General features: G+C 40.6%; 58 protein-coding genes, 1 pseudogene and 1 riboswitch (1 of these 60 running past the window's edge). Of the genes and pseudogenes, 8 read left to right on the top strand and 51 right to left on the bottom strand.

Going from position 1 to position 57,671, the window contains the following annotated elements; translation table 11 throughout:
- The 10 genes from ACFX4L_RS07185 to ACFX4L_RS07140 all read right to left on the bottom strand — a co-directional run.
- Positions 1 to 238, bottom strand: the 5' end (the start) of a protein-coding gene (locus ACFX4L_RS07185) for an aromatic-ring-hydroxylating dioxygenase subunit beta (protein WP_089364500.1). It extends 272 nt beyond the left edge of the window; the window shows 238 of its 510 coding nt (coding positions 1-238); its start codon is at positions 236 to 238; the stop codon falls past the left edge of the window.
- 21 nt (positions 239 to 259) lie between these two features.
- The gene (locus ACFX4L_RS07180; RefSeq protein WP_377385144.1) at positions 260 to 1,561 is read right to left on the bottom strand and encodes an aromatic ring-hydroxylating oxygenase subunit alpha; all 1,302 of its coding nucleotides are present in this window, start codon (positions 1,559 to 1,561) and stop codon (positions 260 to 262) included.
- Between the two features lie 39 nt (positions 1,562 to 1,600).
- Positions 1,601 to 2,386: an aspartate dehydrogenase gene (nadX, locus tag ACFX4L_RS07175; protein WP_377385146.1), complete on the bottom strand. Its 786-nt coding sequence runs from the start codon at positions 2,384 to 2,386 to the stop codon at positions 1,601 to 1,603.
- Positions 2,387 to 2,402: 16 nt separating this feature from the next.
- Positions 2,403 to 3,848, bottom strand: a complete 1,446-nt coding sequence (locus ACFX4L_RS07170) for an aldehyde dehydrogenase family protein (RefSeq protein ID WP_377385148.1) — start codon at positions 3,846 to 3,848, stop codon at positions 2,403 to 2,405.
- 12 nt (positions 3,849 to 3,860) lie between these two features.
- On the bottom strand, positions 3,861 to 5,549 hold the full coding sequence (locus ACFX4L_RS07165) for a thiamine pyrophosphate-binding protein (protein ID WP_377385150.1): 1,689 nt from the start codon (positions 5,547 to 5,549) through the stop codon (positions 3,861 to 3,863).
- Between the two features lie 30 nt (positions 5,550 to 5,579).
- Positions 5,580 to 6,371: an SDR family oxidoreductase gene (locus tag ACFX4L_RS07160; protein ID WP_284470892.1), complete on the bottom strand. Its 792-nt coding sequence runs from the start codon at positions 6,369 to 6,371 to the stop codon at positions 5,580 to 5,582.
- A gap of 118 nt (positions 6,372 to 6,489) precedes the next feature.
- Positions 6,490 to 7,428, bottom strand: coding sequence for a VOC family protein (locus ACFX4L_RS07155; protein ID WP_061463030.1), 939 nt, complete (start codon positions 7,426 to 7,428; stop codon positions 6,490 to 6,492).
- A gap of 125 nt (positions 7,429 to 7,553) precedes the next feature.
- Positions 7,554 to 8,087 (bottom strand): cupin domain-containing protein, encoded by a 534-nt coding sequence (locus ACFX4L_RS07150; RefSeq protein WP_284470894.1) that lies wholly within the window; start codon positions 8,085 to 8,087, stop codon positions 7,554 to 7,556.
- A 292-nt stretch (positions 8,088 to 8,379) separates the two neighbouring features.
- Complete coding sequence (locus ACFX4L_RS07145; RefSeq protein ID WP_089364494.1) at positions 8,380 to 9,195, bottom strand: IclR family transcriptional regulator; 816 nt, start codon at positions 9,193 to 9,195, stop codon at positions 8,380 to 8,382.
- 154 nt (positions 9,196 to 9,349) lie between these two features.
- Positions 9,350 to 10,156 carry an alpha/beta fold hydrolase gene (locus tag ACFX4L_RS07140; protein WP_377385153.1) on the bottom strand — a complete coding sequence of 269 codons (807 nt, stop codon included), beginning with the start codon at positions 10,154 to 10,156 and terminating at the stop codon, positions 9,350 to 9,352.
- A gap of 728 nt (positions 10,157 to 10,884) precedes the next feature.
- Between ACFX4L_RS07140 and ACFX4L_RS07135 the strand changes: the two genes are divergently transcribed.
- Both ACFX4L_RS07135 and yppF read left to right on the top strand, forming a co-directional pair.
- On the top strand, positions 10,885 to 12,174 hold the full coding sequence (locus ACFX4L_RS07135; protein WP_377404453.1) for an MFS transporter: 1,290 nt from the start codon (positions 10,885 to 10,887) through the stop codon (positions 12,172 to 12,174).
- 874 nt (positions 12,175 to 13,048) lie between these two features.
- A complete protein-coding gene (gene yppF, locus ACFX4L_RS07130) occupies positions 13,049 to 13,231 on the top strand; it encodes a YppF family protein (protein WP_061463025.1) in 183 nt (60 codons plus the stop codon).
- Between the two features lie 234 nt (positions 13,232 to 13,465).
- Here yppF and ACFX4L_RS07125 read toward each other — a convergent pair whose 3' ends face one another.
- From ACFX4L_RS07125 to ACFX4L_RS07095, 7 genes are all read right to left on the bottom strand, one after another.
- Complete coding sequence (locus tag ACFX4L_RS07125; protein WP_377404450.1) at positions 13,466 to 14,791, bottom strand: GntT/GntP/DsdX family permease; 1,326 nt, start codon at positions 14,789 to 14,791, stop codon at positions 13,466 to 13,468.
- Between the two features lie 57 nt (positions 14,792 to 14,848).
- Positions 14,849 to 15,571 carry a GntR family transcriptional regulator gene (locus ACFX4L_RS07120; protein WP_089364489.1) on the bottom strand — a complete coding sequence of 241 codons (723 nt, stop codon included), beginning with the start codon at positions 15,569 to 15,571 and terminating at the stop codon, positions 14,849 to 14,851.
- A gap of 17 nt (positions 15,572 to 15,588) precedes the next feature.
- A complete protein-coding gene (locus ACFX4L_RS07115; protein ID WP_377404447.1) occupies positions 15,589 to 16,602 on the bottom strand; it encodes a sugar kinase in 1,014 nt (337 codons plus the stop codon).
- Positions 16,595 to 17,350, bottom strand: coding sequence for a 2-dehydro-3-deoxy-phosphogluconate aldolase (dagF, locus tag ACFX4L_RS07110; RefSeq protein ID WP_061463022.1), 756 nt, complete (start codon positions 17,348 to 17,350; stop codon positions 16,595 to 16,597). The genes ACFX4L_RS07115 and dagF overlap by 8 nt, the downstream gene beginning before the upstream one ends.
- A complete protein-coding gene (locus ACFX4L_RS07105; RefSeq protein WP_377404444.1) occupies positions 17,347 to 18,456 on the bottom strand; it encodes a DgaE family pyridoxal phosphate-dependent ammonia lyase in 1,110 nt (369 codons plus the stop codon). Before ACFX4L_RS07105 ends, dagF begins: the two co-directional genes overlap by 4 nt.
- A complete protein-coding gene (locus ACFX4L_RS07100; RefSeq protein ID WP_377404441.1) occupies positions 18,434 to 19,537 on the bottom strand; it encodes an amidohydrolase/deacetylase family metallohydrolase in 1,104 nt (367 codons plus the stop codon). Before ACFX4L_RS07100 ends, ACFX4L_RS07105 begins: the two co-directional genes overlap by 23 nt.
- Before the next feature lie 458 nt (positions 19,538 to 19,995).
- Positions 19,996 to 20,475, bottom strand: coding sequence for a MarR family winged helix-turn-helix transcriptional regulator (locus ACFX4L_RS07095; protein ID WP_377404438.1), 480 nt, complete (start codon positions 20,473 to 20,475; stop codon positions 19,996 to 19,998).
- Between the two features lie 122 nt (positions 20,476 to 20,597).
- Between ACFX4L_RS07095 and ACFX4L_RS07090 the strand changes: the two genes are divergently transcribed.
- Positions 20,598 to 21,785 carry an MFS transporter gene (locus ACFX4L_RS07090; RefSeq protein ID WP_377385167.1) on the top strand — a complete coding sequence of 396 codons (1,188 nt, stop codon included), beginning with the start codon at positions 20,598 to 20,600 and terminating at the stop codon, positions 21,783 to 21,785.
- A 495-nt stretch (positions 21,786 to 22,280) separates the two neighbouring features.
- On the opposite strand, the gene ACFX4L_RS07085 is transcribed toward ACFX4L_RS07090, so the two are convergent.
- From ACFX4L_RS07085 to ACFX4L_RS07025, 13 genes are all read right to left on the bottom strand, one after another.
- Positions 22,281 to 23,324: an oxidoreductase gene (locus tag ACFX4L_RS07085; RefSeq protein WP_377404435.1), complete on the bottom strand. Its 1,044-nt coding sequence runs from the start codon at positions 23,322 to 23,324 to the stop codon at positions 22,281 to 22,283.
- 66 nt (positions 23,325 to 23,390) lie between these two features.
- Positions 23,391 to 23,813 carry a DUF1801 domain-containing protein gene (locus ACFX4L_RS07080; RefSeq protein ID WP_377385171.1) on the bottom strand — a complete coding sequence of 141 codons (423 nt, stop codon included), beginning with the start codon at positions 23,811 to 23,813 and terminating at the stop codon, positions 23,391 to 23,393.
- A gap of 458 nt (positions 23,814 to 24,271) precedes the next feature.
- Positions 24,272 to 25,747: an N-acetylglucosamine-specific PTS transporter subunit IIBC gene (nagE, locus tag ACFX4L_RS07075; RefSeq protein WP_377404432.1), complete on the bottom strand. Its 1,476-nt coding sequence runs from the start codon at positions 25,745 to 25,747 to the stop codon at positions 24,272 to 24,274.
- A 189-nt stretch (positions 25,748 to 25,936) separates the two neighbouring features.
- Positions 25,937 to 27,175, bottom strand: coding sequence for an exo-beta-N-acetylmuramidase NamZ family protein (locus ACFX4L_RS07070; RefSeq protein WP_377404429.1), 1,239 nt, complete (start codon positions 27,173 to 27,175; stop codon positions 25,937 to 25,939).
- Between the two features lies 1 nt (position 27,176).
- Positions 27,177 to 29,129, bottom strand: a complete 1,953-nt coding sequence (locus tag ACFX4L_RS07065; protein ID WP_377404426.1) for a glycoside hydrolase family 3 protein — start codon at positions 29,127 to 29,129, stop codon at positions 27,177 to 27,179.
- A gap of 184 nt (positions 29,130 to 29,313) precedes the next feature.
- Entirely contained in the window at positions 29,314 to 30,348 is a 1,035-nt protein-coding gene (locus ACFX4L_RS07060) for a MupG family TIM beta-alpha barrel fold protein (RefSeq protein WP_377385179.1), read from the bottom strand.
- The gene (locus tag ACFX4L_RS07055) at positions 30,345 to 31,712 is read right to left on the bottom strand and encodes a PTS transporter subunit EIIC (protein WP_377385181.1); all 1,368 of its coding nucleotides are present in this window, start codon (positions 31,710 to 31,712) and stop codon (positions 30,345 to 30,347) included. Before ACFX4L_RS07055 ends, ACFX4L_RS07060 begins: the two co-directional genes overlap by 4 nt.
- A 32-nt stretch (positions 31,713 to 31,744) precedes the next feature.
- Positions 31,745 to 32,602 carry a MurR/RpiR family transcriptional regulator gene (locus ACFX4L_RS07050; RefSeq protein WP_061462994.1) on the bottom strand — a complete coding sequence of 286 codons (858 nt, stop codon included), beginning with the start codon at positions 32,600 to 32,602 and terminating at the stop codon, positions 31,745 to 31,747.
- Positions 32,603 to 32,613: 11 nt separating this feature from the next.
- On the bottom strand, positions 32,614 to 33,528 hold the full coding sequence (gene murQ, locus ACFX4L_RS07045; RefSeq protein WP_377404423.1) for an N-acetylmuramic acid 6-phosphate etherase: 915 nt from the start codon (positions 33,526 to 33,528) through the stop codon (positions 32,614 to 32,616).
- 610 nt (positions 33,529 to 34,138) lie between these two features.
- Positions 34,139 to 34,282, bottom strand: coding sequence for a hypothetical protein (locus tag ACFX4L_RS07040; RefSeq protein WP_377404420.1), 144 nt, complete (start codon positions 34,280 to 34,282; stop codon positions 34,139 to 34,141).
- A gap of 315 nt (positions 34,283 to 34,597) precedes the next feature.
- Entirely contained in the window at positions 34,598 to 37,039 is a 2,442-nt protein-coding gene (gene parC / locus ACFX4L_RS07035) for a DNA topoisomerase IV subunit A (protein ID WP_061462992.1), read from the bottom strand.
- Entirely contained in the window at positions 37,029 to 39,014 is a 1,986-nt protein-coding gene (parE, locus tag ACFX4L_RS07030) for a DNA topoisomerase IV subunit B (protein ID WP_377385185.1), read from the bottom strand. Before parE ends, parC begins: the two co-directional genes overlap by 11 nt.
- A gap of 403 nt (positions 39,015 to 39,417) precedes the next feature.
- Positions 39,418 to 39,828 (bottom strand): CoA-binding protein, encoded by a 411-nt coding sequence (locus ACFX4L_RS07025; RefSeq protein WP_125161544.1) that lies wholly within the window; start codon positions 39,826 to 39,828, stop codon positions 39,418 to 39,420.
- Between the two features lie 495 nt (positions 39,829 to 40,323).
- On the opposite strand from ACFX4L_RS07025, the gene plsY reads away from it, so the two are divergent.
- Positions 40,324 to 40,911 carry a glycerol-3-phosphate 1-O-acyltransferase PlsY gene (gene plsY / locus ACFX4L_RS07020; RefSeq protein ID WP_125161545.1) on the top strand — a complete coding sequence of 196 codons (588 nt, stop codon included), beginning with the start codon at positions 40,324 to 40,326 and terminating at the stop codon, positions 40,909 to 40,911.
- Positions 40,912 to 40,974: 63 nt separating this feature from the next.
- Here the strand turns inward: plsY and ACFX4L_RS07015 are convergent, their stop codons facing one another.
- The gene (locus ACFX4L_RS07015; protein WP_284472079.1) at positions 40,975 to 41,109 is read right to left on the bottom strand and encodes a methyl-accepting chemotaxis protein; all 135 of its coding nucleotides are present in this window, start codon (positions 41,107 to 41,109) and stop codon (positions 40,975 to 40,977) included.
- 108 nt (positions 41,110 to 41,217) lie between these two features.
- Entirely contained in the window at positions 41,218 to 41,385 is a 168-nt protein-coding gene (locus ACFX4L_RS07010; RefSeq protein ID WP_377404417.1) for a hypothetical protein, read from the bottom strand.
- Between the two features lie 250 nt (positions 41,386 to 41,635).
- Between ACFX4L_RS07010 and ACFX4L_RS07005 the strand changes: the two genes are divergently transcribed.
- Positions 41,636 to 41,779, top strand: a complete 144-nt coding sequence (locus ACFX4L_RS07005) for a YycC family protein (RefSeq protein WP_081108790.1) — start codon at positions 41,636 to 41,638, stop codon at positions 41,777 to 41,779.
- Between the two features lie 558 nt (positions 41,780 to 42,337).
- On the opposite strand, the gene ACFX4L_RS07000 is transcribed toward ACFX4L_RS07005, so the two are convergent.
- A complete protein-coding gene (locus tag ACFX4L_RS07000; protein ID WP_377384567.1) occupies positions 42,338 to 42,532 on the bottom strand; it encodes an NUDIX hydrolase in 195 nt (64 codons plus the stop codon).
- A pseudogene (locus ACFX4L_RS06995) lies at positions 42,486 to 42,683 on the bottom strand (NUDIX domain-containing protein); the annotation flags it as partial. The pseudogene ACFX4L_RS06995 and the gene ACFX4L_RS07000, both read right to left, overlap by 47 nt.
- Positions 42,684 to 42,793: 110 nt before the next feature.
- Here ACFX4L_RS06995 and ACFX4L_RS06990 point away from each other — a divergent pair.
- Positions 42,794 to 43,090 carry a HesB/YadR/YfhF family protein gene (locus ACFX4L_RS06990; RefSeq protein WP_377404414.1) on the top strand — a complete coding sequence of 99 codons (297 nt, stop codon included), beginning with the start codon at positions 42,794 to 42,796 and terminating at the stop codon, positions 43,088 to 43,090.
- A gap of 38 nt (positions 43,091 to 43,128) precedes the next feature.
- Here the strand turns inward: ACFX4L_RS06990 and ACFX4L_RS06985 are convergent, their stop codons facing one another.
- The 7 genes from ACFX4L_RS06985 to acnA all read right to left on the bottom strand — a co-directional run bounded on the left by ACFX4L_RS06985 (position 43,129) and on the right by acnA (position 48,438).
- Positions 43,129 to 43,422: a hypothetical protein gene (locus ACFX4L_RS06985; RefSeq protein WP_061462986.1), complete on the bottom strand. Its 294-nt coding sequence runs from the start codon at positions 43,420 to 43,422 to the stop codon at positions 43,129 to 43,131.
- 25 nt (positions 43,423 to 43,447) lie between these two features.
- Positions 43,448 to 43,879: an acyl-CoA thioesterase gene (locus ACFX4L_RS06980; RefSeq protein WP_061462985.1), complete on the bottom strand. Its 432-nt coding sequence runs from the start codon at positions 43,877 to 43,879 to the stop codon at positions 43,448 to 43,450.
- Positions 43,880 to 44,025: 146 nt separating this feature from the next.
- A complete protein-coding gene (gene tlp / locus ACFX4L_RS06975; RefSeq protein ID WP_377404412.1) occupies positions 44,026 to 44,271 on the bottom strand; it encodes a small acid-soluble spore protein Tlp in 246 nt (81 codons plus the stop codon).
- 56 nt (positions 44,272 to 44,327) lie between these two features.
- Positions 44,328 to 44,471, bottom strand: coding sequence for an acid-soluble spore protein N (locus ACFX4L_RS06970; RefSeq protein WP_048678620.1), 144 nt, complete (start codon positions 44,469 to 44,471; stop codon positions 44,328 to 44,330).
- A 139-nt stretch (positions 44,472 to 44,610) separates the two neighbouring features.
- Positions 44,611 to 44,739: an FbpB family small basic protein gene (locus ACFX4L_RS06965; protein WP_081108788.1), complete on the bottom strand. Its 129-nt coding sequence runs from the start codon at positions 44,737 to 44,739 to the stop codon at positions 44,611 to 44,613.
- A gap of 248 nt (positions 44,740 to 44,987) precedes the next feature.
- Positions 44,988 to 45,521, bottom strand: coding sequence for a TlpA disulfide reductase family protein (locus ACFX4L_RS06960; RefSeq protein ID WP_284470912.1), 534 nt, complete (start codon positions 45,519 to 45,521; stop codon positions 44,988 to 44,990).
- Between the two features lie 205 nt (positions 45,522 to 45,726).
- On the bottom strand, positions 45,727 to 48,438 hold the full coding sequence (gene acnA, locus ACFX4L_RS06955) for an aconitate hydratase AcnA (RefSeq protein ID WP_125163057.1): 2,712 nt from the start codon (positions 48,436 to 48,438) through the stop codon (positions 45,727 to 45,729).
- 385 nt (positions 48,439 to 48,823) lie between these two features.
- Here acnA and sspO point away from each other — a divergent pair, with 385 nt between their 5' ends.
- Entirely contained in the window at positions 48,824 to 48,976 is a 153-nt protein-coding gene (gene sspO / locus ACFX4L_RS06950) for a small acid-soluble spore protein O (protein WP_034312428.1), read from the top strand.
- A 116-nt stretch (positions 48,977 to 49,092) separates the two neighbouring features.
- Here the strand turns inward: sspO and ACFX4L_RS06945 are convergent, their stop codons facing one another.
- Positions 49,093 to 49,356 carry a hypothetical protein gene (locus ACFX4L_RS06945; protein WP_061462981.1) on the bottom strand — a complete coding sequence of 88 codons (264 nt, stop codon included), beginning with the start codon at positions 49,354 to 49,356 and terminating at the stop codon, positions 49,093 to 49,095.
- Positions 49,357 to 49,469: 113 nt separating this feature from the next.
- Here ACFX4L_RS06945 and ACFX4L_RS06940 point away from each other — a divergent pair, with 113 nt between their 5' ends.
- On the top strand, positions 49,470 to 49,604 hold the full coding sequence (locus ACFX4L_RS06940; RefSeq protein WP_061462980.1) for a small acid-soluble spore protein P: 135 nt from the start codon (positions 49,470 to 49,472) through the stop codon (positions 49,602 to 49,604).
- A 188-nt stretch (positions 49,605 to 49,792) separates the two neighbouring features.
- Here the strand turns inward: ACFX4L_RS06940 and ACFX4L_RS06935 are convergent, their stop codons facing one another.
- Genes ACFX4L_RS06935 through tenA form a run of 9 tightly spaced genes read right to left on the bottom strand, consistent with a single transcriptional unit; the run spans position 49,793 to position 57,121 of the window.
- Positions 49,793 to 50,812 (bottom strand): thiazole biosynthesis adenylyltransferase ThiF, encoded by a 1,020-nt coding sequence (locus tag ACFX4L_RS06935; protein ID WP_377404409.1) that lies wholly within the window; start codon positions 50,810 to 50,812, stop codon positions 49,793 to 49,795.
- Complete coding sequence (locus ACFX4L_RS06930) at positions 50,809 to 51,576, bottom strand: thiazole synthase (RefSeq protein ID WP_284470915.1); 768 nt, start codon at positions 51,574 to 51,576, stop codon at positions 50,809 to 50,811. Before ACFX4L_RS06930 ends, ACFX4L_RS06935 begins: the two co-directional genes overlap by 4 nt.
- Before the next feature lies 1 nt (position 51,577).
- Entirely contained in the window at positions 51,578 to 51,781 is a 204-nt protein-coding gene (gene thiS / locus ACFX4L_RS06925; protein WP_061462977.1) for a sulfur carrier protein ThiS, read from the bottom strand.
- A gap of 14 nt (positions 51,782 to 51,795) precedes the next feature.
- Positions 51,796 to 52,920 (bottom strand): glycine oxidase ThiO, encoded by a 1,125-nt coding sequence (gene thiO / locus ACFX4L_RS06920; RefSeq protein WP_377404406.1) that lies wholly within the window; start codon positions 52,918 to 52,920, stop codon positions 51,796 to 51,798.
- A gap of 1 nt (position 52,921) precedes the next feature.
- Positions 52,922 to 53,533: a thiamine phosphate synthase gene (locus tag ACFX4L_RS06915; RefSeq protein ID WP_377384577.1), complete on the bottom strand. Its 612-nt coding sequence runs from the start codon at positions 53,531 to 53,533 to the stop codon at positions 52,922 to 52,924.
- 40 nt (positions 53,534 to 53,573) lie between these two features.
- On the bottom strand, positions 53,574 to 54,350 hold the full coding sequence (locus ACFX4L_RS06910; RefSeq protein WP_089363060.1) for an energy-coupling factor transporter transmembrane component T family protein: 777 nt from the start codon (positions 54,348 to 54,350) through the stop codon (positions 53,574 to 53,576).
- A gap of 16 nt (positions 54,351 to 54,366) precedes the next feature.
- Positions 54,367 to 55,827 carry an ABC transporter ATP-binding protein gene (locus ACFX4L_RS06905; RefSeq protein ID WP_377404403.1) on the bottom strand — a complete coding sequence of 487 codons (1,461 nt, stop codon included), beginning with the start codon at positions 55,825 to 55,827 and terminating at the stop codon, positions 54,367 to 54,369.
- A gap of 12 nt (positions 55,828 to 55,839) precedes the next feature.
- Positions 55,840 to 56,424: an ECF transporter S component gene (locus tag ACFX4L_RS06900; RefSeq protein WP_061462972.1), complete on the bottom strand. Its 585-nt coding sequence runs from the start codon at positions 56,422 to 56,424 to the stop codon at positions 55,840 to 55,842.
- Positions 56,425 to 56,437: 13 nt separating this feature from the next.
- Positions 56,438 to 57,121 carry a thiaminase II gene (gene tenA, locus ACFX4L_RS06895; protein ID WP_061462971.1) on the bottom strand — a complete coding sequence of 228 codons (684 nt, stop codon included), beginning with the start codon at positions 57,119 to 57,121 and terminating at the stop codon, positions 56,438 to 56,440.
- Between the two features lie 136 nt (positions 57,122 to 57,257).
- Positions 57,258 to 57,385, bottom strand: a riboswitch (TPP riboswitch).
- Positions 57,386 to 57,671: the final 286 nt, after the last annotated feature.

Raw genomic sequence — 57,671 nt, 5'->3', positions numbered from 1 at the left:
TTTTCAAACGATCCACGCGCAGTCTCAGCAGCTCAATATCATCATTGAATGTAAACATTTCCGTTGAATAATCCGGGCGTTCCACCCCTTCTTTATTAATGCGAACAGGCATTTGGTAGCGCAAGCTTGAGTGCATTAGATCGAACCAATCATCAAATTCAATATCATCCAGTAATTGTGCTTCATCATACAGCCACTGTTCAAATTCACATTTAAGCAACATTTTCTCCACATTCATTTCCATTCCCCCTCCCGATTATCATTTCGTCATCAACTCCAGCCAGTACTTGTAAAAATTCCGTTGGCTCGCTTCTGTGAATTTATCATCGTAAGCAATGCCCGGTCCTATGAAATCAACAGGGTCACGATGAAGACCCATGGTATAATTATAGGTTAAATTCTTTAGGAAAGGCATTGGGCCCTGGGCTGCTTCAGTAATATCCGTAAACACTTCCGTATCATCCTGTTCGAAAATACCGGATGGGCTAAAGGTCAAGATAAACGAATCTCTTGATCTATCTTTCCAATCTTGGGAGGCGTTCTTTTCGACGAGCATCCAAGCGATCACTTCCATTTTATTGTGACCAATTGGCCGCCACATTCTAATTGAAGTGTTGGAGATGAACTGGTCTTTGATTTTTGTATGGGATATTAAAAATGATAAGTTGGGGAAAACGTTCCCAATCATATTCTTTAAGTTTGATAAAACTTCATATTGTTCTTCAGACAAATTACTTTTAAATTCATCTTTCAATTCTTTCGGGAAAGCGAAGTCAGGGTTAGGTGTCCCTAAGTTCAGCCCATGGCCGTTATCCATATGGATTTGAAAACCACGCTTTGAATAGGTGGCATTGGGTACCATGCCAAGTTTTGCAATGGATCCGTGTGTGACCATCGTGTGATAGGAATCACCAACAAAGTTATCGGAACCCACTTTCCAGTTGGAATTAACAACGAATCTTTGCGGGACCCCGATAACTTCCATTTCTGCGCGTCCTACGAGTATATCCAAATACCATTTAATATCTCCAAGAAACTCTTCAAGCGGCTCAGCGTCTTCATTCCAAGTTCCAAATAAAAGTCCTTTATAAGAATCAAGCTTCACTTTGTGAAGGCCCATTTCTGAGCGGTCAAGTGTGCTCCCATATATGTCCTTTTGAAGTGGTACCCCCACTAGCTCACCAGTGTTTTTAAAGTTAAATCCATGATAGGGACACGTAAATAAAGACTTGTTTCCTTTATCAGCACGGCATAGTTTCATTCCGCGATGTGTGCACATATTATAAAACGCCCTGATTTCCCCTTCACCGTCACGGGTTATGATGAGCGAATAGCCAGCCAGTTCACGGGTCAAGAAATCTCCTTTGTTGGGTACTTCAGATTCATGGCCGACAAAAACCCATGTTTTCAAAAACACTTTTTCATGTTCTATATCATAAACCTTTTGATCTCCAAGGAGGTATGCAGGTATAACGCCTTCCTCTGGTTTAACCGTTTCTTTCAAATAGTTAACAACTTGCTGTTTCGACATTTCTTCCAGGGACTTATCAGTTTTAAGCATACTTTTCTCTCCCTTCCATAAATTTGACCTCATAATTCATTATCCGATTTGAACGCTCTTTTCCTTGTTTTGCAGAGTAGCCAAAATACTTAATGCGGCTAAGTAACTCGTTTTCGGATTATTTGGCATCGGATCATTTTCCACTTCGAGTTTGAGTTTCCCGAACGAACCTGACGCTTCTATTAGATGGATGTTTTTCAGTACACTTGGATCGGCAATGATTTTCACTTTTGTCTTTTCAGATCCCAGACCAGCCAAAGCCAGCACAATCGCAACATTAATGTTTCTCGGAAACTGCTTGATCGCTTCTGCAGCCGACCCATCAAATAAAACCGTTTCTTCTTCCATTGAAGAACCTGCAGGTAATGCGTTTGGCGGTTTTCTCGTGGTGATGCAAACAGATTCAAGACCATTCACCGCTTTTGCCGATTTAAGTACATCAAGACCTCCAATCGCACCAGACGGAAGGAAAATATTCACGTTATTATTTTTGCAAATCAGGTTTGATTGTTCTTCAAAGGCAGCATTGGCCATCACGCCTATGCTGCTTAGTAAGAGATTTTTCCCGCTTTTAAGCACTTTAAATGCGTACTCTTCAGCAGCTTCAATCGTTGCAGCCTCTATGACTAAATCTACATCGGATTTAAGTAGTTCATCAACATCATTAAATGGCTGTGTCCTGAATTCTTCAGCTAGTTGAGCTGCGATTTCTTCACGGCGGGCATAAATCGAAACGATTTTCCCACCTGGAAGAAGCCCATCGTTATTTATTGCCTGAAGCAGAAATTTACCGATATTGCCGCATCCGATTAAGCCTAACCTCATGTAGATTCATCCTTCCTCAATTAGCAAACCCGTATGAGTCCGCAAAGAATTCCAGCCCACAATGTCTTGTTTCCCGGGAAACACCACTTTCTTTTAATCCAGGGAAGTCGAGAGCCAAGTCACTGAAAACGGTATGATTATTATGGAAAACCGCACCAGCTTCGAGTCGATCTGCCATATCAATAGCTATCTCTTCATTCTCGGTCCAAACAGATGCACGCAAGCCAAACTCACTATCATTCGCTAATTTCACAGCCTCCTCAATATCATTGAAAGGTAGGATGGGAATGACAGGTCCGAATTGTTCCACCCGAACCACTTCGCTCTGCTGATTGACATCAGTAATAATAGAAGGAAGCATATAATAACCTTTATCCCAAGCTTCAGGATTATGTTGAATGCCAGTGGTGATTATGTTTGCTCCCGACTTAGCTGTACGTTCGATCAAGCCATTCACAAAGTCATACTGTGCTTTATTATTCAATGGACCCATCGTTACGTCAGGCTGAATGCCATCACCAACTACCATCCGGCTAAATTCTTTGGTCAGCTTTTCAACAACCTCATCAAAACGTGATTCTTGGACGTACACTCGTTTAACAGCAGAACACACCTGGCCTGCAGCTCGTAAAATCCCCATCCTCAAACGTTTGATTGCCGCTTCATCCATAGTGGCGTCTTCCAAAATAATGGCAGGGTCGTTGCCGCCGAGTTCCATATATACTTTTTGTAGATTTCCAGCTGATTTCTGCATGATATTTTTTCCGGTTTCAGTACTACCGACAAACGCCACTGTCCGGACGCGGGAATCGGAACAAAGTGTATCGCCGATTGCTTTTCCTGATCCTGAGACTATATTGATGACTCCTGGCGGAAAATGTTCAGCAACTACTTTTAAATAGGTCATTATCGTTAACGGGCAATTCGTTGCAGGTTTCACTACAACGGCATTGCCTGCCAAGACAGCAGGTATGACCCTTTTGAACGTTAATATCATTGGAGAATTCCACGGAGTTATAATTGCCGTGACGCCTCTTGCCCTTCTTCGGATTTGGACTTTTTGATTTCCTTGAAGCACTTCAGGTTTCCACCAATCAAGTAACTCTGTAGCGCAGCCCTTCATGACTTCAACACATCGTAGTAAATCCTTTTTAGCTTCAACTAGTGTTTTGCCATTTTCACGTACGAACACTGTAACATTTTCCTCGATTACTTTTGAAAGTTCTTTTGCCGCCGAGTTCATCCGGTTAGCCCGATCCCTGACATCAGAACGAGACCAACTTTCAAAAGCATATTCTGCCGCTTCAATCGCTTCATTCACGATATCCCCAGAGCATATTGCCACCTGGCCAACTACTTCCGATCTGTTTGCCGGATTTATCACATCCACTTTTTCCGGCATTTCTATCCATTCTCCATTAACAAGGTATTTTCCTGAAACAAATGGATATGTCGAAATCATCCTCAATCCCCCCTACAGTTTTTTGGGCTTAAATGCTTCCGCAGCTCCTGGTGGTCCCCCAAATGGCTTTGCCATTGGTCCCACAGCTTCCATATCAACAACGATCATGGAAGGCTTACGTCTTTCTTTTGCCTTTTTCAATTCGGATATGAATTCATCTCCAGAACCAATCCGTACAGCATCGAAATGCATGGACTCAGCCAGTTTCACAAAATCGGGACTCAATAAATCCACGGCAACCTGCCGGCCATATGCGGCTGTTTGAATATTGCGCAGAACCCCATAACCTGAGTCATCAAACAATACGATGATAACTGGTAAGTTTTCTTCGGCGGCCGTAACCATTTCCCCGACATTCACCATAAAGCCTCCGTCTCCAGCCATAAGAACGACAGTTTTATCTTGACACCCTATTTGGGCACCGATTGCTGTTGGAAGACCTTGACCAATTCCACCCCCAGATGCATGAATGGAGGTTCTCGGTTCATAGATTTCAAATAAACGGCTGCCCCATACGTTTGCCTGCACAGTTACATCTCGAACTAAAATGGTATCGTCATGTAATATCTCCCTCATGCCATCTAAAAATCCCGCATAAGGTCCAAGCGTTTCCCGGAGTTGAGCGCGCACTTCATTTCTAAGCGAAAGGACTTCTTGTAAGTAAGAAGGTTCCGCATTCACTGAGTTTTCTTCGAGCTTTTGAATGATGCCAGCTAGCATATCTTTTGCATCGCCAACCAAACCTAGTGTGGCTTTGTAGTTGCGGTTAATTGCCTGCCAATCTGCATCTATCGCTATATGTTCTTCTGGAACCGGTACTTTCCAGTTGGATGTTTCGTTTCCCCTAAATCTTACACCTACGCTAATCAATAAATCCGCATTTCTCAAAAACTCTTTTGTAGTTTCAAAGGCCGCAAAATGTCCTATGCATTGTTCATGATTTTCTGGGATCGAACCTTTTCCTGACTGACTGGTTATCACTGCTGCACCAAGGATTTCCGCCAATTTTTGCAGTTCGTGCGAAGCATTGGCACTTATGACCCCACCCCCGGCCCATATCACAGGACGGCGTGCTCCAACCATTTTTTTCACGGCTTGTTCGGGAATAAATGGCTTTGAATTTGTTTCAAACGCCGAAACTCGTAGCTCCTCGAGTGAAAGATCTTCTATGATTGCCGATTGAAAGTCAATGGGAATTTCCAATGTGACCGGTCCAGTTGGTGCAGTTAAGGCTTCTTGGATCACCTTCCTTACAACCGCTGCTGATTGGGCAGGGTTTCTAAGCCTCACTGCATTTTTACAAGCACCTCTCATCATTGAAAGCTGGTCTTTACACTCATGTATGTATCCTTTGCCTGTAGCAAGATAAGAAGAAGCGACCTCACCGGTAAGATGAAGAAGGGGGACACCAGCTGCCCAAGCTTCCACTAGTGAACCAGCAGCGTTTCCTGCCCCTGTTCCGGTACTGGTAATCACCACACCCAATTTCCCAGTGGCGCGGGCATAGCCATCAGCCATATTGACGGCACCGCTTTCTCCCCGTGAACAAATGAGTTTAATGCTACCTTCTCTAAGAATTGCATCATAGATGGGCATATTGTGAATACTGACAATCCCGAAAGCAACTCCCACTCCTGCTTGAACCAGCTCCTTTACGATGGAATCGGCGGTCGTAAACTCTATTTCTTCTTGTATTTTCATCGCGTTTGCCTACCTTTTTTAATGATATATTTAAAGTGCCTTTCCGATCGCTCCTGCCGTCTCAATCGTCGAACCCGCTACATAACTTGCTTTGTCTGAAGCAAGGAAAACAATGACACTGGCCACTTCTTCCGCTTCCCCTACACGGCCGAGAGGGATATTCCGTTTTTTCGCAAGTTCCCCGTAATATTCTTCCGGATCCATATCCGGCGCATTTTTCAATCTTCTTCGCTCCCATTGATCGGTCCGGATCAATCCAAGACACACTGAATTAACCAATATATTGTCAAAGGCCAATTCCTGGGACAAGGTTTTGCTTAAATTAAGGAGACCAGCCCTTGCTGCTGCAGTCGCTACCATATGACGTTCAGGTTCTTTAGCAAGCGTTGCGTTAATATTAATAATCCGCCCCCCTCCCCTTTTCACTAAATGAGGGTGCGAAGCACGAACGGCATATATGATGGCAAAGAACTTTAATTGAATCTGTTCATCCCATTGCTCATCCGTAATGTCAAAAAAGTGACCCATGACGCTTTGACCGGCTGCATTCACCAATATATCGATCCCGCCAAACCTCTCAGCCGTACCATTAATGAAAGAATCCACATCCGATTTTGAGGTGACATCACAGGTTGATGCAAAGATATCCGCCTTCTCACCAAATGAGAGTAGTTGACTTTGTGCACTTTCCATTCGCTCTGTGCTTCTGCCGCATATAGCCACTTTCGCTCCCTCAGCTAAAAACATTTCTGCTGTTTTTAATCCTACGCCCGACGTGCCTCCCATAATGACAGCCACTTTACCTTGCAATCCTAAATCCATCTCTTCACTCCTTTAAAACCATTTTCCTTAAGCGCAGTCCTTTAAAAAACAAGAAGTTAACTTTCACTGTAACCATAACATCCAGTGCAAGAAGAAATGGAGGAAATGGACGTCCATCTCATTTCTCGGCCGTTACTGAATCATCTATAACGGAATTCACCCAGCCAGGATCGGGATCTCCTCCCATTGCTTTGCGGGCTTCCGGTTTCGGCGGCCCTGCAATCCCCCATTGATCCATTAGATGTGGTACACGTTTCCATACACGTGCTCTCCACTCCGATTCATCTTCAATCGTTTCCAGATAACATGTATACTCCATAACAAAACCGCCTGGGTCTTGGAAATAACAAAAAATATTGTCTCCAGGTCCATGACGTCCAGGTCCCCAAAGTTCTGACAGTCCCGCTTTTCGCACATTGCTTATGCCGCGCATCAGTTCATCCACTGAATCGACTTCGTATGCGATATGATTGATTGACGCATGTTCATCTTGATTAAAGGCAATGGAGTGATGCTTCCTGTTGCATCGCAGAAATGACATTTGATGCTCACTCCAATCGGTAACTTTAAAACCAAGTACATCTGTATAAAACTCAACGATCATATCTAAGTTCTTCGTATTCATTACAACATGATTAAGTTTCACTGGATCAACATTTTTCTTGTTCCAAATTGACGTTTGAACTTCAACCCAAGCCGAAAGCTCAATCACGCGGTTTTCCGGATCAATAAACCGTAATCCATAACCAGCACCTGCTTCATCCAAATAGCCAGGTGGTTCAATGATTCTAACGCCCTTCGATTGTAATATCCCCGCTGCACGATCCACTGCATTTTTATCGACCATGCCGAAAGATATATGATGCAAACCACGTTTTTCTCCCCTATGAAGGCTTAAAATATGATGTTCCGGTCCTGCACCCCGAAAATAAACCGTATTCTCCTCTTCCGGAGCATCCACCCTATCCAGTCCCCAAACCTTTTCATAAAACTCTGCTTGATCGTCGAAATTCGGAGTAATCATGCTAATATGCCGTAAATGAGTAATCCCAAGCATCCTTTTTATACCTCCCATGAATTAGATTGCTTTTTAGAAGATTTGCATTGACCACATCTAACAATCTAATCGAAAAGGGCGCCTCATTAATTTCCATAATGCAGGTGCCCTTTTCGGCTAAATGATCAGTCTTTAATAATGGCTTCTCTTTCTTTTGAGCGTTGTTTCCGCAGTTCTTCCAGTTCACTGCCTTCAGGATATGTTGGCAAGTTAGGCTTCACTGCCCCTAGCATTACGAGCATGCGCGCCTCAACATCCCCGTCATTCCTAATTCCCCGATAAACCCCTGGCGGACTGCTGATGCAGTCTCTCGCACTTAGTTTAATTTCATGCACTTCGCTGTAGCTATCCTCTTGAATTAACGCCGTGACTTCACCCTCAAGAATGAAAAACACTTCTTCAACATCATCGTGAAGATGCAAAGGCCCGATACATCCCGGCGGTAGAACCATTGTACTTAGAGTGAAATGTTCACCTGCAATTACATTTGTATCGTTATTTGCAGTGGCACCTCGTCCTATATATCTCATCTGTGCACGTCTATAAGCTGGATCGATTTCTTCTTGGAACTTCAAGACATCCCAATCAAGCGTACGGTCTTTCAATCGGGCAACATATTTTTTTTCAAAATCTTTCACTGAAAAAATTTCTTTTGTCATTTTAAAAATCCTCCCTTATTTGTTGTTTCTAAATTACATTATGTTTCACTGGTAAAACAGTGTTTCATCTATGAATTAATTCTAAATTGAAACCTTTTCATTGTCAATTAATTTTTAGAATATTTGAAACTATTTTTATAATCCGAACAATTTATTCCTTTACGATAACTTGGAACGATTTAACCAAATATTTCTTTTTCTTAACGCAAAAAAGTGCGGACACCCTAGATTTGGGATATCCACACTTTCGAAAGAGATTACCTTTTTTATTAGATTGGCACTAAAAGCATGTTCACACATCATCATGTTGAAACGACATAACCCCACTATACCCCATATAAAGGGATAACTGCCGAGAAACCTCCAGCAGTTTCGGCAAGGCGATTTTATCGATGAAATCTTCCTGATAAGCCGACTCTGTTGCAACGACATTCAAGGCTGCCAATACTTTTCCAGTCCGGTCAAAAATCGGAGCGGCAACAGAACGGATGCCAGGGTGGAATTCCCCGCTTGTCATCGAATAACCATTTTGCCGAATCGATTCCAACTGTTTTTGAAACTCACCCGGCGCAGTAAGTGTTTTGTCTGTATAAGGAGTGAGGTTTGAGATTTTGAACATTTGCATGAGCATTTCTTTTGGTTGATATGCCAAAAGTAATTTTCCATTGGCCAAAGCATGTGCTGGCAGCCGCAACCCTATGTTCACATTGACAGCAGATACCCCTCTGATCGGGGCACTGCCAACATAAACAACTTCCAATCCATCCAAAATGGACAGGTGGCAGGAAGCTCCGATTTCATCACGCAGGGTCTCCATATAAGGTTGGACTATTTCCTGGAATTTCAAACTATTCAAATAGCTGAAGCCCAATTCAAGAACCTTTGGTGTTAAACTATAACGTTTGGTATGCTCATCCTGAGACAGATAACCTATATTTTGTAAGGTGAATAATAAACGATATGGCACCGTTCGGCTTACTCCCAGTTGTTTTGCAATTTCTGAAAGAGACAAACTCGGCTGTAATTCATTAAAGAGCTTAATGATTTCCAACCCTCTTACCAATGAATTAGCACTATATTTCTCTTTATCTTTTTCTTCGCTTTCCATTCGAGTATTCCCCCCGTTGTATATCTCAATTCTCTAAGAGTTATAAACCATTTTATTAAGCTTTCTCACCTCAACTCTTACCTAGAAGGAACTTGCAGCATATTTACAACTTTTACTGCAAATTAAGTTGATGTATATTTTTTTCATACATACTTCAACTTTGCCCTACCTGTTGTCTCTGTAAAAAATCCGTAACATATTCATTGAACACTTCTGGATCTTCCTGATAACATAAATGGCCGGTATTCGGTACGATGGCAAATTCGGAATTAGGAATCCATTCATGAAAAATTCTCGATTCACTAACCGGTGTGACCTGATCCAGTTCACCGCATATGACCAAGGTCGGAACGGATATAGAAGAAAGGATTTCCATTTGGTTTAAATTTGATAAAGAGAAGGAAACAGACCGGTATCCAGCCGGGCGCACTTGCGACATGATGCGTTCTGCTTCCTTAACTAACTCAACAGAAGCATTTGGCGACATTAGCGCTTTGACCCTTTTCTTTGCCAGTTCACCCGGATTTAACGTATTGATGGAGTGCAATCTATTCTGAAGTTTCCGTTTATTTTCTTCCTGGCTAACACCAGCTGCCCCGCGAGTCGCATCAGATATAATCAGCGCCTCGACCATCTCGGGGAAACGGCTAGTAAAATCGAGTGCGATAGCCGAGCCCATCGAATGACCGAGCAGGTATACCGATTGCAAACTTAGACTCTCAAGGAATTCTTTCAATACACCTGCAAATTGAGAAAAGTCTTGAAATTCCTCTTTTGGATCGGAACTTTCACCGTACCCTGGCGCATCCCAGGCAATTACCCTAAATTCTTCATTCATCTGACAGAGCTGTTTTCTCCATGACTGAGAATTATTTCCCAAACCATGCAGGATAACAAGCGCTTTTCCTTCTCCCGATTCCAGATAATGAATCGAGAATTCTTTTAAATGGCTAATTGGCATCCTTTTCAACCTCACAATCCTTTGAATAAATAATTTAAGTGTTTATTTGTCAATTAAAGCATAATTACACATTTAAAACTATTTGGGAGACCTAACTTAATTGGCATATTATCGAAGATATATCGATCAACAAAATATATCCAAATATGCAGGTAGAACAATTAAAGAATTTTAATCCATAGATATTTTCCATAATAAGTATTTCATATACAAAACAATATAAATGAATTATAGATTTACCTGATTTTAAATACAATATCAACAAGTCGGAATTTTTAATAATTTGATATTAATTACTTCTTTTGACACAAAAGATCAAATCCACTCCCCCTTTTAAGTCCTTAATAAAGGCCATTTAGCTCATTCCCTTGTATGATTCCCCTCACAACGCAAAAAGGAATCCCATTGTAGTTCGATTTTAAACATAAAAAAACACAATGGAAGAAGTTAAAAATGACAATATATTTATTTATTCTAAAAATATTAAATTATCAAAATATTAAATTGACAATCAATTCTATTTATTTTATCGTTAATAAAGTAAAACTTTGTTTTACTTACAAAACATCACCATGACTTATCTATCACTCAGTATTTTAAAGAAAGGCGGGATGCAGCTCGTAAATGGGGAAATCGAAACTAGTGCCTATCTAAAGAAAAACCTTAGTCCACCTATTCTCAATGGTAAGTGTTTTTTGCAATGCTAAAAGCGACAAGGAGATGGTATTATGTTAAATGGGCAAAAAAGATGGTTGTATATTGCCGTTCCAATTTTTTTCTTTTGGTTTTTCGGACAAATTGATAAGGTTGGCATTTCCATCATTCAAACAGATCCAGAATTCTTGAATGCACTCGGAATGACAGGCGATGACAAAAATGCAAAGATCGGTCTTCTTTCCTTTGTATTCACCATAGCTTATGGAGTTTCAAATCTTTTTTGGGGCTTCATCATTGATAAATTAGGGGCCCGAAAAACAGCCATCGCCGGATTATTCGTATGGACACTTACCATGATTGTGTCAGGCTTAGCAAATTCATATGAAATGTTTTTAATAAGCAGGGTCATTCTTGGTTTTGGCGAAGGGATGATGATTCCAGTTTCCGGAAAAATGATTTCTAACTGGTTTAATAAACGCGAATTGGGGAGGGCCCAGGCATCATGGCTTACCGGAAACTATTTAGGTCCGGCAACTGGAGCCATTGTTTTGGTGCTCGTGATATCTTTACTCCACTGGCAAGCAGCTTTCTTTATGCTTGCGGCCTTCAACTTATTTATTAATATCCCGATGTTCATCTTTATGACAAGGAATACACCAGAAGAGCACCCCCGTATAAGTAAGGATGAATTGGCCTTCATTCGCCAATCGGAAGATGAAGGGAAAGAAATTGCCCCTTCAGAGAAAAAGAGTTTCGCTCAGGATTATCGTTTCTGGATTGTATGGTTCGGTATGCTCGTATGCTCCTTCCTTTTTTTCGGAATCAGCATTTGGCTCCCTACCTATCTAATTGAAGCAAAAGGATTCGAAAAGGAAGGGATGTCGAGCATCACTTCGCTTTCCTGGTTATTTGCTTTAGGATTTGTCTTGGCCTGCGGCTTTCTGGCGGACAAAACCAGGCGTCCAAGTTTGATGGCCTCGATTCTATTTTCATTGACTGCTGTCTTTTTAACTGTTGCGGTCTTCATCTCCAACCCTATTATGGCCGGGCTATGTATGGGACTGGCAATGGGATGTCAAGGCGGTGTTTTCCATTTAAGTAATATGCTAATGATAAAATACTCAACACCCGAAACGGCAGGACGGGCTGCTGGTCTAATTGGATTCACGAATATTATGGGCGGCTTTTCAAGCTATATCATGGGGTGGCTTCGTGACTTGTCTGGCGGGGACTTCAGTACATCGATCGCCATGCTGATTTTTACAGCCATCTTAGGTTTGGGAGCGTATATATTCTCCATTAAAAGAGAAGCGGCAGAACTGCATTTATCACCTTTGCCTGCACAAAAGATCCAAGTATGAAGCGTAAGTTCCTTGAAATCATGACCAACATTTTGATGGACTTTATCCAACCCTTGAATTATCAAGGGTTTTTTCTTGAGCGGACTATGAGTCATGTACTATTATCCCTTCAATTACTCCTTGTAGCTACTAGATAGTTCTTTTACTCTTGTCCCTCGGCATCTTTCCTTGTTCCTTGATCCAATCCTATTCTTCTGCGAATTCATGGTTCTAATTTTTTCAAATATCCCAGAATCTTAATATGGCTGCCATCCACCATCCATCTTAAAAATAGCTTCACTTATTCCAACTTCCATTAGTAGTGCTTCATTCCTGGATCAATTGCTTGGATAGCCGATCTTCGGGTTCTTCCTGGTCTTCCACAACTGAAGCATAAAACCATTTTATTTCCAAGAAAGTCCTGCTCAATACCACCGGCTTTATCATTTAGTCATCACTTACTAGAACAGATCGCGACCAAAAGGAGCATGCAGCAAAGTCATGCCCCGTTCTTAATTAGCATGGATCACTAGTTCAAACTTCTTAAAATGGCGGATAACTATTAAAGTGGGCCCACCCTTTACTGGTTATTATTATGAAGTACACTTGAAAACAATTCTGAGTGAACGAGCATATCCTATAATAAGCATTAAAGATTATATAAATTCATTTAGGTAATCCTAATTATCTCTGTTATACAGCAAGAGTTGGAAAACAGCATTTTTAAAAAAAGCTAAAACTAGATGAGGAGAGCATAATCTAAATTCACTCTGAATGTCTTGTCCTTTTTTTTGTATAAAAATGTCGATAGTTAAAATATTCAAAAAATGACAATCACTCGGTAACCCATGTTATATTGTTAATGATAAAAATACTTGTCAAGTAAGGTGAGTGCGTGAATATTGAAGTTTTAATACTCCATTATATTCAGGAAAAACGTCAAAAGCCCAATCATGCCAATGAATTATTGGATTATATTCAGAAGGAATATGTAAACGGGAAGCTGTCAATCTTTCAATATAGGAGTCTCTGTCAGGAATTATATCTTCGAGGAGCAAAGCAAACATCTTCTGGATGAAAGGAACACTTCTGACACATTTTCAAATCAAGATTTGAAATTTGTTTCTGCCCTGTTGCATCGACCTATCTTTAGGGGCTAAGTCAGCTTTATTCAACCCTTTTCTTTACTAAGAAAGACTATATCCCAACCCGAATGTTTTCCATAAATAAAAGCCTCCGTAATATGTCACCCCAGGACATATTACGGAGGTAAAGACTACTTATTCTGCAATCGCAGAATTTCCTTTGTTGACTATATGAATATATCCAAAATTAAAACCAAACCGAATGCCACGAAAGAAAGTAAGGTTTCCATGACTGTCCATGTTTTGAACGTTTCTTTTACGGTCAATCCCATATATTCTTTTACTAACCAGAAACCGGCGTCATTAACATGGGAAAACATAAGTGAGCCTGCCCCAGTTGCAATTACAAGTAATTCTAGATTTACGCCCGTCATATTTGCAACCACCGGTGAAACAATTCCTGCTGCCGTGGTCAAAGCGACTGTTGCAGAACCTGTGGCAATCCGAATCAATCCGGCCACCAGGAATGCAAGGACGATTGGTGATAATGATATTTCTTCAGACATGGAAGCAATTGCGGTCCCTACGCCACTATCAATTAAAATTTGCTTAAACCCGCCACCCGCACCGATAATTAGTATTATGGAGGCTAATGGCAATAAACATTCTTCCGTTAACTTTTTAATTAGCAATTTATCCATTCCCTGTCTGTAGCCCAGGAAATAGTAAGCTGCAAAACAGGAGATTAATAGGGCGATCACCGGACTGCCGATAAACACCAAGAATTTCCCAACGGAACCCGGCAGCGGCAAATAAGGCGCCAATACAGTTAAAACCATCAACAATACAGGCAAAAGGATGATGAAGAACGAAACTCCAGTCCCTGGTAATCCACTTGACTTTGTTACCACCCGGATCAATTCCGGTTCACCAACGGGTATAACCCGCTTATGAATCCATTTTGCGAAAAGAGGTCCGGCAATTACAGCAGTCGGGAATGCGATGATCAATGAGTACAGAAGTACGTGTCCCATGTTTGCTTTATAGATCCCTATAGCTGTCATGGCTCCCGGATGCGGAGGTACCAGCCCATGTACAATCGATAAACCAGCAAGTACTGGAATACCTATTAACAAGATGTTCACTTTGGTTGATTTCCGAATGGAAATGACCAAAGGCAGCAATATTACTAAACCAACCTCGAAAAATACCGGAATGCCTATGATGAAACCAGATAAAAGCATGGCCCATGGCAGGTTCTTCACGCCGAATTTATTAATGAAAAAGTCAGCAACCTGCATACCGGCTCCAGAGTCGGACATCATCTTTCCTAAGATGGTCCCTAAAGCCAATATTCCAATAAGGTGACCAAGGACCGCTCCGACACCCGTTTCATATGCTCCTACAATCTTGTCCATCGGCAGTCCAGAAAAAACCGCTAAAAATAAACTGGCCACAGTCAAACTTATGAATGCATGCCATTTCCACCATGATACCCCCAAAATAACAATTACGATTGCTATCAGCGTGATTCCTAATAAATATAGATCCATATGTTCTCCCCACCCCTAATGAAATCGCTTACAATCAAACCCATACAATAAATAGGCTTATTGTACCGGCTCGTTATATGTCACAATGTAGTTCTGTTTAGCCGTGTTGTAATACCCTTCACTGTATTCCATAACATTTCCGTCCCCATCACTGGAAATCCGAATCCTTTTTAATACTGGGCTATTGTTTTCGATTTTCAGTGTTTCGCAAATGTGATCAGGTGCGATGGCAACGGCAAACTCATCTCTGAATGTTTCAAGTTTGACGTTTTGATTTTCCAAAAATCTGTACAAAGAATTGATTTGGACCTCTTTTATCTCTTCTTGGTTTAAATTAAGTGAAACATAATGTGTAAAGTAAATATAAGGTTCATTGTCCAATAAATATATTCGTTCGATTCTTGTGCAATGGTCACCAAATAAAGAATGCAACTTAGAGCCTGAAGAAAGATCAACATGACTTATGTTTAACACCTTTTTTAAAATGAAGTGCCCTTCCTCCACCAAAAGCTCTGTGAAACGCTTTCCTTTGGAAAGTTTGACAATCGAACCATTCGCTATGACCCTAGTGCCTTTGCCGCTTTTCTTTTCAACATACCCCTCTTGCACAAGTTCTTTGATTGCATTACGGACAGTGACCTTACTTACGTTAAATTCTTCTTCCAAAAGAGGCTCAGAGGGAATGTTTGTGTCGATGGCATAAACCCCATGTAAAATACGATCCTTCATTATTTCTTTTATCTGTAAATACATCGGTCCATTTTTTCTGTTCACATTCATTCCTAATCTCCTGCCTTTTATCTCTTAATATCTTCCATTTCACCTTCCATTGCCGAGATTATCTCCTTTTCGGTTGCCAAAGGAGTATCCCCAACGACAGTACATGCCAGCATTCCCGAAACAGCCGCAAACCGAACTGTCTTTTCTGGGGGAAATCCCAGCAATTCGCCATGTAAGATTCCACTGGTGTAAGCATCGCCTGAACCTATTCTATCATATACGGAAAATGATAGGATATCGGAAAAGTAAAATGTTTCTTCTTTGTATATATACCCCCTCAACGTATGGCTATTATCACTGTTGATTGAACGATGTGTCCCTGCTATCGACGGAATATTGAATCTCTTTGCCGCCTCGGGGATCAACTCGATTAGCTGTTCTTCCCTTGTGGAGCCTTCAGACTTCATTCCTAAAATATATAGGGCGTCTTTCTCATTCATCATGACGATATCAGCCAAAAAAAGCATTTCTTCATAATGAGGCTTTGCGTCAGCATAACCTCCCTCCCATAAAGAGGGGCGGTAGTTGCAATCGAAACAGACTGTACCGCCTTTTTCTTTGACTTTTCTAGCCAGCACCTTCATACTTTCCCGTACAGTTTCCGCCATTGCAAGCGTAATTCCGCAAAAATGGATGATATCCGTATTTTCCGAAATCATATCCATATCATAATCGGATAAGGAGGCTGTATTAAAACTGCTTTCCAGTCGATTGGAATATGTGACACGGCTAGCCCGCTGTCCAAAACCATTTTCCAAAAAATACATCCCCAAGTATTTTCCACCTCTAGAGATGAAGTCCCTTCCAATTCCTAAGCGTTGCAAAGATGAAATCGCGGAATCCCCAAGGGGGTTATCCGGTAACTTTGTCACAAGATACCCATCATGTCCTAGCTTTGTCATCGCAGAAGCAACGTTTACTCCCGTGCCTGAAAAGGAGTATTTCAGAGTGTTGGCCTGTGATAGCAATTCATGCCCTGTTACCTGCAAACGCATCATTACTTCCCCGAATGCCACAATCCTTTTAGGCATATTTTTCAACCAATTTTTTTGTTATGGCCAATAATTTACGCACATCCTCCCCATTCGTTTTTCCAGTCTCTTCATCGATTATGGAAGAATATACATGTGGAATGACTTTAGGCACTTTTGCTTCTAATGCGATTTCTAGTATGGTCTCGAAATTATTTAAATCGATTCCACCTGTTGGTTCCAAAGCAAATCCCTCTTCACCACAAGCTTTTGCCACAGCACGATATTCATCTTCATGCTTCAGGCCTTTCATCGGGAAGTATTTCAAAGCATTTCCTCCCATATCGCGTACAAGCGCAATGGCAGCTTTGATAGGCACAATGGCAGTTTCACTTGCACCTGCACTTACTGGACCAGTGGAAATATTCACATAACCTACTTTCCCAGTTGGAGATACAAGTGAATTTATCCAGCTATCCTTCTCACCTAAATTGGCCCTTGTAGCACCAACAGCAGGAAAAACCTGGTTAATATGACTGCCTGGATAGTATTTTGCTATTTCTGCGACAACCGCTGCCTGTCTATTATCGCCCGCGCCCAATCCTATTGAAACGGCCTCATCAATGGCTTCCCCGTATTCTTTCATTGCTGTAACACCAGCTTCCACAGTTGGATAATCCTTTGAGAGTACACCAACCAATACATGGCCTTCCGCTGCTTCAAAGACTTCCACTGCATTTTCTACACTATTTGCAAGTACATTTAAGGCTACACGATCATTCAATAACCGTTTGTTTATGTTTGTCATCCTTGTTTTCCTCCTAATATGGTTCTTAATTGTGCTTCAATGACATGTATATCATCACCTTGCAATGGGCGAGGGTCTATATCGAAAAAGCCTTGCCGTATCCCATAATCACGTGTGTAAATGGCGATTTCCCCATTTCTGAGCTGCTCGTTCACTTCCTTCGCCGTTGTTTCCGTTATTAAAGAATCAATGGAAATACGTGCTCTATATATGGCACGTCCGGCTTCATCCTGAACGATCGTTACTTTTACGCCATCAATTGAGTCAAGTGTTTTGAGAACTTGTAAACTAGCTTTCTCTTTTTCACTATTATCCTGTTTGACAAAATACTCATCCAATGCCTGAAGCAGCCCAAAGCTGGTTTCCTTACCGACCTTCATGCTCCTGCCGATGCAGTGCAATTGAACCTTTACCCATTCGATATATTTTTTTCTGCCCGCAACGATACCGGATGTGGGGCCTTCAATGGCTTTTGATCCACTATATATCGCCAAGTCGGAGAACTGTACATATTTTTCCAAATCCTCCTCCGCTGCTGCATCGACAATCAGAGGGATATTATTCATTTTGGCCACTTCCCATGCTTCTTCGACTGATATAATATTTTTCTGAACAGCATGATGCGATTTCACGTATAAAATGGAGGAAGTATTTTCATTTATGGCATCCGCAATATGTTCTGCCTTCCCTTCGTTTGCATACCCAACTTCAACCAATTTTCCGCCACCCAGGTAAATCATGGTTTCAACCGGTGCACCATACTGTACGTTATGACCTTTCAGCATGATGATTTCATTCTTTTGAATGAGATCTTGATGAAGCCTTTCGCTTTTCCTTCTATTTCCTTCAGTAACGATCGCCGCTACTGAAAGCGCAATTCCACTTGATGCTGAGTTTACGACGACAGCTGCTTCAGAATGAAGCAAATTCGCTATATGCTGGCCTGACTTATCGACTAAATCAGAAACCTCAACATAATTTTGCCCACCTTTTTTCATCGCATCCATCACTGTGTCAGTTGGGGCAGACACCCCCAATATGCTCATTCTTCCGCTTGCATTGATGACTCTTTTCAAATCGTATTTAGCATTCAATGAATTCTCCATTTATAACAACTCCTTTAACGACAACTCTTTTTTCTGCCATCCGTTTTTCTCCTTCGGAATCAATTAAAAGGGTCGGCTCATTCTTGATCGAGAATAAGGTTAAGTTCGCAATATCCCCAGCTGAAATCCTGCCAAGCTCGGGTTTATGCAACCAAGCTGCTGCATTGACCGTAACGGCTTCTATTACTTCCTTTAATGGATAACCCAGATACAAAAATTTTGTAAGCACATATGCCATATTAAAAACTGGCCCATTCTCTCTGTTTTTCTGATATATATCCGTACTGATCGTATTGAAGCGTATTCCCCGCTTTTTCGCCATTTCTGCAGTTTTAAAAGAAAAGCTTGCCGTTCCATGACCTACATCCAAATGGACACCACGTTCAATCGCCTTACTGAACTCAGTCAGCGGTTCTTCTCTTTCATCAAATAAATTATTCGCTTTACCATTTAAGAAATGAGTAATAATGTCCTTTTCCTCAAGTAATTCAAGGACTTCTTTAATATCAGGCGGCCCTGAACCGATATGGACCATTAATGGTAAACCAGTTTCAGCCGAGAACTTCCTAGCGACTTTTAATGGCTCGATACCATTTGGACCAACCACACTTTTACTTATTCTCGCTTTAAGTCCAACGACAAAATCCCCGTACTTGGAGATTGCATTCCTTAATTCCCCTTCGTCCAGCCATGAAATATCCGATAACTCATCAATCCTTTTCAAGCCAATCCGCGAAATATTCAGAAAGGCGAAAACATTTGTTTTGGAATTTTTACAGCTGTTAACGAGATCAGATATCCTATCTGCCCCCGTGCTTCCCGCATCAATGACCGTTGTTACACCAGTTTTATATCCAATATCATCAACCTCATCACCATAAGGATCGAATTCCGGGAATGCATGTACATGCATATCAATCCATCCGCTGGAAACAAAAACTTTGTGATCATAATCTATTATTTCATCTCCAGATGCAGTTCCGGGCAAAGCGATTTCTTTAATCATCCCATTTTCCAGTATGATATCTGCTGCATTTCCGTCTAACATCTTTACATTTTTCAGAATTAAACTACCTGTCATTTCCCTCATCCTTTTCGGTACATCCTATCGATTGCAAGTAACTTTGTATAAGGTTGCTCAATTGTGAGAATTCATTTAATTTTCTTACAGAAATAGATTATCACATTTCCATAAACTAATCAATATAACGTTATAATGTTTAATTTCACTTTTTAAAAAAATCATTCATTATTTATCCATTGCCAATCTACTTAATAGAGTGATCAATTAAGGGGATGCCCAATAAGTCCTTAAAATTAAAACGAATTGTTACAAAGTAAATGATGCCCGCTATTTTTTCCTGAAGAAAATCTTATTTTCAATGCTGTCATTTTATAAACCCAAAAGAAACTCTCTGAAATTAATTGATTATTCTGATAATTAACCGCCTAAAAGCAGTGAAGTTATACTGAAATTCACTGCTTTAATACGTATTTTTCAAAAAGACCAAAATGAAAATTAATATAGTGCCTTTCTTTCTATATATAATGGAACCTGTACATGCCAGGAAACCATATTTTATTCTCTATGCGAGATGTCACGTGTTCGGTCAGTTTTCCCACTATTTGTTTAAGCCGTTCCGTTTCCTCTTCATTTAAGACGCTATAAAAGTCACGAAAGATTTTGGCGAAACACTTATTGATGGAATGATAGGTTTCCCTTCCACTTTCGGTTGATTGGATAAAAACGACCCGCCGATCATCCTCACTGTGTACCCTCTCAATCAATTTCTTCCGTTCGAGCCGGTCAATTAGCGCAGTTCCTGCTGCAGGTTTGATCTTCAAATGATTCGAAACATATTTAACGGCCATGGATTCATTGAAGACTATTAATTGCAATGCCCGATACTGTACTGAGGTTAAATCATATTTAACCAATAACGGTTCCACCAATTCCTGTGAGAGACTGCTTAGTTCTTTGATTTCTATATGTAAATTGTACAATTCACCTGAATGCATGTTTGACAATCCTTTCTTATTGACAACTATCCATCTAAAACTATAACATAATTAACGTATCAAAAAATTAACCATACGAATTAAAATGGTTATTGATCTATAAAGAGAGAGAGAGGCTGTACATGTCAGCAGAGCAACGTAAAAAGATCATTATCCTAATGATCAATATGTTTATAGCAATAGGAAGTTTCGGTATCATCATTCCCATTTTACCAGCATACCTGGCCTCCATTAATCAAGGCGGTACCGCCGCTGGCCTAATGATTGCCATTTTCGCAGGTGCACAACTTATCTTTTCACCAATTGCCGGAAAATGGACAGACCAATTCGGGCGCAGAAAAATGATTATTTATGGGTTGGTCGGTTTGACATTATCCATGTTTATTTTTTATGCAGTCAATTCCATTTGGTTATTATATGCTTCGCGTATCATCGGCGGGATCGGTGCCGCATTGCTTATACCGGCAATATTTGCTTATGTAGCTGATATCACCACATTTGATCAGCGCGCTAAGGGCAATAGTTTAGTATCTGCCGCCATGTCCCTAGGTATTGTAGTCGGTCCGGGAATTGGAGGATTTCTAGCTGACTTTGGCTTGAAGTTTCCCTTTTTGATTTCCGCGCTTGTATCCCTGTCTGCAGTGGTATTTTCCATTTTTGTTTTAAAAGAAAGCGAAACGGCACAAGTTACTCAACCCATGGATGCAAAATCTGAAACGATGGTTCGGAAGATTGCCCTATCCGTGAAAATGCCCTATTTCACCCCACTCATCATTACACTTGTAATGAGCTTTGGTTTAATGGCATATGAGTCTGTAATTGGGCTTTATCTTGATAATCAATTCAATTCAAGTCCTAAGGACATCGCCGTAATGGTTACAGCCACAGGTATCGTCAGTGTAATTGTACAATTGTTTGTCGTCGACCGGATTGTACGCCGTTTTGGGGAAGTGAATGTGCTGAATATCTTTATCAGTGTTGCAGCCATCGGTTTCCTCCTATCACTTTTTGCTTCAAGTTACCTGATTTTCTTTTTAATCTCACTTATCATCTTCCTTTCCACCTCCATCTTACGTCCAGTTCTTAACACACTGATTTCCAAGATGGCAGGAAATGAGCAGGGCTTTGCAATGGGTATGAATAATGCGTATATGAGCATCGGAAATGTGCTCGGACCCACACTTGCCGGAATGATGTATGATGTGCACATTACCTATCCGTTCATGTTGGGCCTTTTCCTCTTATTCATCACTTTGATGATCACTATGGCTTGGCAAAAGCGATCTCTTCATGCAAAGGCATTATCCTAGACCTGAAGAAGGTACTATCAATTTTATTCATTTAACAAAAACCCCGAGTAGCTGCCGCTATTCGGGGTTTTCGTTATGATTTTTATATCCTTTCTGCTTGTAATCGAAATCCTCCAAAATAGTATATTCACGAGTATTTGCTTCGAATTCACGAGTAAATGCACGAATCTCACGAGTATTTGCTCCAATTTCACGAGTAAATGCACGAATCTCACGAGTATTTGCTCCAATTTCATGAGTAAATGCACGAATCTCAGGAGTAACGCTTCAATTTCTTGAGTATTTGCTCCAATTTCGTGCGTAAACAGCTCAAAATCTTCTGGAAAGCTCGAATTCACGAGTATATGCGATATATATAGGTTTGATTTCCCTAATAAACCAGGAAATCAGGCATTTGACCATAATAAAAAGCGGCCTTTTTCCGCTTGGAAGGGAATTAGGCCGCTTATCATTCCGTTCTTCTCATTTCATATTGTTATAAGGGGCAAATGGATTTCATTTAATAAAAACCGCTTTCTTCCCCTTACTGCTTTCGAAAGCCGCATCAATGATTTTAATCACCGATAGCCCCTCCTGAGCAGTGACTGGAGCTTTTTTCCCGTTCAATATACTATCGGCAATTGCCTGGTAATACGTTAAATAAGAACCATGCAGAGTTTCAATGGTTTCATGTGTCTCATTTTCACCTTCAACGGTAACCAGCTTGCCATAAAACTCAGGTTCATCTGAACCCCAAGAGCCATCCACCGGTTTTTTCCCCTCACTCAACGCCACCTCTTGGCAATCAAGACCGTACTTGATAAATGATCCTTTACTTCCATGCACTTGAAACCGCGGTCCATTACCCGGTACGATCGAGCCTGAATGCAATATCACTCTCAGCTTTTCATATCCTAATATCACATGGAAATAATCATCCGTTTGGGCATTCTCTTTTTGCGAAAATACATCTGCCCAAACGAATTGCGGCAACCCAAACAAATACAAGGCTTGATCGATCAGATGTGATCCTAAATCAAATAGCATACCTGTTCCTGGGCCTGGTTTTTCCCTCCATCTATCCCTGACCACCGGCCTGAATCGATCATAATGGACCTGGTATGTATTGATTTCCCCAAGCACTCCATCATCAATAAGTTTTTTAACCGTCAAAAAGTCATTATCCCATCTCCGGTTATGATAGACGCTTAATAGCAGATTCTTTTCCTCGGCAATCTTAATGAGCTCCTCTGCCTCCCAAGCTTCCACTACCATCGGCTTTTCCAGGATGACATGCTTCCCGGCTAACAAGCTTTGCTTGGCCATTTCATAATGTAAACCACTCGGTGTTGTAATAACAGCCAAATCGATGGACGCATCTTCAAGAATATCCTCTAAGCTGCTTACCACCTCCACATCCTTCAAATCTTTTTGGACTTTTTCCTTTTTGGAGCTGACTACTTTCGTTATTTGAAATTCCCCTAAAACACTTAGTAATGGCGCATGAAACGTAGCCCCTGACAATCCATACCCAACTATACCGACTTTAATTTTTCTCATTCGTTCCCTCTCGCTTTCTTGTTCCTCTGATACAATCATAAAACTGATTTTATGCTTTATTTTTCATCATTTGTCCGGATATGTTTGTCTCAAAAACTTTACAGACTGATTAATCAATTCTTTCAAAACATTAATTTCGATATCTGCCACTTTATTGATGTATACACATCCTTTTCCGGTGGTGTGTTTTCCAAATGCCTGTAACAATTCTACCCTTCTTTTGTCGCCCGGAGTAAAATATAGACTGATTTTTGCTTTACGAGGTGAAAAGCCAACTAGAGGGGCATCACCTTCGTGACCAGATTCATATTTATAATGATAGGTACCGAAACCAATGATGCTCGGTCCCCACATCTTTGCCTCAAAACCTGTCGTTTCGGTAAAAATATCTAATAATTTATATGCGTCTTCACGTTTTTTTAGATTATCGACTTTCTCAATGAACTCAGTGACACTGCTGTCAGTTTCTTTGGTTTTTGGTTTATACATGACCGGAACCTCTCCTATACTAGTAAAAATTCAAAAGATTTCCTTTGCCAAAAACTTAATACCCTAGACGATCGTGTTTTTAGCGGTGACGTGTATGTATGCAGCTAAAACATTAATTTTCGATGAAATCCTAACCATTCAATTGCATGACGGACGAGCTTCATTACTAATTCTCCAAGCCTCATGGCAAATCCTTTAATACAATACCCTTAATATATTATAGAACATCGATTCGTTTTATTCTAATTTAAGGGCAAAGTGTATAAAGGTATATTTACTATATTAGGATTCGATTAAATGAAAATCGATTTATTGGTACGTTTAAAACGGTACTTTTTCATAAAAATCTCTACGATCAGAAAAGATGAGAAGGAACAATACTGACCGTAGATTAGAGTAAATCAATAGTTGCATGAAAGAAGGGAATTGGAGAGCAAAATAACAGTTTAACCGGTTCCCTATTGCCGTCGGATCTTTTCAATTTCATCGGCTATGAATTGCACCTGTGTCCCTACGATGACTTGAATGCTTTGGGGACCAACGATATTAATTCCTGCAACCCCTGTTGATTTGATTTTATTCTGATCGACAGCTCCCATACTCTCCACTTCAACTCTTAAACGGGTAACGCAGTTATCTACAGTTGTTACGTTAGCGTCTCCGCCCAGCCCCTCATAAATTGCAGAGGCCATCCCAAAGAATTTACTCTGATTAGACCCGTCTAGACTGCTGCCTGCTTGTGCACTCGCTCCTCCACCATCAAGCTCATCTTCTGTATCATCTTCTCTTCCGGGTGTCATTAAATTAAATCTTGTTATCAAGAAGCGGAATAAGAAATAATAGATAACGGCGAAAGCCAGTCCTTGAAGAAGCAGCATATATGGTTCATTTGCCATTGGTAATCTTGAACTTAAAACAAAGTCAATGAATCCTGCACTAAAACCAAACCCTGCTGTCCATTGGAAGGTCGCAGCAATAGCTAACGAAATTCCGGTTAATAAGGCATGCACCACAAAAAGGGCTGGTGCAACAAACATGAAAGCAAATTCCAATGGTTCAGTAACGCCTGTAAAAAACGAAGCGAAACCTGCAGCGAGCATTAATGATGCCACTTGTTTTTTCTTATGGGATTTTGCCGTATGGTACATCGCAAGAGCTGCTGCTGGCAAACCGAACATCATGACGGGAAAGAATCCGGCTTGGTACATGCCTGTGGTTCCTTTTATTCCCTTTCCAGCCCAGAAATTGCCGATATCATTAAGTCCTATTACATCGAACCAGAAAACGGAATTTAACGCATGATGTAAACCTGTTGGTATCAACAGCCTATTGAAGAATCCATAGAGTCCTGCTCCAGTAGCACCCATTTCACTTATTCCTTCTCCAAATATAACTAACCAGGAGTAGATGAGTGGCCATACGAAGAATAATATAAGGGAAACAAGTAACATGGCAACAGCAGTAAGGATGGGGACAAGTCGTTTACCGCTGAAGAAAGCGAATGCATCCGGCAGCTCGACCTTACTGAACCGATTATACATAGCTGCAGCTACAAGCCCTGAGAGAATTCCGACAAATGCATTTTTTATTTTCTCAAATGCTGGATTTACATCTTTTGCATCAATTCCCTGCAGCATCGCTACCGAGTCCGTAGAAAGCAATGTCGTTATGACCAGATAGGCTACCAGCCCGCTCAAAGCAGCGGCCCCATCTTTTCCTTTCGACATCCCCAACGCTACCCCTACAGCAAACAAGATAGCCATATTGTCAATGATCGAAGAACCTGCTTTTATTAAGAAAGCTGCTAACGGACTTCCGGCTCCCCATCCTGCTGGATCTATCCAATAACCGATCCCCATTAAAATGGCGGCTGCCGGCAATACGGCTACTGGCAGCATCAAGGAACGTCCAATTTTTTGAAGATAATTTTTCATCTCGCTTTCCTCCTGACAATTACTGATTTAGGGCAAACCCCTATATTCTATTAGACAACGGTTCCTTCCATTTTAGAACTTCATTTCATTTTTAAATTTGGCTATATGCAGGAATAAAGTCTTAGCGATTTACTCCTCCATCGAAAGTTAATAAAAAAAGAAAAGTCCAACCGGACTTTTCTTTCACTTTTATTTATAGAGCAAGTAATTTTTGCGAACCTTTGTAAAAGCATCCTGCTTTACTTGATATTCTTTCATGATTTCATCTACTGATGAACCTTCTTCAATCCTTGACTTTACCCAGCCATTGCCAATCAATAGGTTGAAATTGTAGGCTGCAAGGAATTCGAAATCATCTGGGTATAGATCATGGATGGTCTTGATGATATGAAGTCCAGTAGGAACAGCCTTGAATTCCGCTCTATCCGTTACATAAATTTCGACTCCATGGCTGAGTTTACCCGCATGCTTTGAAAACGTAGGGGTAAAAGAGGCGGCCCTGAATTTTACGCCAGGTAACCGTAATGCATTTAATTTCCCAGCAAGTTCATCGCTGTTTATATGGGGAGCACCAATCAGTTCGAATGGTTTAGTCGTCCCTCTGCCTTCCGAGACATTCGTTCCTTCGATCAATCCTGTAGCGGGGTATACGAATGATGTGGATACGGTCGGCATGTTCGGTGACGGCAAGACAAAAGGAAGCCCAGTATCGTCATAATCCATATCTCGTTTCCAGCCTTTCATCTTGATGACCTTTAGATCGGCTCCAATTTTAAACTCCTTATTGAACAAAGTCGCGAGTTCACCAACTGTCATCCCATGTTTAAGAGGAATTGGGTACATACCAACAAACGATGAGAATTCTGGTTCAAGTACAGGTCCATCTACCGATTCCCCTCCTTGTGGGTTCGGCCGGTCCAGCACGATAATGGGAATATCATTTTCTCTTGCTGCTTCCATTGCATAAGCCATCGTGTAGATATAAGTGTAATAGCGTGTTCCGACATCCTGGATATCAAAGACAAGGACCTCAACATCTTTTAACATTTCAGGTGTCGGTTTTTTCGTTTTACCATATAAGCTATAGACGGGCAAACCTGTTTTTTCATCAATATAATATTCAACACTAGCACCAGCTTGCGCATCTCCGCGCACTCCATGTTCGGGACCAAATAACGCAGTCAAATTAATATCCGGATCGTCATGTAGTAGATCGACAATGCTGGTTAATTTAGAATCGATGCCAGTTGGATTCGTAATTAGCCCCACTTTCTTTCCTCTTAACACGTTCTTTTCTTCTTTTAAAAGGACTTCAATTCCCGGACTGACCTTTTGATTTTTCTTCTCCTTAACAGCCGTCACACTTTTTGAGGAAACGATGCCGAAAGCAAACAGGCAAATGGTAAATAATATAATTATTCGTTTCAAATTATTTCCCCCTCCATTGTTTAATGGGTTTTCCTGATTTGATATCTAATCCATATCCAAGTTTATAAAGGCTTTCAGAGGGTTTAGTCACTGATGGTATATCGACCGGCAAAGTTCCTTTAGGTTTTGATCCTCCAAAAATGGTCGAGATGCCTGCCGGAATATTTGGCTGTCTATAACGCCCATTCGAATACCCTTTAAATCCGTAAACAGCAAGCACCGCTTTTGCTTCTTCAAAATTTGCAACATCATAAGGGTTTCTTAAACTCATTAAAACAAATTCTTTATCTTGCTTCTTAGCATGATTCATGACCGCTCTTGGGAAGGCAGTTGCCCACTTCGAAGAATCTTGAACGCTATCATCGATCACTCCATCATTGACAGCCGGATCGTTTTTGACAATATAGGAACCAGTAATGACAAAGTCTGATTCATCAATAAGTCTAGCCACTTCATCTGTAAATGACTTTTCCGAAAAACTCACACCCGTTATTTGGACTTTCTTTATTTTCTTTTTATCAGCTAATTCGCGGATGCTCCTTGACATTGATTCAACTTGATCATCAAAAGGAGCAAGCACTAAAACTTTTTCATTTTTCTTAGGTTTGAAAGGCAAAGTTCTTCCTTCATTTTTTAATAGTGTGATGGCATCTTCCGCAATTTCCGTTTCTTTTTTCAGATGATCTTCATTCCCGACCACTTGAAGCGCGGTTTTGATCTTTTTATCGCTTGGAGTTTTATCAGGGTTTAAAATCCCTCTTTTCACTTTTAGTTCAAGTATCCTCGTTACAGATTGATTGACTTGAGCTATAGGAATTTCGCCGCTTTCCACTGCTGCCTTCACTGCATTGAATACAGTGGTTATATTCTTTTCCATTTGGAGCGAATTTACTTGTGCAGGCATCAATGCAATATCAACACCCGATTTCAGGGCAAGGACCACAGCTTCTTCCTGTCCGAAGTTGTCCGCGATGGCTTTCATATTCAAAGCATCTGTAACCACAACACCGTCAAAACCCATTTCTCCACGTAAAAGATCTGTAATGACCTTATGTGACAACGTTGCAGGAACCATAATTTCTTGACCGTCTTTTTTACTGATATACGTAGTGTTGTCGAATGCAGGGAATTGAACATGTGCAGTCATCATCATATCCACTCCAGCATCGATGGCCTTTTGGAAAGGAACCAACTCGATGGAACGCAAGCGCTCTTTATCATGAGAGACAAGAGGGAGACCATAATGACTATCGACTGCTGTATCTCCGTGGCCAGGGAAATGCTTTGCCGTTGCTATCATGTTCTGATTTTGCAATCCATTTATCGTTTGAATGCCCAACTTTGATACAAGTTCCGGTTCAGAACTGAAGGAGCGAACGCCAATAACTGGATTTCCGGGATTATTATTGACATCGACAGACGGCCCAAAATTGACATTTATGCCAAGTGACGACAGTTCCCTCCCGATGATTTCTCCAGTTTGGTAAGCGTAATTCTCATTTCTGGTTGCACCAAGCGCCATATTACCTGGAAGGTTCGTTCCGGTTTGAAGGCGGGTTACGATTCCACCTTCCTGATCAATCGTTATGAACAGCGGAAGGTCTTGGCTTGCCCTCTGCAAACCATCCGTGAGCCGAACCGTTTGTTCGGTGTCGACTACATTCTCAGCGAACAAAATCACACCGCCTAGATGATATTTTTTAATGATGCTTGCAATTTCTGAGTTCATTTCAATAAACCCTGTGGCCTCCACCTCTTCTTGTTTTTTCCAATTACGAAAATCCGGCATGAGCATTTGGCCGACTTTTTCATCAACTGTCATGTTTTCAACGATTTTCTGAACGTCCGATGCTGAATTTTCGTTCTCTAATCCCATTGCAGCCGCATTCCCTCCCAGAATGGATATAACCAAGAATAATGCGATTCCAGCTGGGACACATATCCTTATTATCATTTAGGCTTCCTCCCTTGTTTACCTTTAAGTTCTTGTAGTAACACTTCCATATCCAGTACCATGAAAGGGGTAAATGAATGGAAATGATCTAAATAGATCCTATAAAGAAATCAAGGCAGCATCCGGAATCCCATCAGCCGCCTCTTTAACAAGCCTTCATGTAATAAATCCGTTTATCCCAGTATCATTGATCGTTCGATCTCACTTTCCCTTCACTCAACAGTTCTATGGATTGACCAGGTTTTAGAAGGGAAAGCAAGGGAATATCTTCAACTATTACTCGCCCTATCACATTGACTCTATGATCAGCCTTCAGGTCTCTCCTGCAAATTTGAATCTCTCCCCGATACCTTCCGTAAGCATCATTGTCCATCGTTATGGATCCAAGGCTGCGTGTAACTGTATTACTCGGCACGATATTTGCTGAGACGCGGGTATTTTGCAGCCGGAAAACATCTTGAGAAACATCTGGCCTTAATTTATATTGACCGCCTTGCAAAAGTTGGGATTCCATTCTAATAGAAAGAATATTGAGATTTTTATAGACAGTTAGATTCTCAAGCAAATTATTCTCGGTTCCTTGATCTCCTACGTAAACTCCGTCCACATGCTGAAATAGCTCAACACCGGCAGCGTAAGGATTCATTAACCTGTGTTTTTCAAGCGTCGGAAGGCCATCGTGAAGAGGACTGCGTTTACTTCCAGCACCCGGGATGAAAGCAAAGATCGGTATACCGTATTTCTTGAATATTCGATTTTGTTCATGAAAGAATTCTTCCTCAAGGCCCGTTTCACGCCTTGGATAAAAGTTATGCCAAGCTATCAAACTTTCCGGTTCTACGCCGCTCCCGAGTATGGCTAGAAGTTCATCTTCATTTAACGTACTTGCATTCAGTGAGAGGGAAAACACCTTGGATAAAGATGTAACAGTTTCTCGATCAAACCCATCATCAAGTCGAATACCTTTAATACCCAATTGCCTTAAATCCGTAAATCTGCCAATCCCTAAATGATCAAGAGTGTTTAATGACACATCCGCATGGATTTCCATTCCATAGGAATCTGAAAGCTTTAAAAGCCTGATCATCCTCTTTACGAGGTCACCCTTTTCTTCAGGAATATGAAGCGAGGTAAAGGCCCTTTTCACTCCTAGGTTAGCAGCATGGTTGATTTGTGCTTCTGCAAGTGGGTCCTGTAGATAAAAAGAGATTCCGATCACTTGAATTCAACAGCCATTTCATCATTAAATCCAAACAAATACGTAAAAATAAATCCTGCTATATAGGAAATGAACAACCCAGCCAAGAATAGACCGATTTGATTTGGATGCACTAAAAAGGTAAGCGGCAGTCCAGAAACACCAATGGACGACGTCGCAATTCCGAATTGTGCTTGGAATGCCCCGCCTACTCCAGCACCTAGACAGGCAGTTAAGAAAGGCCGGCCCAGTGGCAGAGTCACTCCAAATATAAGGGGTTCGCCGATACCAAGCATTCCTGAAGGAAGGCCTCCGCCGATTGCCCTCTTTAAACTCGCTTTCTTCGTTTTCATATAGATGGCAAATGCCGCCCCAACTTGGCCTGCACCACCCATTGCCAAAATGGGAAGCAGCGGATCATCCCCGATAGAATTGATCAATTCTAGATGGACAGGCGTTAAACCTTGATGTAAACCAGTAATGACTAGGGGAAGGAAGGCCGCACCAAGCACGAATCCAGCCACAACACCGCCGAAGTCCAACACATTCAATAACCCTGTCGTAATGGCATCCGATAAAAACCCTCCTACCGGCATAAAAACAATGTAAGTGACAATCCCAGTAATGAGTAAAGCGATGGTTGGCGTCAAAATGATATCAAGTGATTGAGGAATGAATTTCCTGACCTGTTTTTCCACCAAGGCTATGAAAATAGCGGCAAAGAGGACTCCTATCAACCCACCGCGGCCAGGGAGCAAATTTTCACCGAACAGGGAAATGTCGCCGACAGCCGGATTGATGACCAAGATACCCGCCAACGCACCAAGTGCAGGGGATCCGCCGTATTCCTTAGCGGCATTGGTCCCAACCAAAATCCCCAGGTAGGCAAACAAACCAGATCCAATAACGGTTAATATGATGGCTAATTGCGATTCTGCTGCAAGCCACCCCGCTTGAACGGTCGCTTTTGTTATACCGGTAATCAAACCGGATGCCACTAAGGCGGGAATTAAAGGGATGAAAATACTTGCAATCCTGCGTAAAAAAAGTTTAAAAGGTTTTGCATTTTTTCTATCATTCTCTGATTTGTTCTTCGATGCCACCTCTTTTAAGTTCAAACCGCCGTAAGATTCCAAAAGCTTTTCAAATTCTGTATGAACCTTGTTCACCACGCCTGGCCCAAGGACGATTTGTATCGTTTCCTCTTCAATGACGCCCAGAACACCTTCCGTGTTTTTTATATCTTCCATGTTTACTTTTAAACGATCGATTGGCAATACCCTTAGTCTGGTCATACACTGTGCAGCATCGGCAACATTTGATGCCCCGCCTAATTTCCCCAATAACTCTTCTGCTAAACTGGCGTACTTATCCCCCTTACCCATTTAAAAGCCCCCTTTGTCAAATCTCGTAATATTCATTTATAACGATCCGTCATCGACTTGATTGCAGACTTGGTATTATCAATATATTGGACAGTCTCTTCATATTGCTCTGAAGCCATCCCCAAAAACAAAATATCAATCATATATAACTGCGCCAATCTTGATGATGTCGCTGCACTCCTAAATGGTGCTTCATTCGAAAAGGATGTATACAGTGTGGCGTCACACAAGGAAGATACCGTTGTTTGGCCAAAATGAGTCAGCCCGATCGTCTTGACACCACGTTCTTTAGCAAGCTTCAGTATATTGACAACTTCAGGTGTTTCCCCGGAGAATGAAATGGCAAAAACGATGTCATTTTCATCAGCATTTGCAATCAGGGTTGCAACTAAATGCATATCCGTAAAAGCCGTTGCCCCTTTATTGATACGAAGTAATTTTTGCTGAGCGTCTGCAGCAACTATATTCGAGGCACCCACTCCGCAAAAGTGGACGGTCTTAGCGTTCAGCATCAACGTTATCGCCTGTTTGAGAGTGTCGTGATCGATTATTTCAGATGTGTCTCGAATGGACTGAATCGAATTACTCGTTGTTTTTTCAACAATCCGATACAGTGATTCTGAGGGCTCGATATCCCTGTAGCCCTGTTCAACAGTCTTCATCAAATCTCCGGCAATCCTTATCTTCAAATCTTGAAACCCTTTTATTCCGAGAGATTTACACAACCTAATAACAGCAGCCCCGCTTGTTTGAGCAGAAGTACTTAATTCCTGTACAGTGCTGTTCACAACTTCATGAGGATTCTGAAGAATATATTCTGCTAGTTTTTGTTCTGATTGCGGGAGCTTGCTCAACATCGTCTGTATGATGGATAATCCTCCTGTAGCCATTGCTTCCCTCCTTAATCTTCATAGATCGAAATGGCTTTTCTGACATCTCCACCCGCTTTTTCTAGTAACTCCATTGCTTTATCATAATCTGTTGACGTTTTTATCATAACTATCGCTGGTTTAACTTGATTATTTGCTTTTTCAAGCATATTCAAAGCATGATCATAGTCAGCATTTGTTAAAGTTTCTATGATGCTAATTGCACGATCCTTCAGTTTTTGATTACTGACATTTACATCAATCATCAGATTTTCATAGACTTTTCCCAACCGGATCATGGTAGCCGTCGAGATCATATTGAGGACCATTTTCTGTGCGGTTGCCGCTTTCATTCTTGTGGACCCTGTTAAGACTTCCGGTCCGACCACCACTTCAATCCCTATATCAGCTGCTTCTGTGATGCTCGCGTTTTTATTGCATGATAATGCCACCGCTTTAGCCCCAACCATTCTTGCATACCGTAAAGCGCCTTTCACATATGGGGTACGGCCGCTTGCCGCAATGCCAATAACCGTATCATTTGCTGTTAGATCCACGTCGATTAAATCACATTCCCCAAACTCTTCTTTATCCTCCGCTCCTTCGATGGCTCGAACGAACGCCTTTTCCCCTCCTGTGATTATGCCAAGCACCCTATCAGGTGGTGTGCTGAATGTCGGTGGACATTCCACGGCATCCAGCACACCGAGTCTTCCACTCGTTCCTGCACCGATGTATATGAGTCTCCCACCTTTTTTTAATGATTCCAAAGCCCATTCAACTACCGTTTTTATTTCTGGCAAAACCTCCTGGACCGCTGCTGCCACTTTTAAATCTTCCTTATTGATTGCTGAAATGATTTCCATCGTATTTACACTATCGATATTCATCGTATCTTCGTTCCGTAATTCAGTCGTTAATGAACGCAGATGTTCTTCCATAGACAATTGAATCCTCCTATTATCAATTACTTAAATATAATTTCATCATTCAATAGATAATAATGAAATTTTATTTCATATTATATTCAATGATAGCGTTTTCATTACTTAGATACAAGATATTTTTGTGATGTTTTTTTAGTAAGCATTCATTTATTTCCTAAAAAACCATTGCCATTGCACATTATCCGGAATCCATGAAAATTTCATTACTCTGGATATAATGGTGGATATATAGCCTATTAATGTGCCGTAATTCACTCATAGGATCCTTCTTTTTTTGTCCTGACTTTTTCTACAATAAAAAACGTGTACTGTTCCCCAAATTTGGGAACGGTACACTCAAAGTAATATAACAAAATGCTAAACTAGGATACTTCGCCGGATCCGGGACACCTCCATCCCTTGACCCAGTTAACGGATGGGGACAACTTTCCCGAATTCTACTGCGCCTACGACAATTGTTAGTGCAAATCCTCCATTTTCATCAATCGACGAATTATAATCGACACCGCCATGCTTTTCCCAATATGGAAGAACGGCTTTCGTCCAGCCTTTACCCTATTGAGAATAAGTTGGTAACGCGGCAATTTTCTTGCCGAAAATATTCCATTGCCTATGTTGTAAAAGGTTCGATATACCCTTTATAATTCGGGTAATCCGAACGGTTAATGTATTTTCCGCTCTCGGTCACTGCCGGTTCACTATAATACTCTTTTGGAATGCCCGTGAGCCATTTAATTGCTGAATTGGAAGTCATACAAAACAAGACTCAAGGAATATGCCAAAATAAATCGTTATACTACCTAGATTCAATCGAAATTAAAATTCAAAATTGAATTATTTATGGCTCGAGTAAGATTTTTAAGTTCGTAATACAAGGATTTAAAAATGACTCAATAAGTCATTTTTGACTTAAGAAGGTAATCACAGAATGAAGTCAATATACATGGTGATGACCGGGGTATTTTCTTGACCGATATAACTGTTGCATATCAACTTACTGTCCATTTGTTGTTACAATATAAAACGGGATGCTGATTATAATCAGCATCCCGTTTTAAAAAATGATTCACTACTCAATGGCAGAGTCATCTTCCAATGATATTTTCCACATTTCTTTCGCTTTTCCACTAACCGTTTCATCAAAAACAAAAGATCCATTCGTGTAACGATCATGATTTTTTAATGAAGCGGCATGGATGGTTTCAATGATTCCCTTTTCAGAAAGAATGAATAGACTGTCGGTTTTGTTAATGGTATCAAATCCAATGACCCTATGAGGATTTGATTTCAATTCCCTCAAGACCACGACACCCCGTTTTGCCCGGCTCGTTTTTTCAAACTCGGTTAATTTCATTTTCTTGATGGCTCCGCGCTGGGTAACTATAAAGATCGATTCTTTACTATCCTTGGCTAAAACCTTTCCGCCAATGACATAGTCATCTTCCTTCAAATTAATCCCTTTGACTCCTGCTGCCCGGACACCGACAATACTTACTTCTTCTTCATCAAACCATAAACCATAGCCGTTATGAGTGACTAGGAAAAGGTCTGCCTGTCCATCGGTATGATGGACATCGACCAGTTCATCTTCACCTTTTAAATTGACACCAACCAACGGTTTTGAATGTCTCTGTGCTTTATAAGAAGCTATTTCAGTCTTTTTAACCATACCATTTTTCGTGATGAACACTAAGAATTGCGGCAGGGTAAAATCTTTGATTGGAATCGCTTTTATGATTTGTTCTTCTCTGTCAATCGGAATGATGTTCGCGATATGCTGACCTGTTTCCTTCCATCGAATGTCAGGAAGCTGATGAACTGGACAATAGAGGTAGTTCCCTTTGGATGTGAAAAGCAACAGGACATCTGTTGTATTCATCTCCAGCCTCTGGAGCAGGCGATCGGAATCCTTCATGCCAAAATCAAGACCACCTGAAGCTGCAAATGACCGTAATGACGTCCGTTTAACATACCCTTCTTTCGTCACTGTCACCATCACGTCTTCACTCGCAATCAAGACTTCAAGATTAATTTTGATTTCTTCAATTTCTTTTTCTATTTTGGAACGCCGTCCGTCATCAAAGCCCTTTTTAATGAATCGAAGTTCTTTTTTTATTACTTGAAGAAGGACTTTTTCACTGCCGAGAATCTTGGTCAATTCCTCAATTTTGTTCTTCAATTCCGCTGCCTCTGCTTCAAGTGCCGTAATATCAGTATTTGTCAGCCTATATAACTGTAAGGAAACAATGGCTTCAGCTTGCGCTTCTGTAAAAGCGAATTTAGCAATGAGGTTATCTTTGGCATTCCGTTTATCTTTTGACGCACGGATGACAGAGATGACTTCATCTAATATGGACAAAGCCTTCACTAAACCATCTACGATATGTGCCCTGTCATGTGCTTTTTGCAACTCATAACGGGAACGATTCACAATTACCTCTTTACGGTGATCGATATACGCATCAAGCATTTTTGGCAGGCTCATCAATGTCGGCCGTTTTTTATAAATCGCGACCATATTAAAATTGTAAGCAATTTGAAGATCGGAATTTTTATATAAATAATGCAGGACTCCATTTGCATCCGCTTCTTTTTTCAATTCAATGACGATACGCAGTCCTGTACGGTCCGTTTCATCCCTTACTTCAGCGATGCCTTCAACTTTCCGGTCAAGACGGAACTCATCCATTTTCTTAACAAGGTTCGCTTTATTGACTTCATATGGGATTTCAGTGATGACGATTTGCTGTTTGCCGCCGCGAATCGTTTCCACTTCCGCCAAGCCGCGAATGATGATTTTACCTTTACCTGTTTCATAGGCTTTACGAATGCCTTCAATTCCTTGAATGATACCGCCTGTAGGGAAATCCGGCCCCTTAATGACCGTCATTAAATCTGCGACTGTCGCTTCAGGCTTATCGATTCGCATAATGGCTGCATCAATGACTTCACCTATTTGATGTGGTGGGATTTCCGTTGCGTAGCCGGCAGATATTCCTGTGGATCCGTTTACAAGCAAGTTAGGGAACATTGCTGGCAATACAATGGGTTCTTCCGAAGTATCATCGAAGTTCGGTACAAAATCTACAGTCCTTTTTTCAATATCACGTAACATCTCTGAGGCGATCGATGAAAGCCTGGCTTCAGTATACCGCATCGCAGCAGGCGGATCGCCATCAATACTACCATTGTTTCCGTGCATTTGAACCATGACTTTCCGAAGCTTCCAGTCTTGGCTCATCCGGACCATTGCCTCATAAACAGATGAATCTCCATGGGGGTGATAGTTACCAATTACATTACCGACTGTTTTTGCTGATTTCCTAAATCCTTTTTCCTGTGTATTTCCTTCTACATGCATCGCATACAATATCCTGCGCTGTACCGGTTTTAATCCGTCCCTTGCATCTGGCAGTGCCCGATCTTGGATAATATATTTACTGTATCGCCCGAAGCGGTCTCCGATTACCTCTTCAAGCGGCAAATCTCTAAACGTTTCTTCAAATGCCATCGTTAATGACCTCCTCTTCAATCGACATATTTTCATTATCTAAAATATTCGATTCTTCTTCGAGACCAAAAGCGACATTGGCTTCAATCCATTTACGGCGCGGTTCAACCTTGTCCCCCATTAACGTTGTCACACGTCTTTCTGCACGGGCACCATCGTCGATCTTCACGCGTATCAATGTCCTGGTTTCCGGGTTCATGGTAGTATCCCATAATTGATCGGCATTCATTTCACCCAGCCCTTTATAGCGCTGAATCATATAGCCTTTCCCTACCTTGTCTATCGCTCCCTGAAGTTCCTCATCACTCCAAGCATATTCAATGGTTTCTTTCTTTCCGGTCCCTTTACTCACTTTATATAAAGGAGGCAAGGCAATGTAAACCTTTCCTGACTCTATCAATGGCTTCATATAGCGGTAAAAGAATGTTAACAGAAGCACTTGGATATGGGCCCCATCCGTATCGGCATCAGTCATGATGATCACTTTATCATAGTTGGTGTCCGGCGTATTGAACTCTGCCCCGACCCCTGCACCGATAGCGTGGATGATCGTATTTATTTCCTCGTTTTTAAAAATGTCCGCTAGTTTGGCCTTTTCCGTATTGATAACTTTACCACGTAATGGCAGTACCGCTTGGAAACGGCGATCACGACCTTGCTTTGCGGAACCTCCTGCAGAGTCCCCTTCTACAAGATACAATTCATTCCGTTCAGGATTTTTAGATTGAGCTGGCGTTAATTTTCCAGATAGGATGGCATCGGATTTCTTCCGTTTCTTCCCGCTTCTTGCATCTTCACGCGCTTTGCGTGCTGCTTCCCGGGCCTGGAAAGCTTTAATCGATTTTTTGACCAGCAGGGTACTCGTGGTCGGATCTTCTTCAAAAAAGTAGGCTAAGTGCTCTGACACGATGGAATCGACTGCAGAACGGGCTTCACTGGTTCCAAGCTTGCTCTTGGTCTGTCCTTCGAATTGAAGAAGTTCTTCTGGGATACGTACAGAAATTATTGAAGACAATCCTTCGCGTATATCGGTACCTTCGAGGTTTTTATCTTTTTCCTTCAATAGCCCCATTTTTCTGGCATAATCATTAAATGCCCTCGTCATGGCCGTCTTTGCGCCAATCTCATGGGTGCCGCCGTCTTTTGTTCGAACATTATTTACAAAGCTTAAAATATTTTCTGAATAACCATCGTTGAATTGAAAGGCCAGATCGACTTCTATCCCATTCTGTTCCCCTTCTAGACTGACAACACTATGAAGGGTTTCTTTTTCTTCATTCAAGTAATCCACAAAAGCTTCTATTCCATTTTCATAGTGAAAAGTTTCTTGCTGGTCGTTACGTTCATCCGTCAATTCAATTTTCATGCCTTTTAGAAGAAATGCCGATTCACGGAGACGTTCACAAAGGATATCATAATTAAAAGTTGTCACCGAAAATATTTTCGGATCGGGCTTGAAGTGGATTTTGGTACCAGCTTGATTGGTTTTACCGATTTTCTCAAGAGTCGTTTCTGGCTTTCCGCCATTGAAAAACCGTTGTTCGTAAATGAACCCGTCCCTTTTGATTGTCACGACAAGCCATTCAGACAACGCATTGACGACCGAGGCACCTACTCCATGAAGGCCTCCGCTCGTTTTATATCCGCCCTGTCCAAATTTACCGCCAGCATGAAGAATCGTCAAAATGACTTCAGGCGTCGGTTTACCCAATTTATGCATACCGGTAGGCATTCCACGGCCCTTATCTGACACACTTACACTGTTATCTTTATGTATTTTCACACTAATTTGGTCTCCATATCCAGCCAAAGCCTCATCTACGGAGTTATCTACAATCTCGTACACTAAATGATGAAGTCCGCGTGCATCAGTACTGCCGATATACATACCGGGACGTTTTCTGACCGCTTCGAGTCCTTCCAGTACCTGAATTGCATCATCATTGTACTCGATTGTTTTTACTTTCTTTGCCACAGAAATTCCCCTTTCCTTACTAAACACAATTTCCGGGCCAAATCATACTGCAATGAAATGACTCACTAGCTTTAACAAATTAATTCATACGTTAATATCATATTAAAAGTATAATACTTTTACGAACAAAGAACAAGCGTTCTATTTTTTCGTCCCTTTTATTAGCGTTAGCACCCTTAGTTGGATCTTTTCACTTTGTTGAAACGTGTCATAGCTACCGTTCTAATTGTAGCGGTAATTTTTCATTTGGCAAATATACTTTTACTTTTTTAATCAAATTATTCTTAAATTGCCTGGATATGCCGCCTGTTCTCAACCTCCGCCATGGCTGGCATTATTGATTTTCACACTGCTAAACATTGCGATTCCTTTAAAAAAGAGCGGATGTTCCGCTCTTTTCACTCTACTTAGTAAGGGCGTGTTCCACTTTTATGCATCGATCCATGATGACAGTATAACCTTTTTCTTTCAAAAAATTATAGGCTTCCCCGTTTTCTACCCCAAGCTGCGCCCAAAAGATATCAGCATCGATTTCTGCAAATTCTTTGGCAATCTCGGGAAGGAATTCTGAACGGCGAAAAATATTGACGATATCGACGTGCCCTTCAATATCTTTAAGTGCCTTTACTGCCTTGACACCCAGCACTTCAGATACAGCAGGGTTTACAGGGATGATTTCATACCCGCTATCCTGCATGGCCTTCGATACCATATAAGAAGTACGCTCGGGGTTATTTGATAAACCAACAACAGCGATGCGCTTCGACTTTTTTAACATCTGACCCATTTCTTCTCTGCTTGGATTTTGTATCATTCTTATTAATCCCCTTTATCATAAAATGTAATATTTGCTTAAAAAGTATTCCTTAACAAAGATATTTTACAGAGTAAAGCTGAGTATTACCATTATTAAGAAAAACCATTATACAAGAAAGAATAGGTTTCGAAAAGGTGTGCACCACTTAATTATCCTTATGTTCATACAGGCTACCGCGTATTGTATCATTATACACAATTAGGTACTCTTCATTATTTTTACGAAAATAAGAAAACATAAACCTTTTACCCTTCATGAACTTAAACGTATATCAAAAGACGAATGTTCATCAAGGAAAATTCATTTTTCAATGGATTTTTTTTGGACATCCGTACCATTTTGTCACGAAAATGTTACAATAAGAGAAGCTTATCAGGTATTTTCAGGCTGTTTTTTAGCTATTCCTTCAGTTTATTTCCGAAAAAAGGGGAAAAACAGCCTCTTAATCGTGATAAAAATAAGAAGATTTTTCTATAAAGAAAGGGTCATACAATGCTTACATTCATCACTATACTGTCTGCCTACTTGATTGGTTCGATTCCTTCCGGTTTAATTATCGGTAAAACCTTTTACAAAATCGATATTAGGGAGCATGGCAGTAAAAATCTGGGTGGGACAAATACCTTCCGGACACTAGGTGTCAAGGCAGGGCTTACCGTTACTACCATGGATATACTAAAGGGAACTCTAGCAACTTTTCTCCCGTTATTGCTAGGCGTGGAAATGAATTTATTACTAGCTGGCTTATTTGCCGTCATTGGGCATATGTTTCCCATTTTCGCAAACTTTCGGGGCGGGAAAGCGGTGGCAACTTCTGCCGGTGTCATTCTTGCTTATGAACCATTACTTTTTGTCATTGCCGTCATCATATTCTTCATTACCTTATACATATCCAAATATGTCTCGCTTTCTTCGATGATTGCTTGTCTTCTTGCTCTTATATACTGTTTAGTGTTTCATACAAATGATTTGGCCCTTATTATTGTAATCGGTATATTAACGATTTTCATTTTTTACCGGCATCGGGCGAACATTAAACGGATTATCGATAAAACTGAACCCAAAGTCAAGTGGCTGTAAGAGAAATTCTTGTGGATATTCAAATGGAAAAAAGCCCGTCCGACGCACGGGCTTTTTTCCATTCTATAATTCATTTGATGTTTGCACGATTGCATCCATTTCAGCTATCGACTTTTTAGTCTGTTCAGCAAGTTTCCTGAGCTCATTCGAAACAGCCGCAAATCCATTACCATGTTCGCCTGCATGCGCTGCCTCGATGGCTTTAGTTCAATGATAGTAAATTTGTCTGGTCGGCTGTACAAGCTTAATAAACTCGGTAATGCTTAAGAAGGATTGGTTTAATATAACGGTTTTCATCAACATTTTTCATGAAAATAACAAGGTTGCCTGAAGTTTCACCTGTTCACTGCTTACATCCAATATACCCTCTGTCTCTTTTGCTTTTTGAAACCAGATTGCTTTTTTCGGCTTCGATTTATGAAAATCCCCATTTTCCCACTCCCCCTGATCTTGTAAATCACTAAGATATTCCATCAAATCACACGAGCTTTATATCCATTCAATTGAAAATATACAGTTCATTCGAACCATAAAAAACCCTATTCTGCCTTCGACCCAATTCTATTGTCAAGGTATAAGGTACTAGAATTTTTCTTCATTAACTTCCCATCAAAAGAATAGTATGGATTTTGTTTGATGGAGAAATGGTCAAGTAAGGATTGAATAATTGGAGAACAGAGACTACACTGGAATTAACTAATAAAAATTGATTGGAGAAAGCGCCATGAAGCCATTGCAAATATCACCGGAAACCGCATTAAAGTTATCCAAGTCCCTAAACTTGCCTTTAGAGCAAATCATGCATATGCCTACACCCGTCTTGCTGAGAAAGCTTGCCGAGGCTGAAGCACAAGAAAATACAAAATAGCTGCAGGAATCTGCAGCTATTTTTGTGTGCGTTCATATATGTGTGAAACGACCTTACGGATTACCCTTGAAAGGCGTTCAATTCTTCCCATTGATCTTGAAACTGAGCAATACCCAACTTCGTCGCATAATAATTTTTCCTTTTCGGTCCTTATGTCCTGCCAGTAACTATTTACATACTCTTTCTCCTCCAGTCTTTTTAAAGCTGGATATAAAACATGCTTTCTTTATAATGTAAATAACCATCACTTAACTGTTTGAGCTGTTCGATCATCTCATACCCTTACATTTTCTTTTGAGCCAATAATGAAAGCAACACCATTTCTGTACTCCATTTTAACAGCTCTGTTTTCCGCATTCAGCTGCCCCCTCTATATAAGGAAATTAATTAGATGGCATTTCACTATTATCATCCAAATATATACTTTCCAGAATATTTGTTACCCATTAAATATACAAATATTCAGAATTTAATTCTACCTCTTTGTGATATTTAGCCCATGAAACAAAATATGCAAAAAAACCGCTTATGGGCGGTTTTTCAATTGGTGAAAGTCATTTAAATTAAATCAGGCAACGGCTTAGGAACAGGCAAATTCCTGTGTCTGTCATCCTGTAATATATCTTTTAGATAATACTCTATGTTGGAAACAACTTCATTTGCCTCCATAACCCTTTGATATGGCTTCCAGGCAAGTTCCCCTTCATCACAGGCAGGAAAGCCCGCCTCCTGCCTCTTCAGCTCTGTAAACATACATTCCACCCGTTTGATTAAATGTCACAACCCCTCGAAAGGCCATACCCTTTACCTTCAATCCAGTTTCTTCTAGAATTTCGCGTTCCATCGATTCATCAATGGTTTCACCTTGTTCTATTTTCCCGCCTATACCATTGAATTTATGCCTATTCGGATTCTTTTGGCGATAGTCGTTTCCTTTCTTAAATCCACATTATTCGCATCTACTTCATAATTAATTTATACTTAAATAACGAACCTCTAGGAAGGAGAATTAGTATGAAACTGACCATTTCCGATCAAGCAGCTATGTGGTATATTGATGAGCTGGGGCTTCAAGAAGGCTCTCATTTGCGCTTTTATGTAAGATATGGCGGGCATAGTTCCGTCCAAAGCGGCTTTTCATTAGGTATCATGAATGAAGAACCTGAAACTGCAGCAGCCGTAACAACTATGAATGAGATTAATTTTTATGTAGAAGAAAAAGATTTATGGTACTTTGATGGTCACGATTTACTTATTACTTTTAATGAAAAACTGACTGAACCTGAATTTCACTATGAAAAGAGTGCTTGACAATAAAGCAGCGGTGTAAACTGCTGTTTTTTCTTGCTTCAATCGAGCAGATGCTCTTTAATATTTTCCGCCCTAAGAATTTCCTTTTGCTTGTCCCCTAAAAGATCGAAATGCGAGTAGCCATCCTTCCTGTGATGAATCCACTCTTTTTTAAGCCCGTATTTCTTACCCCACTCCGATAAACGCCGTAAATCTTTGCAACCCACTTTTGTAACCGTCTTGCAACCAGGAAATCGGTCGTCCAGCCAATAATGAGTTAAAAAAGCTATTTGACCTTGATCGATTTTCTGCTTCCAGGTTACTACGTCTGCCCGTTTAATCCCAAAAGCCATTTCTTAATCACCTCAATGATTGTCATTAAACCAATTCATCCTGCTTTTTATTTTTCTCATAGGCCTCATGCCAATCAGGAAACATCCGTTTAATGGATATCGGGCGGAAGGTCTCCTTTTTAACGCAAACGTGAGAAGAATGACCTGTAGCCGCCACTTCATTTTTCTCATTTACGATCTCATATCCATAAATGACCCGTAAGCCGTCATATTTTTCAATCCAGGTTTTAACCTTTACCTTATCACCATATCTAACAGGGGTTTTATACGAAGCCTGAATATCCATAACAGGCGAGAGGATGCCATCCGCTTCCATATCAGCATAATAAAACCCTAAATCATTTATCAATTTTGTCCTGCCTAGTTCCATCCATATAAAATAATTCGCATGGTAAACGACACCCATTTGATCCGTCTCTGCATACCGCACTTCAATTTCGTTTTCAGCTATGAACATTTTGTTTCCTCACTTTCATTTCTATTGCAATAAACATTTTAACATAACAACTGTTCAAATTTCATTTAAGCTGTCTCAACTGTCTGCTTCACTATATAAAGAAGGGGAGAAAGATTACGCACCTCTTTCTCCCCATTACCTATTTGTTACATATTATCGTTATTATAACCGCTTTCCCGTGCTTCTTGTTCATCTTGCATTTCTTCCTTCATTCCCTCGATGCTCTTTCTTCTTCGGTCATTTTTGGCCTTAATTGACATTTTTTCCACCTCTGAAGAGAATGATAACGTTTCATTTGCAGCGTTTATGTTTTCTTCTGTATTTTGAATTGCATCCTGAATTTTTTCAACATTATCCAATCGGTTATCCTGATTGTGTTTATATGAGCCCATTAATTTCACCTCACGTTATTTGTTTACATAATATTATTACGATTACTATCCCCTGGTTACTCGCCTTTAGTTTGAATGACCTGAGCATGTTTGCCGGATTTGTCCTGCATTTTCTTACCGTTATTCCCACCCGCTGCTATCGGTTGTGTCCCTTGATGGCTCGGTCTAAAGTGTTTGGAATCTTTTTTTGGATTACCCATTCTATCGCCTCCTCCTCTTATCATGGATAAAAAAGCGGAAATTCATGAATGCCAGTTTTTGAAAAAGCCATGAAAAAAGAGCCAGCACTTTGAAGGGACCTTCATGGCATTGGCTCTTTTAAGGAATCTTTTGCAAAATCTATTCAGCCTTTTGCATATGTTTTTTTTCCAGACGTTCCTCAAGTCTTTCCATTTGTTTAACGTCCATCAATAATTCCTTTTTGTTTTCTTTAATTAATTCTTCAAATGTCCTTTTTCTTTTTTTCATGATTTTCACCTACTTATTTTTAATATACTATTCAGTATTGCCTAATTAACGTAAAATTATGACTATATGGTCTTCACTCCATCAATTGTCATAATTATCAGATTTTTATTCTGATAAAAATCTTCTCTACTCTCTATACTTTAACCCTTTTTTCATAAACATTAACTATATTTTTTTAATTTTTTTGATTTTTCGATTAACTTTTGACAAATTTGTTAACAAATAAACGGAACCATATAAAGGTTCCGCTACTGCATGCTATTAATGTTTCGTTCCATATCTGTAAGTTGCATGGGTGATATTACCTTATTCCTGATAATGCCTTTTTTGTCGATGAAGTACGTTGTTGGAATAAAAGAAATATTATAAAGATCATTCACTGGATTTTTTGCACTTTGACTGTCCAAAGGTATGGTAAAAGTAATTCCATTATTATTTACAAAGGACTTCACATCATTTTCCGGGTCAATATTGACAGCTAGAACGACGACATCATCACCAGCCTGTTGTGTATATTTCTCCATATCCGGCATTTCCTTTTTACAAGGCGGACACCACGTTGCCCAAAAATTCAGCATTACCTTTTTTCCCTTATAATCCGATAATTCAACCTGTTTCCCATCCAAAGTTTTCAGGGTGAAATCCGGTGCTTTAGCTCCAATTTTCAATCCGCCCAATGAATCTTTTTCGTCTTTTCCCTTCGGTTCATTATCCATCGCCTGCACGATTGCTATCGTAATAAGTGACAGTAAGACCACCAAGGCAATAATTTTTTTAATCATACTCGTCCCCCTAGTCCCATTACAATAAAAATATTAGTCCATTTCCAGAAATAGAACAACTTCCCTGTTCATCTTATCAATAAAAGGACATTCGGAAAAGTGAATTTCCTAAAATCTTATCGTGATTTCCCTCTGTTTCATAAACTTGACACAAAAAAAGCGGCAAACCTACACATGTAGGTTTGCCGCTCCTCAAAAGCTTAAATTAGCCTTTTAATTTATTACGTAATACCATTTGAAGGATACCACCGTGACGGTAGTAGTCGATTTCGATTTCAGAGTCGAAACGAACAAGTACATCAAATTCTTTTACGTTTCCAGCTTCATCAGTAGCTGTAACTGTTACGATATCACGTGGTTTAACTGTTTCGTCGATTTTAACAGCAATCGCTTCTTTTCCAGTTAATCCTAGTGTTTCAGCGTTTTCGCCTTCTTTGAATTGAAGAGGAAGAACACCCATTAACGCAAGGTTAGAACGGTGAATACGCTCGAAGCTTTCAGCGATAACTGTTTTAATGCCAAGAAGGTTAGTACCTTTTGCAGCCCAGTCACGAGAGCTTCCCATACCGTAGTCTTTACCAGCAATGACAGCAAGACCTGTTCCATCAGCTTTGTATTTCATACAAGCATCATAGATAGCCATTACATCGCCTGTTGGCCAGTAAGTAGTGTAACCACCTTCTGTACCTGGAGCAACTTGGTTACGGATACGAATGTTTGCGAATGTTCCACGCATCATTGCTTCATGGTTACCACGACGAGAACCGTAAGAGTTAAAGTCACGTGGTTTCACACCATTTTCGCGAAGGTAGATACCAGCTGGTGTATCTTTACCGATTGCACCTGCAGGAGAAATGTGGTCAGTTGTTACTGAGTCACCGAATTTACCAACTACGCGCAAGCCAGAAAGTGGGTTAACTGAACCTGGTTCTGGTGATAATCCTTCAAAGAATGGAGGATTTTGAATGTATGTTGATTTAGAATCGAAAGCGTAAATTGCTTCGTTGCTTGTTTGGATTTCATTCCAACGTTTGTTATCGTTGAATACTGTTTCGTATTCTTTACGGAATAATTCCGGTGTAACTGTTGCTTTAACAGCAGCGTTAACTTCTTCTTGTGATGGCCAGATATCAGCAAGATATACATCGTTGCCATCTTTATCTTTACCAAGTGAATCATTGTTTAGATCAAAGTCCACAGTTCCAGCAAGAGCATATGCCACAACCAAAGTAGGTGAAGCAAGGTAGTTTGCTTTCACTAGTGGATGAATACGACCTTCAAAGTTACGGTTACCAGAAAGTACTGAAGTTACTAGAAGATCTGCTTCAGCAACTGCTGCTTCGATTTCGTCCGCTAATGGACCTGAGTTACCGATACATGTTGTACAGCCGTAACCAACTACGTTGAATCCTAATTGATCAAGGTATGGTTGAAGACCTGCATCACGAAGGTAACCAGTAACAACTTTAGAACCTGGTGCCAATGATGTTTTTACATAATCCGGAACAGTCAATCCTTTTTCAACTGCTTTTTTAGCAATAAGACCTGCTCCAAGCATTACGTATGGGTTAGAAGTGTTCGTACAGCTTGTGATTGCAGCAATTGCAATCGCACCTGTTTTCATTACCGCTTCTTTACCATCGGCAAATTTAACAGTTACTTCTTTATCCAATTCAGAATTGTCCATGCCGAAACCTTGGTTACCCATAGGTGCATTGATAGCATCATGGAAAGATTGTTTCATTTGAGAAAGTGGAATCAAATCTTGTGGGCGTTTAGGGCCTGAAAGGTTTGGTTCAATTGCTGAAAGGTCGATTTCCACAACATCATTGTAAGCTGGATCTTCGTTTTCAGGAGAATAGAACAATCCATTTTCTTTGCAGTAAGATTCAACAACTTTAATTTGTTTTTCATCACGGCCTGTTAAGCGCATGTAATCGATAGCTTCTGCATCAACTGGGAAGAAACCGACTGTAGCACCGTATTCAGGAGCCATGTTAGCAATTGTTGCACGGTCAGCAAGTGGAAGATATCCTACTCCAGGGCCGTAGAACTCAACAAATTTACCAACTACGCCGTGTGCACGAAGAACTTGAGTTACTTTCAATGCAAGGTCAGTAGCTGTTGTTCCTTTAGGAAGTTGACCAGTTAGTTTCACACCAACCACTTTTGGTACTGGGAAGTATGAAGGCTGTCCAAGCATACCTGCTTCTGCTTCAATACCGCCGACGCCCCAACCAAGAACACCAATACCGTTGATCATAGTAGTATGTGAATCTGTACCGAATACAGAGTCAGGGAATACTTCAAAGTCGCCGTTTGGAGATTCAACCGCATGTACTACGTTCGCAAGGTACTCAAGGTTAACTTGGTGAACGATACCAGTTGCTGGTGGAACCGCACGGTAGTTGTTGAATGATTTTTGAGCCCAGCTTAGGAACTGGTAACGTTCTGCATTACGTTCGAATTCAAGATCCATATTAGCATCAAGAGAATCAATTGTACCTGCTTTATCAACTTGTACAGAGTGGTCGATTACAAGGTCAACTGGAATTTCCGGGTTGATTTTATCAGGATCTCCACCAAGTGCAGCGAATGCATTACGTAGAGATGCTAAATCTACAACAACTGGAACACCAGTGAAATCTTGTAGGATAACACGTGAAGGCTTGAACGGAACATCTATATCTTGTTGCTCACTTGTTCCCCACTTAGCAAGGTTCGCAACGTGTTCTTTTGTGATTACTCTTCCGTCTACTTGGCGAAGTACTGCTTCAAGTAGGACTTTAATGGAATATGGAAGGCGTGATACTTGGCCGTCCCCTGCTTTTTCAATAGCGTCTAGGCTGTAGTAGTTGTAGCGTTCCCCTTCAATTTCAAAGGATTTACGCGCTTGGTATACGTCATTTTTCGTCATGAATATTACCCCCAATTAAACTGTCAGAACTTATTCTGCACATAAAAGTAAAACCTGGTTCTCTGAAACCATGTCTACTATAAATATAAGTAAAAAAAGTTAGTTTGTCGAATTTCTTCTCTCTTCTCCCACCCTAACTCTTCCTTCAACCTAATACTAATATAGAAATGAGTATAAGTAAATAACAAGAAAGTTATTGTTTTTGATAAGTTTCTCTTATAGAAAAAAATTCTCCACATATTAAAGTGCATTTAGGAAGCCTTACTGATATGCAATTTATCGAAAATACCCCTATTTTGGCCTGATAAATTATTCCAGTAAAACATATTGGTCATTCATACATAATCATTCAACATTATCGCATTCTATGGGTGGAGGTGTCGAAATGACAAAACAAAAGGCAAATCATGTTATACCAGGTATGAATGCTGCAAAAGCGCAAGGTAATGGAGCTGGGTATAATGATGAACTGGGAAATGAACCGCCATTATCGGAAATGCAAAGGCAAAATAATAAAAAAAGAAAGAAAAACCAATGATTTCCCTCATTTCTAGGCTTTAAATAAGATAGGCTTTTTGAAATGGCAGATATACTGCATTTTTCAAGAAGCCTATTCCATTCTAAAAACAGGAAACGCCGGATAGAACCAGTCACTCAATAGTCCTCTGAATTGACCTCATTGACGATTGCCTGAATATCCTGCTCGAATTGTTTCAATTGTTCTCTCTGATGCTCGGAAGCGGTGACTAAAGCAGATTGAATTTGCTGATAGGCCTCGTTCACTTCCTGCTTCACATGTTTCAATTCCGTTCCGTAATTCGGTGCGTTCTTCTCGATGGATGAATATACATCAAATACTTGTTGATAGCTTTGCTGGGCTTCCTGGAATGTCCTTCGCTTATCTTGTTTATCCTGCATTTGGTTCAGCTCCTTAATTAGTGTCCATCCATAGCATGTACGAGGTTTGCAAATATATGTATGTGAATAAAATTTCACGGACTGATTATCTTAAGAAGTAGGAGGGATCGCACATGAACAAAAATGATGGTAAAAATAACGCACCTAAAGGAAATAACACAGGTCAACCTGCACCGTTAAGCGGTTCTCATAAGGTAAAAAATAGACAGCACTCCCGTCAGAAGCATAATAGCAGTCATGATATGTAGGCAGCTTTTATAAACGTTTCCATAACGAAGCGGTGCCGCCCTTAGGGCAGACACCGCTTTCGTTTGATGTTTACGCAGCAATCAAGTCGCAAGAAGAATGTTCGATAACTTCCTATTATAATGCAGAAATTATCGGTACCTCTTTAAAACACTTTACCTTGGATTTCAGATCCGTTCATTACAGTTATTCAGCCAAAATAACGATGATATAAAGTTTTGGCTTCTGAGATTTCTTTTGTTCCATGGATCAAGGCACGTCCATCTTTAAAAACAACCATCCGATGGGTTCCGATTGAAAATGAAAGTAAATAGGGATTTCTAATGATTTTGCCACCTTGTGGTAACAGATTTTTTTCAAGTTCCGCTAAGTCTCTTTCAAGTTTCATCGCCGGCCGAATCTGGACAGAATCCCTCCCGCATAATACGGCAGTCTTTATACGATTTGAATAGGATAGATGCGGATAAGTACGATTTGACCCACAAGACAAACAACTGTCTTTTTTTAATTTCGCTACATCTATGGACGAATGCTCATTTTTCCAAAGATCGAACGAAACGATCTTGTTTCTAAGTGATGCATAATCTTCTACAAGGATTTTTAAGGCTTCCGTCATTTGGTGGGCAACGACCGTTTGAACAGCAGGACTAATGATTCCCGCCGTATCACAGGTCAGTCCTCCAATCGGAACCGTTTCCAGCAAACAATTCAAACATGGGGTCACCTCTGGGATCACCGTGTAACTTATCCCATAACTCCCTACACAGGCCCCGTAAATCCAGGGTATTTTATATTTTTGTGCGCTATCATTAATTAGCATCCTGGTATCGAAATTATCAGTGGCGTCCAATATTAAATCCACGCCTTCAACGAGCTTTGCCAGTTCATCCACCGAAACATCCGCAACAAGCGATTTTACGATAACATCAGAATTTAACGCATTCAAACGATTCTTCGCTGCCACAGCTTTCGGTATTCTTTTTTCAGCATCTTCTTCACAATAAAGCTGTTGTCTTTGCAGGTTGCTCCACTCCACATAATCTCTGTCAACAATGGTCAGTTTCCCAATTCCTGCTCGTACAAGGCCTTCTGCACTTCCCGTACCGAGAGCACCCGCTCCAATCACCAAAACGTGTTTATTGCGAATTTTCAATTGTCCTTCATTCCCTATAGGGCCAAAAATTTCTTGTCGTGAATAACGTTCAGTCATCCAATGCTCATTCCTTCAACTGGACTGCTTGCAATGGCGTACTCATTTTTTTCTATTCTGCCCGCTTCATAACCCATGCGACCTGCCTCAATGGCAAGTTTCATTGCTTTCGCCATTTTGATTGGGTTTTTTGCTCCGGAAACTGCAGTGTTAAGCAACACGCCATCCGCACCTAATTCCATGGCAATTGCCGCATCGGAGGGTGTTCCAATCCCTGCATCAACAATTACAGGAACCTTTGATTGTTCCATGATGAATCGCAAGTTCAGTGGGTTTATAATTCCTTGACCTGAGCCAATCGGTGAAGCACCAGGCATTATTGCATGACAGCCCACTTCTTCCAAGCGTTTTGCAAGCAAAACATCATCCGAAGTATAGGGTAATACAGTGAATCCCAGTTTCACTAATTCTTCAGCAGCTTTTAAGGTTTCAATCGGATCAGGCAGAAGTGTTTTTTGACAGCCGATGACTTCCACCTTAATCATGTCACATAAACCAGAAGCCTTAGCAAGTTGGGCAATGCGCACTGCTTCTTTTGCCGTCTTGGCTCCTGCTGTATTGGGAAGGAGTGTATATTTTTTCAAATCAAGCTTTTCTAAAAAATTTGGTTGACTGGCTTCGAAAATATTCATTCTCCGAACTGCAAATGTTAATATTTCCGTCTCCGAAACCTCCACTGATTGCTTTTGAACATCGAAGTTTGGATATTTCCCAGTACCTAATAATAACCTAGAAGAAAATTCATAAGAACCAATCTTTAACATATCATCCGCCTCCTACAAAATGTACAATCTCGACCTTGTCCCCATTTGACAAAAGTGTTTCACTTTGATTTTCTTTTGCTAATATTTCATCATTCAATTCAACGATCACTACTTTTTGATGTAAATTAAAGTGTTGCAAAAGTCCTGTAACTGTTGACTCATCAGCAGGAATACGTATTTTTTCCCCGTTAATAATCAATTCCAATTCATTCACCTCCATTATGAAAATTGGGTCTGTATCGAACGCTCCAATCGAAAAGCGGACCATTCAGGGTTTGTCTTCCCTTCCACAATATCCGCAATAAGTACACCTGTAATTGGAGAAAGCAGGATACCATTCCTGAAGTGACCCGTTGCAATGAAAAGTCCTTTGTATGCTGGATGTTCACCAAAGTACGGAAGGCCGTCCCCTGTTTGGGGGCGTATACCTGCCCATGTCTTTTCCCACTCGGTTTCTTTAATTGCCGGAAGCAATTGCGTTGCCTTTTCTATTAACGTTGAGATCCCTTCCATACTTACCTTTTGATCGAAAGTGTTCGCTTTTACCGTTGCCCCGACAATGATTCTCCCGCCAACTTTGGGTACAAGATAGCAGCCATGTGAAAAGATCGTTTTTTCAAGCAATGGACGATCAGTCAGAACGGAGAAGCACTCCCCCTTTATCGGATAGGTATCGAGGTTTATTCCTGACTTTTCAAGGAGGAAAGCACTCCACGCCCCACTTGCCACAATTACATTTTCACTTGAAAATTCGCCTATATTAGTGGACACTCCTTTTACATATCCATTTTCCGTACGTAAATCAAAAACATGGACAAATTCCTTTATATCCACACCAAGGGCAGCTGCAGATTTAGTAAAAGCGAGCGACAGCCTAGTTGCTGAAACTTGTCCATCCCCCGGAATGAACATGCCTCCCTTAATCTCATCCGATAGAAGCGGTTCCGTTTTCCTCATTTCGGCAGTAGATAACCATTCCGCCTCAAGTCCCGCATCTTGCTGGACTTTGATCATTTTCTTCAACTCTGCAACCTGGTCATCCGTAAGCGCCACCTTAAACATACCCTTATTCACTAATTCGATGTCTATTCCACTTATGTCTTTCAATTCTTTCGACAGTGCAGGAAACATCCCCCTGCTTCGGCTTGCCAATGTAAAGAGCGGGTTATCTGCATCCAGCTCAGCCTGTGCTCCTAACATCCCGGCTGCAGCACTTGAAGCTTTACTGGCAAGTCTATCTTTTTCCAATAAAAGGACCTTTTTACCTCGTTTGGCTAATTGAAAAGCAATGGATCCACCAATTACTCCTCCCCCAACAATGATTGCATCATATATGGAATTCATCTTATGTCTCCTTTCCTAAAGACTTCGAATATTCTTTAACGGCTCTAACCGGATTTTCCGCTTCAAGCACACCTGACATGACTGCAATTCCTTGTGCCCCAGCATCCCTTACAATTTGGCAATTGGAGGGTGTTATTCCGCCTATTGCAATAATCGGAAGATTGACATTTTTTGTGATTGCATGAAGCTCCTCAACTCCCTTAGGAGGAAGGCCGCGTTTTGAATCCGTTTCAAAAACATGACCATAGATCGCGTAATTGGCCCCATAGCGGAAAGCGGCTTTTGCTTCATCCATGGAATGGATCGAACAGCCAACACTCATCCCAGGAAATGCTCTTTTTACGACTCCTGCATCTAAACTATGAAAAGCCAATTGCACACCAAATACGTTGCGCGCCCAGGCTACATCCACCCTGTCATTAATGATGATCTTAGACAGCGGAATCTTATTATTATGTAACAGGGTCACTGCTCGATAGAGTTCTGATGCATTCATATTTTTTTCCCTTAGATAGAAGAAATCAACATGTTCTTGAATGTTTGAAGCGATTTCTACGAACTTTTCAATTGGCTGTTTTCCAGTAGAAATAATATGCAATTCTTGTGCATTCATACTTAGAACCCCTAACTAGTAAACTTGCAATCTCATAAAATCAAATAGGAAGTAACGGGAAATGAACCGATAGATAAAACCCTGCCAACAGCAGGATGATAAAATACAGAATGAATCCATGGTCTTTTATTGAAAACCCAAATTCATAATAGTATGTTCGATCCCGAGTGTCTGTAAATCGCTTCGCCTCCATCGCAACCGCGATTCTGTGAGCACGTCTGATGCTTCCGGATAACAATGGGATGGAATAGGCTTTCATTTTATAATATACGGATCTGATCCCTTTTCCCCTTTCGAAACCGCGTACCTTCATCGCGTTTCGTATCGTTTGTAACTCTTCCATCATGATGGGGATGAGCCTTAAAGCTGCCATGAAACTATAAGCATATTTCGGTTTAAGCTTAACTTGCTGCATTAAGGAATAAAACAAGTTCACAGGTCTCGTCGTCAAGGAAAAAGTTAAACCAAGTGCCGCAAAAAGCAAAGCTCGAAAGCCTACCAGTAATCCCCTCATGAAACTTTCTTCCGTAATCGATATAAGACCCCACTTAAACCAAAGTGTCTCACCTTTACCGAATAAAATCATTGCTAGAGAAGTGGATATAAAAATGAAACAAAAAGGGATTGACAAAAGTAAGATGCGTTTCATCGAATGCCCCGTAAAACACAAAAATAAGAATAAAACACCAATGGTCACATTCATCATATAATTCAGATCATGAATGAATAATGCCACAATGCATAAAACAAGCAATGCGCATAGTTTAAGGCTTGGATTAACCTTATGGAGCCATGTTTCTGCACTTGAAACATTCATCTACATGACACTCCTTTTAAAATGATAAAACTTTGGTCTCCATAAATCCGGATTGCGTGTTGACCTTTTCATCACTTATTACATTTCCGTCTTTAACCGTCCAGATCCTGGTTGCAAAGTTTCTTGAAATATGATCGTCATGAGTTACCATGATCACTGTTGTTCCGCGCCTTCGATATTCCTCAAACCATTCCAGTAATGCAAAGGTATTTTTCGAATCTTGGCCAAAGGTAGGCTCATCCAAGAGAATGATTTTTTTGTCTATGACGATAGAGGCAGCTACGCTTAAGCGACGCTTTTGACCCATTGATAATTGAAATGGATGTTTATCCCGATGGGCCTCTAGGCGGAACACTTCAAGCAATGATTGAACTCTCTCCATTATTTCTTGTTGTGGCCTTTTTCCAATTCGCAATGAATAAGCAATCTCTTCATATACAGAATTTGCAATGAACTGAAACTCAGGATTTTGAAAGACAAACGTCATATGATCGGTTAGATTTTTCACCCTTTTAATAGGGGCTCCCATTAATTCATACGTACCATTCGTTTTTATGAACTGCATCAGTGCATGCAAAAGAGTACTCTTCCCCGCGCCATTTTCTCCCCTGATTACAATCCATTCCCCTGAATGGACCATCAATTCTTCAACCTTGATTTTTTCCTCTTTATTCCGAAAACCGCTAAAGCCTTGCACATGCACTAAGGGTGAACCGTCTGCAAATTGTTGTTCCCGAATGGGGGCATTCTCTTGTATATATTCATCCCAAACACCAGGGAACCAAATTCCATGTTCTTTCATTTCCTTTTTATATAGTGAAAGAATGGTATCTCTTGGACCATCAGCCATGATTTCACCTTCACCGTTAAAAAGCACGATTCGTTCGATGAATTCTAAAACATGGTCGATTTTATGCTCGACGATAATTACCGTTTTGTCTCGACCGACTTCCTTCAACAAACCCCAGATTTCTTTAGTTCCTTCCGGATCAAGCATGGCGGTTGGTTCATCTAAAAATATCACTTCCGGTTCAAGGGCCAATACTGAAGCGATTGCCAGACGCTGTTTCATCCCGCCTGATAATGTTTCTATACTTGTATGGCCTAGGTTCAATCCTACTTTACGAATATGATTTTGGATTTTCTCATTCATTTCTTCTTTAGGGACGGAAAGGTTCTCAAGGACGAAGGCAATTTCCTCATCAGCAAATGGCATGCAAAACTGACTATCAGGGTCTTGAAAAACATATCCCCATGAAGAAGCGCATTTCAATTTCTCCGCTTTCATCGGGACTTCGATGGAATTCGGAATCAATCCGCTTAACACTTGCAAAAGAGTCGACTTACCACATCCTGATGGTCCCAACAATAGAACTTTTTCACCTTTATCAATCGAGACTGATAGGTCCTTGAAAATCAAAGACCCATCACCTGGAAATTTCATTCTTAACTTCTCAACAGAAACGATTGGTTTCATGGCCATCAACCTCTACTTTTGGTCCAGTTCTGCATAATCTTTACTTGAAACTGGACGAACTAGATTAGTTACTCCTGTTGCTTCCAGGACTTTAACTAGATAATAAGCAGTTACACCTGCAAAGAATATGGAACCCACAAACCTCGCTATCATGAATAACGATAAATTCCAAAGAGTGAGAGCACCTATTTCCCCGTAGGCAAAATCCATTAATACTGATGCAAGGCAGGAAGCTATCGCAGCTAAAACGGCCACCGGCATATTGAATTTTTTATATTTGAACGCCATGAATACCAGTTCAGCGAACAAACCTTGGACCACCCCATATAAGAGTACGGACAGCCCCCATGGTGAACCTAGAAAGAATTCACCTGAAGCTGCAGCTATCTCTGCCAGAAGTGCCACACCCGGTTTCCGTAAAATCAAAAAGGCGACGGGGCCAGCTATAAACCACATTCCATAAATAAGTTGATCTAGATGTAATCCTAATGGTTTAACGGAATAATAAATCGAACCCCAAAGGATATAAACGATTCCAAATGCTACGGCAATCACGATCGTGACTAATATATCCGTTAATTTCAATCCTTTTTTCATATTTCAATCTCCTTTATACTTCTAGTGTTTCCTTATGCACAGGCCATGTCTCTAAACGATAAGCCATTTCCCAAAATGAGTACTCATATTGGCTGCTAAGGATAAAATGCTCCTTCATTCTTTCCTTATCTTCATCTGTTACCTTTTCAGCAATCTCATCAAGCCTCGCAATTTGTTCTTCTACCAAAGAGCGGAACCACTCTCCGCCGTAAGCCGCTATCCATTCTTGATAAATCGGCTCTTCCGGTTTACACTCTTGCAGCTTTTCACCTATTTCATAATACAGCCAATAACATGGCAAGATAGCCGCAATAACGTCACCTAAATGTCCAGAATATGCCGCACGATACATATGGGAAGTGTAAGCATAGGCAGTCGGGGCAGGTTTGAAATTTTCCCGTTCTTCTTTGGTGATGCCTAATCTCTCAGAAAAATTTTCATGAAGCTTCAACTCCGCTTCATATGTTCCCTGTGCGTGGCCGGCAAGCCTGCTTGTTGTATGTAAATCTGTAGCCTTGACTGCTCCTAAAGCCTGAACTCTAGCAAAATGAGATAAATAATAGGCATCCTGCTTGACATAAAAACGAAAACACTCTATTGGCAATGTGCCATCTCCTATTCCTGCAACAAACGGGTGATTAAAGCTAGCTTCCCAAATATGATCAACTTCCTGGCGGATTTCCTCTGAAAACTTCATGTCCATTACCTCCAAATTCTATTTTTTTATGAATGATACGGATAAAAGCCTTTTATAACCCCTTTTTTTTGCAAATAAAAAACCACTTTCTTTAACGTAAAGAAAGTGGTTGTACTTGAAAAAATACAGAAACGTATTGTCCCAGACCCCACTTCCCTACGCTGGTATAAACCAGATCAGGTTCTAAGGGTCTTAAAGTCATACTTTAATCTCAGCTTCTCAGGTAAAATCAGTTTTACCTATAAAGCACCCCTAGTGGTACAAATTGTATATATATTTCATTTGCCTTTATATTAACACGATAAATCCAATTGTCAAACGTATTAGAAAAGTTTTCAATCAAAGATGTTCATTATTAATCTTTTGGATTACTAGTCTTTCAATCTTCTAATACGTTAAGGATGAAGAAAAGAGGATGCCGCAGCCCCCCCCATTCTCTATGGAATAATAAGATACTCTTATCCTCTTTTTTTAAGGCTGTTTTCACATACTTTGTTGCTATTTACCAGGTAGTGAGTTGTGGTTGATTTCCCCTCCAGATGCTCGCTTT

It is taken from the genome of Peribacillus sp. YIM B13482, assembly GCF_042787975.1.
GTDB lineage: Bacteria > Bacillota > Bacilli > Bacillales > DSM-1321 > Peribacillus > Peribacillus simplex_A.
This window is presented reverse-complemented; position numbering and strand designations above follow the sequence as displayed.

Coding starts and splice junctions, on each gene's coding strand:
- ACFX4L_RS07180 (WP_377385144.1), bottom strand. CDS start 1,561: ATGCTTAAAACTGATAAGTCCCTGGAAGAAATGTCGAAACAGCAAGTT.
- nadX (WP_377385146.1), bottom strand. CDS start 2,386: ATGAGGTTAGGCTTAATCGGATGCGGCAATATCGGTAAATTTCTGCTT.
- ACFX4L_RS07170 (WP_377385148.1), bottom strand. CDS start 3,848: ATGATTTCGACATATCCATTTGTTTCAGGAAAATACCTTGTTAATGGA.
- ACFX4L_RS07165 (WP_377385150.1), bottom strand. CDS start 5,549: ATGAAAATACAAGAAGAAATAGAGTTTACGACCGCCGATTCCATCGTA.
- ACFX4L_RS07160 (WP_284470892.1), bottom strand. CDS start 6,371: ATGGATTTAGGATTGCAAGGTAAAGTGGCTGTCATTATGGGAGGCACG.
- ACFX4L_RS07155 (WP_061463030.1), bottom strand. CDS start 7,428: ATGCTTGGGATTACTCATTTACGGCATATTAGCATGATTACTCCGAAT.
- ACFX4L_RS07150 (WP_284470894.1), bottom strand. CDS start 8,087: ATGACAAAAGAAATTTTTTCAGTGAAAGATTTTGAAAAAAAATATGTT.
- ACFX4L_RS07145 (WP_089364494.1), bottom strand. CDS start 9,195: ATGGAAAGCGAAGAAAAAGATAAAGAGAAATATAGTGCTAATTCATTG.
- ACFX4L_RS07140 (WP_377385153.1), bottom strand. CDS start 10,156: ATGCCAATTAGCCATTTAAAAGAATTCTCGATTCATTATCTGGAATCG.
- ACFX4L_RS07135 (WP_377404453.1), top strand. CDS start 10,885: ATGTTAAATGGGCAAAAAAGATGGTTGTATATTGCCGTTCCAATTTTT.
- ACFX4L_RS07125 (WP_377404450.1), bottom strand. CDS start 14,791: ATGGATCTATATTTATTAGGAATCACGCTGATAGCAATCGTAATTGTT.
- ACFX4L_RS07120 (WP_089364489.1), bottom strand. CDS start 15,571: ATGAATGTGAACAGAAAAAATGGACCGATGTATTTACAGATAAAAGAA.
- ACFX4L_RS07115 (WP_377404447.1), bottom strand. CDS start 16,602: ATGCCTAAAAGGATTGTGGCATTCGGGGAAGTAATGATGCGTTTGCAG.
- dagF (WP_061463022.1), bottom strand. CDS start 17,350: ATGACAAACATAAACAAACGGTTATTGAATGATCGTGTAGCCTTAAAT.
- ACFX4L_RS07105 (WP_377404444.1), bottom strand. CDS start 18,456: ATGGAGAATTCATTGAATGCTAAATACGATTTGAAAAGAGTCATCAAT.
- ACFX4L_RS07100 (WP_377404441.1), bottom strand. CDS start 19,537: ATGACAGGTAGTTTAATTCTGAAAAATGTAAAGATGTTAGACGGAAAT.
- ACFX4L_RS07095 (WP_377404438.1), bottom strand. CDS start 20,475: ATGCATTCAGGTGAATTGTACAATTTACATATAGAAATCAAAGAACTA.
- ACFX4L_RS07090 (WP_377385167.1), top strand. CDS start 20,598: ATGTCAGCAGAGCAACGTAAAAAGATCATTATCCTAATGATCAATATG.
- ACFX4L_RS07085 (WP_377404435.1), bottom strand. CDS start 23,324: ATGAGAAAAATTAAAGTCGGTATAGTTGGGTATGGATTGTCAGGGGCT.
- ACFX4L_RS07080 (WP_377385171.1), bottom strand. CDS start 23,813: ATGTATAAACCAAAAACCAAAGAAACTGACAGCAGTGTCACTGAGTTC.
- nagE (WP_377404432.1), bottom strand. CDS start 25,747: ATGAAAAATTATCTTCAAAAAATTGGACGTTCCTTGATGCTGCCAGTA.
- ACFX4L_RS07065 (WP_377404426.1), bottom strand. CDS start 29,129: ATGATAATAAGGATATGTGTCCCAGCTGGAATCGCATTATTCTTGGTT.
- ACFX4L_RS07055 (WP_377385181.1), bottom strand. CDS start 31,712: ATGGGTAAGGGGGATAAGTACGCCAGTTTAGCAGAAGAGTTATTGGGG.
- ACFX4L_RS07050 (WP_061462994.1), bottom strand. CDS start 32,602: ATGGCTACAGGAGGATTATCCATCATACAGACGATGTTGAGCAAGCTC.
- ACFX4L_RS07040 (WP_377404420.1), bottom strand. CDS start 34,282: ATGACTTCCAATTCAGCAATTAAATGGCTCACGGGCATTCCAAAAGAG.
- parC (WP_061462992.1), bottom strand. CDS start 37,039: ATGGCATTTGAAGAAACGTTTAGAGATTTGCCGCTTGAAGAGGTAATC.
- ACFX4L_RS07025 (WP_125161544.1), bottom strand. CDS start 39,828: ATGATACAAAATCCAAGCAGAGAAGAAATGGGTCAGATGTTAAAAAAG.
- plsY (WP_125161545.1), top strand. CDS start 40,324: ATGCTTACATTCATCACTATACTGTCTGCCTACTTGATTGGTTCGATT.
- ACFX4L_RS07010 (WP_377404417.1), bottom strand. CDS start 41,385: ATGGAATATCTTAGTGATTTACAAGATCAGGGGGAGTGGGAAAATGGG.
- ACFX4L_RS07005 (WP_081108790.1), top strand. CDS start 41,636: ATGAAGCCATTGCAAATATCACCGGAAACCGCATTAAAGTTATCCAAG.
- ACFX4L_RS07000 (WP_377384567.1), bottom strand. CDS start 42,532: ATGTTTACAGAGCTGAAGAGGCAGGAGGCGGGCTTTCCTGCCTGTGAT.
- ACFX4L_RS06990 (WP_377404414.1), top strand. CDS start 42,794: ATGAAACTGACCATTTCCGATCAAGCAGCTATGTGGTATATTGATGAG.
- ACFX4L_RS06985 (WP_061462986.1), bottom strand. CDS start 43,422: ATGGCTTTTGGGATTAAACGGGCAGACGTAGTAACCTGGAAGCAGAAA.
- ACFX4L_RS06980 (WP_061462985.1), bottom strand. CDS start 43,879: ATGTTCATAGCTGAAAACGAAATTGAAGTGCGGTATGCAGAGACGGAT.
- tlp (WP_377404412.1), bottom strand. CDS start 44,271: ATGGGCTCATATAAACACAATCAGGATAACCGATTGGATAATGTTGAA.
- ACFX4L_RS06970 (WP_048678620.1), bottom strand. CDS start 44,471: ATGGGTAATCCAAAAAAAGATTCCAAACACTTTAGACCGAGCCATCAA.
- ACFX4L_RS06965 (WP_081108788.1), bottom strand. CDS start 44,739: ATGAAAAAAAGAAAAAGGACATTTGAAGAATTAATTAAAGAAAACAAA.
- ACFX4L_RS06960 (WP_284470912.1), bottom strand. CDS start 45,521: ATGATTAAAAAAATTATTGCCTTGGTGGTCTTACTGTCACTTATTACG.
- acnA (WP_125163057.1), bottom strand. CDS start 48,438: ATGACGAAAAATGACGTATACCAAGCGCGTAAATCCTTTGAAATTGAA.
- sspO (WP_034312428.1), top strand. CDS start 48,824: ATGACAAAACAAAAGGCAAATCATGTTATACCAGGTATGAATGCTGCA.
- ACFX4L_RS06945 (WP_061462981.1), bottom strand. CDS start 49,356: ATGCAGGATAAACAAGATAAGCGAAGGACATTCCAGGAAGCCCAGCAA.
- ACFX4L_RS06940 (WP_061462980.1), top strand. CDS start 49,470: ATGAACAAAAATGATGGTAAAAATAACGCACCTAAAGGAAATAACACA.
- ACFX4L_RS06935 (WP_377404409.1), bottom strand. CDS start 50,812: ATGACTGAACGTTATTCACGACAAGAAATTTTTGGCCCTATAGGGAAT.
- ACFX4L_RS06930 (WP_284470915.1), bottom strand. CDS start 51,576: ATGTTAAAGATTGGTTCTTATGAATTTTCTTCTAGGTTATTATTAGGT.
- thiO (WP_377404406.1), bottom strand. CDS start 52,920: ATGAATTCCATATATGATGCAATCATTGTTGGGGGAGGAGTAATTGGT.
- ACFX4L_RS06915 (WP_377384577.1), bottom strand. CDS start 53,533: ATGAATGCACAAGAATTGCATATTATTTCTACTGGAAAACAGCCAATT.
- ACFX4L_RS06910 (WP_089363060.1), bottom strand. CDS start 54,350: ATGAATGTTTCAAGTGCAGAAACATGGCTCCATAAGGTTAATCCAAGC.
- ACFX4L_RS06905 (WP_377404403.1), bottom strand. CDS start 55,827: ATGAAACCAATCGTTTCTGTTGAGAAGTTAAGAATGAAATTTCCAGGT.
- ACFX4L_RS06900 (WP_061462972.1), bottom strand. CDS start 56,424: ATGAAAAAAGGATTGAAATTAACGGATATATTAGTCACGATCGTGATT.
- tenA (WP_061462971.1), bottom strand. CDS start 57,121: ATGAAGTTTTCAGAGGAAATCCGCCAGGAAGTTGATCATATTTGGGAA.